Genomic DNA, 57056 nt, shown 5'->3' on the forward strand with positions numbered 1-57056 from the left:
TGTTCAAGCAGGTGCCCTCGGTGAAGAAGGGTCACGTCATCGTCGAGCGCAACGCGGACGTCTCCTCCGCGTTCTCGATCGGGACCGTGCCCGCGATCCTCTGGGCCCTGAAGCGGCTGCCGGACCAGTTCGCGGCGAAGCTCGGCTGACCCGCCCCGGGCCCTCGGCCTCGCCCCCGCCCCTCTTCGGAGACCGCCTGTTCCCAACATTGCGCGCGTCGTCCGACAACGGGAACGTCGCTTCATACGTCCGCAGATACTGCGTGCGCATGTGACGACGGAACCACTGTCGGACGACACGAGTTCGGTCGTGTGTGCCCACGACGCCGTCCGAGCAGTGCTCCGCGGCCGGGAGTTGGATGAGCGACATGACCGATGACAGCGCCTTCCGCCCCGCCGGCTACACCAGCCTGACTCCGTTCCTCGTCGTGCACCCCGCGGCCGAGGCGATCGCGTTCTACGTCGATGTCTTCGGCGCCGAGGTCGTCTACCGCCTCGACGCTCCCGCCACCCAGGGCGGCGAACCGTTCGTGGGGCAGGCGGAGCTCGACTTCGGGACCGGGCGACTGCAGCTGTCCGACCCGATGCCGGCGATGGGACTGACCCCGCCGCAGAAGGGTGGCGACGGCGTCAGCAGCTCGACCGTCCTCTACGTGGCGGACGTCGACACCGTCTACGCCAGGGCGGTCGCAGCAGGGGCCGACGGGCGCGAGGCTCCGAGTGACTTCGTGTCCGGCGATCGCTTCGCGTCGATCATCGACCCGTTCGGACACCGCTGGGCACTGCTCAGCCGCCGCCCGGACATCTCCGAGGAGCAGAGCATCCGCGCCGTCGAGGAGTGGTGGGGGCAGGCCGCCGCACAGCTCGCCGCCGACGCCTGAGCACCGGGCTGCGCAGCGCCCGAGCCGTAACCAGGGCCCGTGCCCGAGCCCGAGCCCGAGCCCGAGCCCGTGCCCGTGCCCGAGCCCGAGCCCGGGCCCGCGGTCGCGGCCCGGTGTGGGGACGAGGTGCTCGAGGATCCCACGTCGCCCCCAGGTCATGCGACGGGTGACGTGACCGGCCACGACCCCCGTGTGCCGCGAGGGATGGCCGATCGCCGCCGCCCGTGGACGTCAGAGTGAACGCCTCCCGTTCATGACGTCCACCCGACCGCGGTCGCCGCGGTCCGCGGTGGTGGAAGGCCCACGCTGCCCCGATGCACACGCAACACCACAGGAACCGCCCCGGCGGCGCACCCATCCGGAGGCGGATCGCGGCTCTCGCAGCCGCCGTCCTCACCGCGAGCACCGCTCTCGCCACCGGCGTCCTCGCGCCCGTCGCCGAAGCCCGCACCGTCTCGGATTCGCCCACGGGCTGCGGGTACGGCAGCGGAGGGACTGAAGCGTCCAATCTGTGCTGGTTGGACATGTCCTCGTACGACGAGGGTCAGGCGCGCTCCGCGACCGGCCAGACGATGAGCGCCCGGCTCCCCGGCGGTTACGTCCTGCGATACACCATCAGGACCGCGACGCCCAGCGGGTACCGTGCCGGCACCACGCGTGCTGCGAGCACACCGACGTACAAACAGGCGTACATCGGGACGCAGATCTACCGGGGCATCCCAGGTCGACCGGCACTCGGGTTCGACGACGCGCGGAACGTCGGGGCGCGCTTCGCACTGAGCGACATCCACGTCGAGGACGCGTCGGGGACGCCGGTCACAGGATGGGGCATGGTCGCCGCCGATGCGGAGACCTCGGAGACCCACGAACGGATCGACTTCGCGTCGGACGTTCCGCTCGGTCGCCTCGACGTCCCGGATCCGGCGCGACCCGCATGCAGCGGGGGCGTGACCGGGATCGGATCGACCGCGGTCCGGTGCGAGGGGGGGAGAGGACCATTCGGTGCGCTCGTGCTCCAGGCGAACGAACCGACGTCGATCGAGGCCGTCCTGAGCGAGACCAACCGCAGCGGCGCGGAGGCTGTCGCGTTCGCGTTCGTCACGTCGAGGTTGACCCTGCGGAAGGCGGTCGACGGGCGCTCGAGTCCGTCCGACTCGTTCGACACGGCGATCACGTCACCGCAGGGGACCGTCCTGGCATCCGCGACGACCGGGGGTGCCGACACCTCGACGACGGGGTCGACCACGGTCCTCCCGGACAGCCGTGGAGGCGCGTTCACGCTCTCCGAGACCGCCACCACGGGCACGGGCACCGACCTGTCCGGGTACGCGCAGCAGTGGACCTGCACCAACGCGAACCCCGAGAGCCCGACGCGGTTGCCGTCGGGCGGCGGCACCGTCCAACGCGTGACCCCGGCGGCCGGTGACGACATCACGTGCACGGTCACCAACAGCGCCCGGAGCTACACGGTGAGCAAGTCCGCCTCAGCGACGGTCGCACAGCCGGGGGACCGCGTGTCGTACACGATCACGGTGGCCAACACGGGGAACGTCGACTACACGTCGGAGGACCCCGCGTCGTTCACGGACGACCTGACGGGTGTCCTCGACGACGCCAGATACCGCGACGACGCGTCCGGTGGTGCGGTCGTCACCGGGAAGACGCTCTCCTGGTCGGGCGCGCTCGCAGCCGGTGCGACCCGCACGATCACGTACTCGGTCACGGTGGACGATCCCGACCAGGGTGATCACCGACTCCGCAACGTGGTCGCCCCGTCGTCCCCGGGCGGGACCTGCGGAGCGGCCGGGTGCGCCACGACGACGCCGGTCCGGTCCTACGTCCTGACGAAGACGGCGGACCGTTCCGACGTCGTCGCGGGATCGACCGTCCGCTACACCATCACGGTCGAGAACACGGGCGCGGCCCCGTACACGGACGCGCATCCGGCGTCGTTCGAGGACGACCTCGCCCAGGTCCTCGACGACGCCGCGTACGGCCGGGACGCGACGGCGTCCGGCGGTGCCGTGGCGTACGACGAGCCCGGGCTGCGGTGGTCGGGGCCGTTGGCGGTGGGGGCGAAGGTCACCGTGACGTACTCCGTCCTCGTCGGTGATCCGGGTGGTGGCGGTGACGGCCGGCTCGACAACACCGTCGTCGGCACTGCTCCGGGCGCCAACTGCACGACCACAGACCCGGACCCGGGCTGCACGGCCCACGCCCGCGCCGCCGCCTACACCGTCGAGAAGCGAGCGTCTGTGTCCGCCGCCGACCCGGGCGACGTCGTGACCTACACCGTTCGGGTGTCGAACACCGGCAAGGTCGACTACACGGCCGGGAACCCGGCCTCGTTCACCGACGACCTCTCCGGCGTGTTCGACGACGCCGACCACCAGGGCGACACTCCGGACGGCGCGACGATGTCCGGGAACACCCTCTCCTGGTCGGGGGCCCTGGCCGTGGGGCGGACGAAGACCATCACCTACTCGGTGGCCGTCCACGACCCGGACACGGGCGATCACGAGCTCGTGAACTCCGTCCGACCGACGGCCGCAGGGGGCTCCTGTGGGACGGCAGGGTGCGCCACGACCACGAAGGTGCGCTCCCTGGCGGTGAGCAAGACCGCCGACGTCGACGTCGTCACGCCCGGGGGGACGGTCACCTACACCGTGACGATGCGGAACACCGGTACCGCGGACTACACCGCGGCACACCCGGCGACGTTCGTCGACGACCTGTCGGGGGTGCTCGACGACGCGACCGTCGAGACCCTCCCGGACGACGTCACCTACCGCGAGCCGGAGTTGACGTGGAGCGGCCCGCTCGCCGCCGGCGCATCCGAGGCGTTCACCTACTCCGTGACCGTCGGTGACCGTGCCGCGAGTGACGCCGACGACGTCCTGACCAACACCGTCGTCGCGCCCCACAGCAACTGCCGCTCCGACCTGCAGGACCCGACGTGCGTCGTGCGGGTCCCGGTCCGCTCGTACTCCGTGCAGAAGACGGCCGACACCGACCACGCGGATCCGGGGGACGTCGTCACCTACACGGTGACGGTGGAGAACACCGGGGCCGTCGCGTTCACGGACGAGGACCCGGCGTCCTTCGAGGACGACTTGTCGGCGGTCCTCGACGACGCGACCTACGACCGGGACGCTGACCACGGCGCGACGGTGTCGGACGCCACCCTCGCCTGGTCCGGGGCGCTCGGGGTGGGCGAGACGACGACGGTCTCGTACTCGGTGACCGTCGACGATCCCGACACCGGCGACCGTTCGCTCGTGAACGTCGTCACCCCGAGTGCTCCGGGCGGTGCATGCGTGACCGACGCAGGATGCACGACGACCACGGCGGTCGCGCCTCCCGAGCCCGAGCCCGGCGCGGAGGTCGCGCCGGACGAACCGGTGACCGGCGCGGCGGTGCACACCGGGGGCACGGTCGCCGAGCCCGGGGCGGGCGCGCGCTGGTGGACGGTGCTCCTCGGTGCGGGAGGCACGGCGCTCGCCGGTGTGGTGCTGTTCACGGTCCTCCGGCGTCGCCAGCGGTGACCGATCCGCAGGCGGATCCCGCGCGACGGGGACGTCGGACGGGTCGGCGCCGGCCGCGGGTGCTCCTCGCGGCCGGCGCCCTCGCCGTGCTCATGATCGCCGGTGGCGTGGGCGGGTACTTCCTGGACGCCGGACCCTCAGCGGCCGGAACGGTGGTGGACATGCGCGGCAACGCCGTGCAGCTCGACCCGGAGGGTCCGATCGCGACCCGGCCCGCGACCGGGGCCGGAGCCATGACCGGGGCCGGAACCGTGGCCGGGCAGGAGGAACGGGCCGGCTCCCGGTTCATCGTCAGGTCCCTCGATCTCGACGTGCCCCTCGCTCGGCTCGCCGCCGCCGGCGGGGTCATCACCCCGCCCGGGTTCACGTCCGCCTACGTCGTGGACGGTCTCGGGGCGTCTCTCGCCGAGGGGGACCGCGGCACGGTCTTCGTGGTCATGCACTCCCTCCGCAACGGCGGCCTCGCGCCGGGGAACTTCTTGATCGACGTCGTTCGGCGGCGCGCTTCGGTGGCCCCCGGAACGGTCATCAGCGTCGGCGGTGTCGAGTACCGCGCCAGCACGGCGCGCGTCGTGCCGAAGGGTCGGCTCGCGTCGACGTCGTCGGTCTGGAGGGACGTGCCGGGCCGACTCGTCGTGATCACGTGCCTCCAGCGACCGGACGGCCGCCGCTCCGTCGACAACGTGGTGATCGAGGCGACCCGGGAGTGAGCGGGGCCCGCCACGCGGTGCGGCCGGGAGGCGCGGCTAGGACGCGAAGAACGACCCGATGAACGCGAACACGAGCGCGATCAGCGGGAACGACCCCTGCACCAGCGCGGAGTTGCGGTAGCGGCGACCGGTGGCCCCGAGGATCACCGATGCACCGACCATGCACGCGCAGGCGAAGACGACGAGAGCCCACCCGGTCGCGCTGCTGCCCGTGACGACGAGGACGACCCCGAGCACCGCCCCGATCGCCAGGAAGAGGTTGTAGAAGCCCTGGTTGAACGCCAGTGTCCGGGTCGATCGCGCCTCGGCCTCGTCCGCGATGCCGAACACCTGACGCGTGCGCGGGCTCGTCCAGGCGACGGATTCGAGGAAGAAGATGTAGACGTGCACCAGTCCGGCGAGGACGGCGAACACACACGAGATCCCGAGCACGATCGACATGGGAACCATTGTCCCAGGAGCGGGGAGCTGCCCAGACCACGCCCAGGAGTGGTGTGGACGGCAGTGGTGTCAGCGGGGTGTGTGGGGGAACCCCCGATCAGAGTGCGCGGAACGTCCGCCGCTCCCGGCCCTCCAGATGGGGGATCGCTCCCAGCGTGCCGTACTCCGAGAAGTGGGGCGAGTCGATGTGTGCCTGGAACGCGTCGTCGTCGACGTACTTCTCGAAGATCCGGAACACGCGCGGCTCGGCGTCGTCGACGTAGACCTCGTACACGAGGTTGCCCGGCTCCGCGTGCGTGGCCTCCACGAGGCTCTGCAGGGACTCGGCGACCGTCCCCTCGTGTCCCTCGATCGCGATCCACGTGGCGCTGACGATCGTTGCCATCCTCGACTCCGTTCCCGTGCCTCCCGGCCCGCGTCGGTCCCGGCCGACGCCGGGCGCTGCCGAGCCTAGGCGGGCAGGAGGGCCGTGTCCGGCATCCTCCCCTCCACAGCGCCGACCGCACCGCCGTCGTCCCCACGGTCAGCCGGGAGGCCCCGGCGCGCCCGTCCTGGCGCGTAGCGTCACCGACATGGACCGACCCGTCATCGTGCTCGACGTCAACGAGACCCTCTCCGACCTGTCGGCGCTCACCCCGGCCTTCGAGGCCGAGGGGGCTGCCGGTGCCCTCGCGCAGACCTGGTTCGCCGCCACCCTGCGCGACGGCTTCGCCCTGACGATGGTGGGCGAGTCCCGTTCGTTCGCCGAGGTCGGACGCCCCGTGCTGCTCGGGCTCCTGGCACACGTCGAGGGTCTGCTCGACGAGCCGGCGGATGCGGCTGACGCGATCCTCGGAGCGTTCGCCGAGCTCCCGCCGCACGACGACGTCGCAGCGGGGATCACCGCGCTCGCCGCAGCCGGGCACCGGATCGTGACGCTGTCGAACGGGGCGGGAGCCAACGCACGGGCACTGGTCGAGCGAGCCGGGGTCGCGGACCTGGTCGAGCGGCACATCGGCGTCGAGGACACGGGCGTCATGAAGCCCCACCCGGACGCCTACCGGCGGGGGCTCGCGTCGCTCGGGGTGGAACCGGGCGACGCCGTGCTCGCCGCGGTGCACCCCTGGGACCTGCACGGTGCTCGGCGGGCCGGGCTCCGGACGGCGTTCGTCGACCGCACCGGAGCGCCCTGGCCGGCGGTGTTCGAACGCGCCGAGTTCGCCGTGCCGTCCCTCGTCGAGCTCGCAGGCGTGATCCACATGTGAGTGCTCTCCACAGCCGCTGTCACACAGCGACCCGCGGTGGTGGCCGCCGTTAGGCTCGTCGCATGACCGCCGCCGATCAGCCCTCCGGGACCACCACCGACACCCGAGGAACCCGCTCGGCCTCGCCGTACGAGCGCTCCGCGGTCGACGAGCTCGCGGCGATCCGGCAGAGCATCGACAACATCGACGCGGCCGTCGTGCACATGCTCGCGGAGCGGTTCAAGTACACGCAGCGGGTGGGGTACCTGAAGGCCGCGGCCGGTATGCCGCCGGCGGACCCGGAGCGCGAGCAGGTCCAGGTCGCGCGGCTGCGGTCGCTCGCGGCGGAGTCGCACCTCGACCCCGCCTTCGCCGAGAAGTTCCTCAACTTCATCATCGCCGAGGTGATCCACCACCACGAGCGCATCGCGGTGGGCGACGAGTGACGGACACCGCGGCCGGGGTGGGGCAGGGACTCGCCGCGCTGCGGTTCCTCGTCGGCGGGTACACGGCATCCCGGGGTGGGAACGCGACGGGGATCTCCCTGGTCGAGGCGGACACCGCGGGTGACCTGGCGGCGCGGACCATCGCCGTCGTCGACAACCCCTCGTTCCTCGTGCAGTCCGGCGACAGCGTGTTCGCCGTGTCCGAAGCGGCGGAGGGCAGCGTGCATGCGTTCCGCCGTCACGACGCCACCCTCGAGCACCGTTGGGATGCCCCGAGCCACGGTGCAGACCCCTGCCACGCGCACGTCGATCCGTCCGGCGTCCTGCTGCTCGCGAACTACTCCTCGGGCAGCGTCGGTGCGGTCGCACTCGAACCAGCGGACGTGCACGCCGAGTCGGTCCTCCACGACGGGACCGTCGCGTACGAGCACGGCGCGGGGACCCGGGCCGGAGCCCCGGTCCTCTCGACGACCGGCACCGATCTCCCGCACGGCTCGGGGCCGGTCGTGACGCGGCAGGAGCAGCCGCACGCGCACCAGGTCGTCGCGGGCCGCAACGGCACCGTCCTGGTCTCGGACCTCGGCGGGGACGCGATCCACGAGTACCGCATCGGTGTCGACGATGACGGCGCCCCCGTCATCGACCACGTCCGTCAGCACGCCCTGCTCGCCGGGACGGGGCCCCGGCACATGGCGTGGTGGGGCGACCACCTGCTCGTCAGCGGGGAGCTCGACGGACGGGTGCACCGCCTCCAGGCCGATGCCGACGGCGTCCTGCACGACGTCGAGAGTGCACCCGCGTTCGACGGGCCCGTCGGCGAGACGCTGCTGTCCCACATCGAGGTCGACGACACCGGTCGCGTGTACGTGGCGGCTCGCGGGCGCGACACCATCTGCGTGCTCGATGCCGCGCAGGGGCTGCGACGCCTGGCGGAGGTCCCGTGCGGCGGATCGTGGCCGCGGCACTTCGCCCGCGTCGGCGGGTTCCTCCTCGTCGCGAACGAGCGGTCCGACGGCGTCGCGGTCCTGCCGCTCGACCAGGACGGCATCCCGGGTGTCCCCGTCGCGGTCGTCCCCGTTGGGACCCCGACCTGCATCGTGCCCATCGCCTGAGCCGAGGGTCGGGCAGCCCGGGGCGCCGTGTCCGTGGGCGCCGTGTCCACAGGCCACGCCCGGACCGTCGAAGACAGGCGGAACGGGATCGGTGGGCGGGGTCAGGCCGTGGGGGAGCCCGCCCCCTCGGGCTGGACCACGTTCGCGAGCGGCCGCCCGGCCGCCAGAGCCGCCACCTGCCGCCGCATGAGGTCCACCGTCCGCGGCACGCTCAGACCCGTGTTCCCTCCGACGTGCGGCGTCAACACGGTGTTCGGCGTCGTCCAGAGCGGGTGCCCCCCGGGCAGTGGCTCCGGGTCGGTGACGTCGAGCGCCGCGGACAGGCGCCCGGACGACAACTCGGCCACGAGCGCCTCGGTGTCGACGACCCCACCGCGGGCGACGTTGACGAGCAGGGCGCCGTCGGGCATGGCGGCGAGCAGTTCGGCGGACACCAGCCCGGCCGTCGTGTCGGTGAGCGGGGTGATGAGCACGACCACGTCGGCCGTCGCCACGAGCGTCGGGAGCTCGGTGAACGCGTGCACCTGCCGGCCGTCCTGCTCGCGAGCGGTGCGGGCCACGACGGTGACGTGGGACTTGAACGCCTCGAACCGGTCGGCGATCTCGCGGCCGATCGAGCCGTGGCCGACCACGAGCACCCGCCGTTCCGCGAGCGAGCGCCCGAGCCGAACGGTCCACTCCTGCCGGGTGCGCTCGAGCGTGTGCACGTCGAGGTTCCGGAGCGAGGTCAACGCCAGGCCGACGGCGAGTTCGGCGGTCTCGTCGTCGTGGATCCCGCGGCCGTTCGCGAGCGTGGCGTGTCCGGGCACGTGGGGGAGCGCCCACTCGTACCCCGCGCTCGGGAGCTGCAGGAGCTCGAGCCCGGGCAGGTCGTGCACGTACTGCCAGCGGTGACCGCCGCGGAAGTACGCCGGGATGAGCACGCCGGTGACGGAGGACGGCCGGGGGTGGGGCGACTCGATGTCCCAGACCTCGAGCGTGACGCCGTCGGGCGCGGGCCCGAACAGGTCGAGCATCTCCGCGGTCGGCAGGGTGACGACCGTCATCGTCAGCCGAGCGTCCCCTCGGTGACGGTCTCCTCGACCACGGCACCGAACCGCTCGGGCAGGGTGCTGCCGTGGGTCCGACGGAGCTCGGCGAGCGGCACGGTGAAGGCGCCCTGGAGCTCGAGCGCCTGCGACTCCGCGTCGGTCACGCCGATGCGGAGCACCGGGTACCCGCGGCCGTCGCAGAGTCCCTGGAACCGGACGTCGTCCTCGCGCCGGACGGTGACGAGCACGCGGCCGGTCGACTCCGAGAACAGCGCGGTGGCGAGGTCGATGCCGTCGCGGTCCTCGAGCTCGTCGAGCACGACGCGCGCGCCGATGCCGAACCGCAGCACGGACTCGGCGAGCGACTGCGCGAGCCCGCCGTCGGCGAGGTCGTGCGCGCTCGTCAGCAGCTGCTCGTCGGCCGCGGCGTGCAGGAGGTCCGCGAGGGCCTTCTCCTGGTCGAGGTCGACCGCCGGCGGACGCCCGCCGAGGTGCCCGTGCACGGTGCCGGCCCAGGCCGAGCCGTCGAGCTCGAGCGAGGTCCGTCCGAGCAGGTAGACGTTGTGGCCGTCGTCCTGCCAGCCCGACGGCACCCGCTTGGCGACGTCGTCGATGATCCCGAGGACACCGACCACGGGGGTCGGGTGGATCGGCGTCGTGCCGGTCTGGTTGTAGAACGACACGTTGCCGCCCGTGACGGGGATCCCGAGCTCCATGCAGCCGTCGGCGAGGCCCTCGACCGCCTGCGAGAACTGCCACATCACCTCGGGGTTCTCCGGGGAGCCGAAGTTCAGGCAGTCGGTCACCGCCGCGGGCACCGCACCCGTCGTCGCGACGTTGCGGTAGGCCTCGGCGAGGGCGAGACGGGCGCCCTCCTTGGGGTCGAGGTAGCAGTAGCGGCCGTTGGCGTCCGTGGCGATCGCCACACCGAGGCCGGTCTCCTCGTCGACGCGGATCATGCCGCCGTCGTCGGGGAACGACAGGGCCGTGTTCCCGAGGACGTACGTGTCGTACTGGTTCGTCACCCAGCGCTTGTCCGCCATGTTCGGCGAGCCGAGCACCTGCAGGAACTGGGTGCGGAGGTCCTCGCCCTCGAACGGACGGTCGAGCGAGGCCGCGCTGTCCTCTTGCACCGCGTCGATCCAGGTCGGGTAGGCGACGGGCCGGTCGTACACGGGGCCGTCGACCGCGACGGTGCGGGGGTCGACGTTGACGATCTCCTGCCCCTGCCAGTCGATGACCAGGCGGCCGGTGCCGGTGACCTCGCCGAGGACGCTCGTCTCGACGTCCCACTTGGCGGTGACCGCGAGGAACGCGTCGAGCTTGTCCGGCCGGACGACGGCCATCATGCGCTCCTGGCTCTCCGACATGAGGATCTCCTCGGCCGTGAGCGTGGGGTCGCGGAGCAGCACGTCGTCGAGCGAGATGTGCATGCCGCCGTCGCCGTTCGACGCGAGCTCCGAGGTCGCGCACGAGATGCCGGCCGCGCCGAGGTCCTGGATGCCCTCGACGAGGCCAGCGCGGAACAGCTCGAGGCAGCACTCGATCAGGACCTTCTCGGCGAACGGGTCGCCGACCTGGACCGCCGGACGCTTGGTCGGGCCGCCCTCGGTGAACGTGTCGGAGGCGAGGATCGACGCGCCACCGATGCCGTCGCCTCCCGTCCGGGCGCCGAACAGGACGATCTTGTTGCCGGTGCCCGACGCGTTCGCCAGGTGCAGGTCCTCGTGCTTGAGGACCCCCACCGCGAGCGCGTTCACCAGGGGGTTCCCCTGGTAGATCGGGTCGAAGTAGGTCTCGCCGCCGATGTTCGGCAGGCCCAGGCAGTTGCCGTAGAACGAGATGCCCCCGACGACGCCGTGCACGACGCGCGCGGTGTCCTCGGCGTCGATGGCGCCGAACCGAAGCTGGTCCATGACCGCCACCGGGCGGGCACCCATCGAGATGATGTCGCGGACGATGCCCCCGACGCCCGTGGCCGCGCCCTGGTACGGCTCGACGTAGGACGGGTGGTTGTGGGACTCGACCTTGAACGTGACGGCGTAGCCGTTGCCGACGTCGACGACGCCGGCGTTCTCGCCCATGCCGACCATGAGCCGCTTGGTCATCTCCGGCGTGACCTTCCGGCCGAACTGCCGCAGGTAGTTCTTCGACGACTTGTACGAGCAGTGCTCGCTCCACATCACCGAGTACATGGCGAGCTCGCCCGAGGTGGGGCGGCGGCCGAGGATCTCGCGGATTCGCGCGTACTCGTCGGCCGTGAGCCCGAGGGCCTCGTACGGCTGCTCCTTGTCGGGCGTCGCGGCGGCGTCCTGCACGGTGTCGGGAGCCGGGACCCCTCGGCCGCCCGCGGACGGACCGCCAGCGGCGCCAGCGGGAGCGGGCCCGGGGATCGTCGGCGCCTCGGCGACCGGGGCGCCCGGCGCGGTCGTGGCGGGCTCGGGCGCGAACTGCGCGTGGGCGTCGGACTGCTGGGCGTCGGTCACGGCTGCGGAGGCTCCTGGTCGCGGGCGTCGACGGTTCGGCGCCGGGTGGTCACGTCGGTGCTCGCCGTGTGACGAGCGGGGGTGCTCGTCACCGGACGAGCGTCGACTCGATGACCGAGGTGAAGAAGGTGAGACCGTCGGTGCCCGAGGACATCGCGGCGGGGGTGTCCGGCCCGAACCCGGGCTCGGTGGCGTGCTCGGGGTGCGGCATGAGCCCGACGACGTTCCCGCGCTCGTTCGAGACACCGGCGATGTCGTCGATGGAGCCGTTCGGGTTGACCCCGACGTACCGGAAGACGACCTGCCCCTCGCCCTCGATGCGCTTGATCGTCTCGCTGTCGGCGACGAACCGGCCGTCGGCGTTCTTGAGCGGGATGGTGATCTCCTGCTCGGGCGCGAACCCGCTCGTCCACGCGGTCTCGGCGTTCTCGACGCGCAGCTTCTGGTCGCGCCGGATGAACTGCTGGTGTGCGTTCCGGGTGTGCGCGCCGGGGACGAGCCGGGCCTCCGCGAGCATCTGGAACCCGTTGCAGATGCCGAGCACCGGCATCCCCTTGTCGGCGGCGTCGATGACCTCGGCCATGATCGGCGCCTTCGCGGCGATCGCACCGGCGCGCAGGTAGTCCCCGTACGAGAACCCGCCGGGCAGCACGATGCCGTCGACGCCCTGGAGGTCGTGGTCGCCGTGCCAGAGCGCGACCGGCTCGGCACCGGCCAGGCGGACGGCGCGCTGGGCGTCGCGGTCGTCCAGCGATCCGGGGAACGTGATGACGCCGATGCGCACCGGGGTCACTCGCCCTCGACGTGGACGGAGACGACGTCCTCGATCACGGCGTTCGAGAAGACGTCGGCAGCGATCCCGCGGACCTCGTCGAGCTTGGCGTCGTCGACAGGCCCGTCGACGGACACCTCGAACCGCTTGCCGATGCGGACGTTCGTGAGGTCGGACTTGCCGAGGCGGGCCAGGGCGCCGCCCACGGCCTTCCCCTGGGGGTCGAGGATCTCTGCCTTCGGCATGACTTCGACGACGATCGTGGGCACCTTGTCAACTCCAACAGGGGTCGGGGGGAAGGGACCAGCCGAGTCTACCCTTGCGTCCGGTTGTTCCAAGGCGTATATTCCACGTCGAATAATCGGCGTCGGACAACCAGGACGGGAGGCCCTCCATGCCGGACATGACACCGCTCGCGTTCGCCGCGCTCGCGCTGCTCGCCGAGCGCCCCATGCACCCGTACGAGATGTTCCAGACGATGGTGCTCCGGAAGGAGGACCGGAACGTCAAGGTGCGCCCGGGCACGCTCTACCACCAGGTCGGGCGACTGACGCAACTCGGATACCTGGTCGAGCAGGGCACGGACCGCGAGGGCAACCGGCCCGAGCGCACCACCTACGCCATCACGGAGCAGGGGCGGGCGGTGCTCCGCGAGCAGCTCCTGACGATGCTCGCGACCCCGGCCGAGGAGTACCCCGAGTTCCCGCTCGCCATCGCCGAGGCGCACAACCTGCCCCGCGTCGAGGTCCTCGACACCCTCGGCACGCGGATCGCCGCGCTCCGGGAACGGACGGCCTTCCTCGACGAGGCGTACGAGAGCGTCACCTCGAAGCACCTCCCCGAGCGCTACTGGCTCGACCTGGCGTACCAGCGCACCGTGCTCGCCGCCGAACTCGCGGCGGTCGAGCAGGTCGTCGACCGCCTCACCACGGGCGACCTCGACTGGGAGGGCGCGGACGACCACCCCGACGCCCTCGCGTACCACGCGACTGACCACCACAAGGAAGCAGAACCGAACGCATGACCACCGAACGCAAGCCCTGGCCGGCCCTCTGGGCCCTCGTCATCGGCTTCTTCATGATCCTCGTCGACTCGACCATCGTGTCCGTCGCGACCCCCACCATCGAGCGGAAGCTCGACGCCGACATCGACTCCGTCATCTGGGTGACGAGCGCCTACCTGCTCGCGTACGCCGTGCCGCTCCTCATCACCGGTCGCCTCGGTGACCGCTTCGGCCCGAAGACGATGTACCAGATCGGGCTCGTCGTCTTCACCCTGTCCAGTCTCTGGTGCGGGCTGTCCGGCTCGATCGGCATGCTCATCGTCGCCCGCGTCGTGCAGGGCCTCGGTGCCGCGATGATGACCCCGCAGACCATGGCGACCATCACGCGGATGTTCCCGCCCGAGCGCCGTGGTGCCGCCATGGGCCTCTGGGGTGCCACGGCCGGCGTCGCGACCCTCGTCGGACCGATCGCGGGCGGCCTGCTCGTCGACGGCCTCGGCTGGCAGTGGATCTTCTTCGTGAACGTGCCCGTCGGCGTCGTCGCCTTCGTGCTCGCGCAGCGGCTCGTCCCGACGTTCGACACGCACGCGCACTCGTTCGACGTCCTCGGCATCGTGCTCAGCGCCGCTGGGCTGTTCCTGCTCGTCTTCGGCATCCAGGAGGGCGGGACCTACGACTGGGGCACCATCACGGGCCCGATCTCCGTCTGGTCGCTCATCATCGCCGGCATCGTCGTGCTCGCCGCGTTCGTGGTGTGGCAGGGCGTGCAGAAAGGTGAGCCGCTCCTCCCGCTCGGCCTGTTCGCGGACCGCAACTTCTCGCTCGCCAACCTGGCCATCACGGCCGTCGGCGTCTCGATCTCGTCCTTCGCGCTGCCGGTGACGCTCTGGGCGCAGGACGTCACGGCGTTCTCGCCGACGCAGGCCGCGCTCCTCCTCACGCCCATGGCCGTGCTCTCCGCGGGGCTCGCGCCGTTCGTCGGGCGCAACATGCACCGCGTGAACCCGAAGTGGATCGGGGCGTTCGGGCTCGCCTGCACCTCGGCCGGGCTGTTCTGGATCGGCTCCCTCATCGCCGGCAACGCGGCCTGGGGTTGGATCCTGCTCCCCGCGCTGCTGCTCGGCCTCGGCAACGCCTGCATGTGGGGGCCGCTGTCCGTCACCGCCACCCGGAACCTGCCGCCGCGCCTCGCCGGCGCCGGCTCCGGCGTCTACAACACGACACGGCAGATCGGCGCCGTGCTCGGTTCCGCCGGCATCGCCGCGCTCATGGAGTCGCGGATCTCCGCCGAGTTCCCCCACTCGGGAGGCGCGGGGAACTCCGGCAGCGCCTCCTCCGCGATCGGGGTGCTCCCGTCGTTCCTCAAGCTGCCGTTCAGCACCGCGATGGGGCAGGCGCTCGTGCTCCCCGCGGCCGTGCTGATCGTGGCGATCGTCGCCGCGCTGTTCTTCGCGAAGCCGAAGGCCGCGGCGTGGGGCGGGGCCGGTCGTCCGGCTGCGGGTGCGGGTGCCTCGGCGCAGGCCGGTGCCCCTGCCGCGGCGGCGGGTACTCCGGTCGGTGCCGGTGCCGGTGCCGGTGCCGGTGCCGGTGCCGGTGCCGGTGCTCCGGCGCGGGCTGGCGCCAGGGCGGAGGCCGGTGCGACCGCTGTCCCGGCCACCGTCGGCCCGACCACGGACGCGACGCCGACCATCCTCGAGTAGCCACGCTCGGCCTCCCGGCCCCGCCGTCCCATGCACCTGCATGTGGCGACGGGGCCGCCGTCGTTCGACCGCGGGAGTGTCGGGAACCGGTGGAAGCGGGGGCCCCGGAAGGGGGGACGGCGGGTCAGGCCTGGCGGCGGAACCGGTCGAGGTGTTCCCGCGTCATGGCCTCGACCTCCTCGTCGGACAGCTCGTCGATGCTGCGGGCCTCGCGGCGGTCCGTCCGCTGCCACCGGATGAACAGCGCGATGAGGATCGGGATGTCCCCGACCTCGGCGATGAACCAGAGCAGGTCCGCCGCCAGGTGCTGGTCCTGCAGGGCGGACGGCGCCCACGACGGCCCGACGAGCCCGACGCCCGCGTGGTCCATGACGTGGTTCGTGATCCGCATGACGACCCCGGGCACGGCGTCGAGCAGCAGCTCCACGAACGCGAGCAGGAACTCCGCCGTGAGGAACGTCGTGGAGCGCAGCACGCCCGGCTCCGAGATCGGCGCGACGAGCGCGAACCCGAGCATCGGGACGAACACGGTGATGACGACCTCCCACACGCCCGACGTGCGGATCGTCGCCGCGAGCGGGGTGAGGAGCACCGCGAACACCGCGAGCGCGACGAGCGGCGACACGATCGCGTTGCCGAGCAGCCGGACCGCCCGCGAGTGCAGCAGACCGTCGACGACGCGGACGCTCCGCTCGGAGCCCGCCAGACGGACGAGCGTGAGCGGGCCGCCGAGCGCGGCGAAGGTCGGCACGGCGATGAGCAGCAGCGCGAGCCGGAGGACGAACGCCCAGCGGAGTTCCCGGTCGTACACGCCGGTGATCCCGAACTGCAGGACCGCGAACAGCACGAGGGCCGCGACGAAGCCGAGCACCCGCGCTGCCGACCACTGGTGTCCGCGGCGACGTGCGATGACGAGCCACCGCCCGTACGCCACCGCAGCGACGACGAGCATCACGGCCGCGAGCGGGTCGAGGTGCCAGGTGCTCCAGAAGACGGCGGGCGTGGGCGTGGGGTGCCTCCTGGCGTGCGGGGACGCGGCTCGCGCGGGAGCCGCGGCGGTGGAGGTTCCATTGTCGGTCCACGGCGACCGTCCGGCACGCTCCGCCTCGGTGAGATTCGGCTCAGCCCCGCTGTGCTCCGCACCGGGTGCCGTCGCGGCAGACCGGCATCCGGCTCAGACCAGCTGCGCGTCCCAGTGCAGTTCGCCGCCCGGCCAGTCCTCGAGCGTCGCGCGGACGGGCAGCACGAGCCACCCCTCGTCGTCGACGACGGTGAGGCCCGCCCCGTCGGCGGTGAAGGCCGAGTACCAGCCCGCGGTGTCGGAGAGCAGCCGCCAGCCGGCCGAGCCGTAGAACGGCACGCGGTCCTCGCCCGTCCCGAGCAGGCCGAAGGGGACCGCGAGCTCGTCGAGCACCGCCGCGGTCCGCGCCAGGAGCTCGCCACCGAGCCCCCGGCCCTGGAGGCGCGGGGTCACCCCGACGAGCCCGACCGCCCCGACGAGCTGGTCGCGTCCGCCGACGGTCACGAACATCCGCCGGATCCCGACGTGCGCGACGACGACGTCGTCCACGGTCGCGATCACCCGCCGTTCGGGCTGCATCCCGCTCCAGCTCCGCCCGCCGACGTACCAGTGGTCCCAGTCCGGGAACGCCTGCGCGAGCATCGTCGCGATGGCCTCGTGGTCGGTGAGGGTGAGGTCGCCCTCGCGGACGACGGTCCACTCGGGTGCGGGCTCGGTCATCGCTCCATCCTGCCCCGGCTCAGACCTCGAGCGAGAACCCGCCGTCGGACTTCAGCAGCTGCCCGTTCACCCAGCCGCCCTCGGGCGAGCAGAGGAACCCGACGAGCGCGGCCGTGTCCGCGGGGGTGCCGAGTCGACCGCCCGGGGTCCGCCCGAGCACCATCTCGACGACCTCGGGCGTCATCCACCCGGTGTCGTTCGGTCCGGGGTTCACGAGGTTCGCCGCGACACCGAGGTCGGCGAGCTCCTTGGCGGCGGCCAGGACGATCCGGTCGAGCGCGCCCTTGCTCATGCCGTACGCCAGGTTGAACGCGGTGTGGTCGCTCGTCAGCGCGACGATCCGGCGCCGCTCCCGCGGAACGTCGGCGGCCGTGCCCCGCAGTGCCTCGGCGTACGCCTGGATCATCAGGAACGTGGCCCGGGCGTTCACCGCGACGTGCCGGTCGAAGGCCTCGACCGTCGTGGTCGCGATCGACGAGTCGACCGACTCGGCGTGCGACAGCACGAGCGCCGCCACCGGTGCGTCGAGCGCCGCCGCCGCCGCGGGCACGAGTCCCGCCGCCTGGTCCGCCTCCGCCAGGTCGACCGGGAGGCGCGCCACTCGGGCACCGGCAGCGGCGCAGGCCTCGACCACCGCGTCGACCCCCTCGGGGTCCGGTGCGCCGTACACGCGCTCGTCGTACGGACCCCACCAGCTGAAGGCGAGGTCCCAGCCGTCCGCCGCCAGCCGTTCCGCGAGCGCCGCCGCGATGCCCGCGCGGCGCCCGACCCCCGTCACGAGCGCGACCGGTCGCGCTGATGTCCCTCGGTCGACCACGTCGTCGTCCTCCCCGTCGGCTGTCTCGTCCGCCTCGGACATCATGGCCTCGCTGATGACCGTCGACGGGCGGCACACGCCGGAACGGAGATCAGCGGTGGCAGCCCCCGGTGCCGAGCCGGACGTGGACGACCTCGTCGACGTGCAGCGTCGTGCGCAGCGTGCAGAGCCCCGACGCGCGGACCGTGATGCGCCCGAGCGGCACCCCGGCGAAGTCGGACGACTGCCCGGGGAGCATCGACTGGTGCTCGACGAGCTGCCCGTCGGCGTCGAGCACCTGCACGTTGTAGCGGTGTCCCTGCGCGGCGTCGGTGCTCACGTCGACGCTCACCCGACCCGTGCTGTCGTGGACGGAACAGCCCGCCAGGCCGGTGACGAGGCCTGCGGCCAGAGCGATGGAGCACAGGACGCGAGGCACGGATCCAGCGTACGTCGCGCCTCCCGGACCGGTGCTCGGAGCGTGACCGGCCGGTGCCGTGCTGCGATGCGGCGGGTCAGGCGCCGAGGCGTTCGATGAGCTCCCGGTACCGCGCTGCGGTCCGCTCGACGATCTCGTCGGGCAGCACGGGCGGGGTGCCCTGCCCGTCCCAGTGCTCGGTGAGCCAGTTCCGCACGATCTGCTTGTCGAACGACGCCGTGCGGTCGCCGCCCTCGTGGGCCTCGGCGTCCCAGTAGCGGCTCGAGTCGCTCGTCAGGACCTCGTCCGCGATCCGGATCTGCCCGGCGGCGTCGTGGCCGAACTCGAACTTCGTGTCCGCGATGACGACCCCGCGCTGCAGGGCGATCGCGGCCGCGGACTCGTACACGTGCAGGGACATGTCGCGGAGCGCGGCGGCGACGTCCGGCCCGACGAGCTCGACCGTCCGCTCGTAGGTGATGTTCTCGTCGTGGGCGCCCTGCGGGGCCTTGTACGCGGGGGTGTAGATCGGCTCGGGCAGCCGGTCGCCGTTCGACAGCCCCGCGGGCAGGGCGACGCCGCACACGCTCCCGGTCTCCTGGTACTCCGCCCAGCCGCTGCCGACGAGGTACCCTCGCACGACGCACTCGATCGGGAACATCGTGAGCGGCCGGACGCGCATCGACCGTGCCGCCACGGCCTCCGGTACGGGCGTGCCCTGGTGGGTCTCGCCGAGCAGGTGGTTCGGGACGTCCCCGAGCTGCGCGAACCAGAACCGCGACAGCCGCGTGAGCAGCTCGCCCTTGCCGGGGATCGGCGGTTCGAGCGCGTGGTCGAACGCGCTGACGCGGTCGCTCGCGACGAGCAGGAGCTCGGTCGCGGTCGCCGGGGAGGCCGCGCTCGCCGGCACGTACAGGTCACGGACCTTGCCGGTCGCGACGTGCCGCCAGCCCTCGAGCTCCGCTGCGGTCGCGGGGCGCACGCCCCCCGTCTCCGCGGCGGTCACCGTGCCACCCGCGCCGCGATGTCGGTGCGGTACTGCGCGCCCTCGAGGTGGATCCGGGACAGGCCGGCGTAGGCCCGGGCACGCGCCTGTTCGAACGAGTCACCGATCGCGACGACGTTGAGCACCCGGCCGCCCGTGGCGATGAGCTGTCCCTCGAGCATCCCCGTCGCGGCGTGCAGGACGGTCACGCCCTCGAGTGCCGCGGCGTCGTCGAGCCCGGTGATCGGCCGACCGGTGACGGGGTTGTCGGGGTAGCCCTCGCTCGCGAGCACGACGGTGACGGCGGCACCGGGCGCGAACTCCGGACGCGGGGTCTGGCCGAGCCGTCCGGTCGCGGCGGCGAGCATGAGCGCGCTGAGCGGCGTCACGAGGCGGGGGAGCACCACCTGGGTCTCCGGATCGCCGAACCGCGCGTTGAACTCGATGACGCGGACGCCCTGCTCGGTGACGATGAGGCCGCAGTAAAGGAGCCCGATGAACGGGGTGCCCTCGTGCTCGAGCCGGCGGACCGTCGGCAGCGCCACGAGTTCGGTGACCTCGTCGACGAAGGCCCGCTCGGAGCCCCAGCGTTCGTCGAGCCACGGCAGGCGCGAGTACGCCCCCATGCCGCCGGTGTTCGGCCCGACGTCGCCGTCCCCGAGCCGCTTGTAGTCCTGCGCGGGGGTCATCGGCAGCACGTCGTGGCCGTCGCTGAAGAAGAAGAGCGAGACCTCCTCGCCGTCGAGGAACTCCTCGATGACGACGTGGCCGTACTGGAGCCAGTAGGTCGCGTGCTCGACGGCGGCCTGGCGGTCCTCGGTCACGAGCACGCCCTTGCCGGCCGCCAGCCCGTCCGCCTTGACGACGTACGGCGCGCCGAGGCGGTCCAGGGCGGCCTCGACCTCGTCCGCCGTTCCCACGTGGGCGGCCTCGCCCGTCGGGACCCCGGCCTCGGCCATGATCCGCTTGGCGAACGCCTTGGAGCCCTCGATCCGCGCCGCGGCCTTGCCCGGCCCGAACACCGCGATGCCGCGCGTCCGGAGCGCGTCCGCGACGCCCTCGACGAGCGGGGCCTCCGGGCCGATCACGACGAGTTCGATGCCGTTCTCGATCGCGTACTCCGTCACGAGCCCGCGGTTCGTCGCGTCGAGCCCGACCGTCTCGACGTCGGCGGCGATACCGGTGTTGCCCGGGGCTGCGGTGATGACGTGGCCGGCGTCCTCCGCGAGGAGCGCGGCGATGATCGCGTGCTCACGGGCACCGGAACCGAGAACGAGGATGCGCACGGCCACAGCCTACCGAGCGACGGTCGACCGCCGGCCCGGGCGGTACGCTGACGCCGTGCCCCGCAGGACCATCGACGCCGCCGAGGGCGCCGCCGCGCTCGCCGCCGTGCAGGGCGGAGCCACCGATCGCACGTCCACCGCGACCGCCGTGCGGTGGACGCTCCAGGAACTCGCCGACACCGTGCCGGGCAACAGCGTCGAGGTCCGTGTCCCCCCGTACGGAGCCGTCCAGGCCGTTCCGGGTCCGCGCCACACGCGCGGCACGCCGCCGAACGTGGTCGAGACCGATGCCGCGACCTGGATCGCCCTCGCCACGGGGGCGATCTCCTGGGCCGAGGCGGTCGGAGCCGCGCGCGTGACGGCGTCGGGATCACGCGCCGACCTGGCCCCGTTCCTCCCGGTCCGCCTGCCGCGCGCCTGACCGCGCTCGATCGGTCCGGTTGTCCCCCGTGTCCCTCGGGCGGGTGACAGATTTAGGTACCTGCTTACCGATGCCGACCGGTGGGTCCCCTCGTTAGCGTTGGTGACGCCACCGGGAGGCGGGCCCGACCCGAACGGGCCCGACCCCGACGACACCCACACGACGCTGCCCGAACAGCGTTCGTGTGGGTGCCATGGCCGTGATCACGGCGCACGTGGTGTGCGGCGGACTCGACGATCAGAGTCGATCGACGAGTTCCGACCGCGAGTGGATGTCCCACTTGGCGAAGATCCGCGCGATGTGCGCGTCGATCGTGCGGACGCTCCGACCGAGCTGCTCGGCGATCTGTCGGTTGCTCAGCCCCTGCCCGGCGAGCTCCGCGACCTCGTACTCGCGACGGGTCAACGGGGGGCCCTTCTGGCCGACGCGGATCATCACGCCCGCGGCCGCCAGGGTCGCACGTGCCTCGGCGATGACCCGCTCGTCCCCGCTCGCGAGCGCCGCTGCGTGGCCGACGATCGCCGGCGCGAGGGCACCCTCGACGTGCTCGGCGGCGGCGCGGAGCCGGGCCAGGGCGCCCCGGGTGTCGGCCCCCTGCGCGAACAGCAGCACGAACTGGACGTTGCGCGCGAGCATCGCCGGCATCCACGCGCCCGAGCGCTCCGACCGCTGCGCGATCGTCATGGCGTCCGCCATCGCGGCGGGTCGCCCGAGCACCGAGTCCGTGAACGTCAGGCTCAGCGGGATCTCCTCGCCCGTGATGCGCATCCCACGGAGCGGCGTCGCACGGGCGCGTTCCGCCGACACCACGGCCTCGCGCGTCCGCCCCGCGACGGCCTGCGCGAACGCGAGCTTCGCCCAGGCGTATCCGGCGAACCCGCCGTGGTCGAGCACTGCGAACCGCTCGCACGCGCCGGAGAACGCGGTGATCGCGTCGTCCCAGCGGCGCTCCGCGAGCGCCTGGTTGCCGGCGCCGAGGAGCTCGAGCGTGAAGTCGTACTTGAAAAACGGGCTCCACCGACGGTCGACCTGCACCGTCAGGCCGCTGACGTCGCCCGCCCAGAGCTGGACCTGGTGCAGCACCGAGTACAGCTCGCCGAGGCTCCACGGCGCGACCTCGATGTTCGCGGCGGCGACCTCGAGTGACGTCCGGCACAGCCGCAGGGCCTCGCCGATCCGGCCGGTCGTGGCGAGTGCCACCACGGCGCACGGTGCGATCGCCAGGAACCCGAACGGGATCACGGGCGCGTGCAGCACGCCGCTGCGCTCGACCTCGGCGAGCACCTCGGCGAACCGGCCGCCCCAGCCGAGATGCGTCAGCCGGAGGACCCGGAGACGCTCCCGGGACGCGTCGTCCACGAGCGTCGCGGCCTCCTCGACCAGGGCGACCGCGGCGTCGACGTCGTCGTCGTGGAACTGCCGGAGGTTCGCCAGGACCTCCACGGCCTCGACGAGCAGGTCCCCGGGCAGGGCGGTCGGGTCGGAGCGTGCGAGCAGCCAGGCACGTTCGGCGTCGTGGCGCGCGGCCTCACGCCCAACCCCGTAGGTGCGGGCCGTCGCGCGGAGGCACAGCGCGGCCACCGACACCGCCAACGTCGTGTCGTCGGCCGACAACGCTGAGGAGGCGAGCGCCGTCGCGCTCTCGTACTCCTGCAGCCGTACCGCCACCCCGGCGGCGTCGAGCAGCTGGTCGGCCGACGGCACGACGCCGCACTCGAGCGCCCACAACGCGGCACGGAGGCGCGCGGCCGGTGGGGCGTCCCCGCCGACCGGGTCAGCGCGGAACGCGTTCGCCCGCGCGAACAACCGGGCCCGACGTGCCACCGGGACGAGGGACCGGACGACCTCGCCGACGAGCGGGTGGGCGGGCCGGACCACCGGGGTGCCGTCCGCCGTCATGTCGGAGTCGACGGACACGAGACCGAGCGACGCGACGCGGTCGACATCGGCGTCGTCCACCAGGGCCAGCAGCCGCGACAACGGGATCGGGTCCGCCAACGCCACGATGTCCACGACGTCCCGGAGGGCCGGTTCGAGGCCCGCGAGTTCCGATCGGTACATGTCCGCCAGGCTGTTCGACGCGGTGATCCGCCCGGGCCAGTACCACCCTGACGCGGTCCGCTCGAGGGCGCCGGACGCCACCGCCGCGCGGACGACCTCGCGCAGGTGCAGGGGGTTGCCGCGGGTCGCGCGGTGCACCCGTTCCACGCTGGCGTGCTCGAGCGGGCCGGAGAGCGCCCGCTCGAGCAGCCGCTCGGTCTCGCGGAGGTCGAGCGGCGTCAGGTCGATGCGTTCGAGCAGGTCGTCCTGCCACAGGCGGCGCAGGGGCTCCTCGAGCCGGGTGAAGTCGCGGCAGGTCAGCACGAGCCGTGCGTGCGCGTGCCGGACGAGCCAGGCGACGTACCGCGCGGTGATCGGGTCGAGGTGGTCGGCGTCGTCGATGCGCAGGACGACGTCGCGATCGACGAGGTCCGCCGCGACGCGGAGGGTGTGCTCGGCCTCGAGCTCGTCGGTGAGCGCCGCGGCCGGCAGGTCCCCGAACCGGGCGATGGCGGCCGCGAACGGCTTGGCCGTCTCGTGCGGTGAGGCCGTGATCGGGATGACCCGGACGTCCCCGGTGCTGCGCTGCGCCACGCGGTCCGTGACGCGCGCGGCCACGACGCTCTTGCCGAGTCCCGCCGCGCCGACGATGGCGACACTCCAGCCGTCGTCGGCGAGCACGGTGACGGCGCGGTCCTCCTCGCGCCGGGGGACGAGTGGCCACGGCAGACGGGCACCGGGACGGGAAACCCGTCGGCGCGTGTCGTCCTCCGGCTCCACCACGGCCGTCGCTCCTCGCATGTCGGGACTTCGTCGTCCCCCATTGTCCTCGGTCCGGGGGACCCATGGCCAGGCCGCGGATGTCCCACAGTGGGGGACAATGGTCCGGTGAGCACCACCGAGCCGCCCCCAGACCGCGGGACCCCCGACGAACCGCGGACCGTCGACGCGTCCGTCCCCGCCCCGTCCGAAGTGGCGTCGCGTCGTGAGGTCTCGATCCGGCGTGCTCCGAAGTTCGGCGTGTTCATCGTCGGCGGCGGCCTACTCGGATTCGTCGTGACCTTCTTCGTCGTGCTCGCCACGCAGCACCTCGCCGACGGCGCGTCCGTCGCCACGACCGGCACGAGCCGCGGGTCCGACGTCGGGTTCTGGGGTCTCGTCGGGTACTTCTCGTTCTACGGTGTGACGGCGGGCGGCGTCATCGGCGCGATCGTCGCGATCGTGCTCGACCACCGGTTCTCGAAGCAGGCCCGACGGCTGACCGCCGAGCACCTCGGCATCACATCGCCGACCGAGACGGTCGACGGCGTCGTCGAGGACGACCGCGGGCGCTGAACCCGACCGCGGGCGCTGAGTGCGACCGCGGGCGCCGCGGGCGCCCTCCCTCCGGTCCGAGCACCACGCCTGGTCCGACGGGCCGGACACGCGTGACGGCCGGGAGGCGGGCCTCCCGGCCGTCACGCACGCGTGCGTCGGGCGTCAGCTGAGCTGGTTCGCCTCGACCCAGGCGAGGTACTCCGGCGTGACGGTGCCCGTCACGTACTCGCCCGTGAAACAGCTCATCTCGAGTTCGGTGACGTCCGAGCCCTCGATGATCGCCTGCTCCATGTCCGCGACCTCCTGGTAGATGAGGTGGTCGCTCCCGAGCACGGCGTTGATCTCCGGGATCCGGCGGCCGTGCGCGATGAGCTCCGCGCGGGTCGGCATGTTGATCCCGTAGACGTGCGGGTAGCGGACCGGCGGCGCGGCTGACGTGAACGTCACGTTGTTCGCCCCCGCCGCGCGGGCCATCTCGACGATCTCGCGACTCGTGGTGCCCCGGACGATCGAGTCGTCGACGATGAGGATGTTCTTGCCCTTGAACTCGCTCGACATCGCGTTGAGCTTCTGGCGCACCGATCGCTTGCGCTCCGCCTGCCCCGGCATGATGAACGTGCGGCCGACGTACCGGTTCTTGTAGAAGCCCTCGCGGTACTCGATGCCGAGCTTCCGCGCGACCTGCATCGCCGCGGGCCGTGACGAGTCCGGGATCGGCATGACGACGTCGATGTCGCCCGCCGGCGCGTACTTGGCGACGGTGTCCGCCAGGCGCTCGCCGAGGCGGAGCCGGGCCTCGTACACCGAGATGCCGTTCATGATCGAGTCCGGACGAGCCAGGTAGACGTACTCGAACGAGCAGGGGACCAGGCGCGGCTCGACGGCGCACTGGCGCGAGACCATCTGCCCGTCGACCGAGATGAACACGGCCTCGCCCGGGGCGACGTCGCGCACGATGTCGTACCCGCCGGACTCGAGCACGAGCGACTCGCTCGCCACGATCCACTCGCTCGACCCCGCGTCGTCGAACCGGTGCCCGAGGATGAGCGGCCGGATGCCGTAGGGGTCGCGGAAGGCCAGGACGCCCTGCCCGGCGATGAGCGCGATCGCGGCGTAGGAGCCCTCGACCCGCTCGTGCACGCGTGCGACGGCGTCGAACACCTGGTCGGGGTCGAGGTCGGTGCCGCGGACCTGGGCCTGCAGCTCGTGCGCCAGGACGTTGACGAGCAGCTCCGTGTCCGACGACGTGTTGAGGTGCCGGCGGTCGATGTCGAACAGTTCGCGCGTGAGCTCACGCGTGTTCGTCAGGTTCCCGTTGTGGACGAGCACGATGCCGTAGGGGGCGTTCACGTAGAAGGGCTGGGCCTCTTCCTCGTTGCTCGCGGCACCCTTCGTGGCGTACCGGACGTGGCCGAGGCCCATCGTGCCGAGGAGCGCGCGCATGTCGCGCGTGCGGAAGGCCTCGCGCACGTGTCCGCGGGTCTTGTGGGAGTGGAAGACGTGCCCCTCGGCGGTGGCGATGCCGGTCGAGTCCTGCCCGCGGTGCTGCAGGAGGAGGAGTGCGTCGTAGATGGATTGGTTGGCTGGTCCCTGGGAGACGAGACCGACGATGCCGCACATGCGCAGCGGACTCCAGACCGTAGAGTGGGGGGTACCGAACAAGTCTGCCACGCCCTCGGAGGATGAACGAATGGCGAATCCCTACGCCGAGGCCGGTGTGGACACGGCGGCGGGCGACCTCGCCGTCGAGCTCATGAAGACCGCGGTGGCGGCGACGCACTCCGCGTCCGTGCTCGGGGGCGTCGGTGGGTTCGCCGGGCTCTTCGACGTCTCGTTCCTGCGGGACTTCAGCCGTCCGCTGCTCGCGACCTCGACCGACGGCGTGGGCACCAAGGTGGCCATCGCGCAGGCGATCGACAAGCACGACACGATCGGCCAGGACCTCGTCGGCATGGTCGTCGACGACATCGTCGTGGTCGGCGCGCGGCCGCTGTTCATGACGGACTACATCGCCTGCGGCCGGGTCGTCCCCGGTCGCATCGCGGACATCGTCGCCGGGATCGCCCGCGGCTGCTCCGCCACGGGCACGTCGCTCGTCGGTGGCGAGACCGCGGAGCACCCCGGGCTGCTCGGTCCGGACGACTACGACGTCGCCGGTGCCGCCGTCGGCGTCGTCGAGGCCGATCTGGCACTCGGCCCGCAGCTCGTGCAGGACGGGGACGCCGTCATCGCGATCGCGTCGTCCGGCCTGCACTCGAACGGCTACTCCCTCGTCCGGCACGTCCTGGCCGCGCGGGGCGTCGGGTACACCGACCACTCGGACGACCTCGGCGGCACCGTGGGCGAGGTCCTGCTCGAGCCGACCCGGCTCTACACCGCGCCGCTGCTCGACCTGCTCGGCGACCCCGTGTTCGCCGGCACCGTGCACGCGCTGAGCCACGTCACGGGCGGGGGCATCGCTGCGAACCTCGCCCGGGTCCTGCCGCGCGGTGCCTGGGCCGAGGTCGACCGCACGACGTGGGCGCCCCTCCCGGTCTTCCGCGTGCTCGCCGACATGGGCGACATGGGCGTCGAGTCGACCGAGGGCACCTGGAACCTCGGCGTCGGGATGATCGCCGTCGTCGCGCGCTCCGCCGCCCCGCAGATCGTCGCCGCGCTCGGGGCCTCGGGGCTCGCCGCCTGGCAGGTCGGTGAGGTCTCGACCGCCGAGCACGACCTCGCCGGGTTCGAGCAGGGCGCCAAGGGCGTCGACGGGGGCGCGGTCCGCCTGGTCGGACGCTACGCGGACTGACGCGCTCGGGCCTCCACGCCACTGCGCGCTCGGGCCTGCACGTCGCTGCGCGATCGGGCCTGCACGCCGCTGCGCGCCCGGACGACACCTGCGCGCCCGGACGACGGCGCCCGTGTGTCCTCGACCCGCGCCCGTTGCGGCCGCGGGCCGACTGCGCGTGCGGGCGACAACGGCGCGATCAGGCGACGGCGCACTCGTCGTCGGGGCGCGCGGTCGCTGACCGGCGCACGAAGCCTGCGGACACAGCGAAGCGCCGCGCGGTCCTCCGCGCGGCGCTGCTCCCGACGATGCCGATCCCGATCCGGGACGACGCCCGGGCCGGACGACGAGGTCAGGCGGACCGATCGTGCTGGTCCTGCTCCTGCTCGACCTCGTCGTCATCGTCGGCGTACTGATCTGCCCACTTGTCGACGTAGTCGTCCGAGGACTCATGCCCTGCGGACAGCTCGCGTTCGAGCGCACCGTAATTCGTCTCGGGGCTGAAGTACTTCAGCTCCCGAGCGACCTTGGTGTGCTTCGCCTTCTGACGGCCGCGCCCCATGCGTGACCCCCTCGTGTGATCGGCCCGGCATCCGGCTCGGGCCCGTCTCTCCGGGTCGAACCCGGGCAGCCGAACGGTGCGTGGTTTCGAAATCTAGCGGTCACTTTACCATGTACCCCGATCCGCTCATGGTCGTCGGGGGGCGTCCACAGGAGAATCGAGGGGATGCACGCCACCCTGCCGACCGGACGCACGCGCGTGCTCGTCGTCGGTGCGGGTCAGGCCGGGCTCGCGGTCGCCTACCATCTCGGCCGGCTCGGGCTCCGGACCGCCGATCCGGCGTCCTCCGCGGGCACCGTCGGCCTGCACGAGGTGGTCGTCGTCGACCGGGCACCCGGGCCGGGAGGCGCGTGGCAGTTCCGGTGGGAAGCCCTGCGGCTCGGCGCGGCGCACCGGGTGCACGACCTGCCGGGCATGGGGGCCATGGGCCTGCACTTCGCCGACGCCGACCCGGAGCGTCCTGCCCGGGACGTCGTCGCGGAGTACTACGGCCGCTACGAAGCGCACCACGGGATCCACGTGGACCGCCCGGTGGAGGTGGTCCGTGTGGCCGACGGCGGCGCGGACGACGGCGGGGACCGCGGCGGCGGGGACCGCGGCGGCGGGGACCAGGTCGGCGGGGATCACGTCGGCGCGGACCGCGGGTGGGCGGGTGACCTCGTGGCGACCCTCCGAGCTGCTGACGGCACCTCGGGCGAACTCAGGACCGCCGTGCTCGTGAACGCCAGCGGCACGTGGGGCACGCCCTTCGTGCCGTGGTACCCGGGCCGCGACCGGTTCGCCGGTCGGCAGCTCGACACCACGGGCTACCGCAGCGCCGAGGAGTTCCGGGGCCAGGACGTGGTCGTGGTCGGCGGCGGCACGAGTGCGATCGGCTTCGTGCTCGAGCTCGACGGCGTGGCGGCCTCGGTCACGTGGTGCACCCGCCGTCCGGTCGACTGGCGGGACGAGTCGACGCTCGGCGTGGAGTCCGCCGTGGCCGCCGTGGCCGAGCAAGACGCAGCTGCCCGGGCGGGTTCGGTCCTGCCGAGCATCGTCCACGGGACGGCCGTGCCGGTGTCACCGCGGATCCGGAGTGGCCTGGATCGTGGCGTGCTCGTCCCGCGCCCGGTCCCCGAGCGCATCGAGCCCGACGGCGTGCGGCTCGCCGATGGGTCGTTCCACCACGCCGACGCGATCATCTGGGCCACGGGGTTCCGGCCGGACGTCCGGCACCTCGGTCCGCTCGGGCTGCGCACCCCGGCGGGCGGGATCGAGGTAACCGAGGGCGAGGCGATCCGCGACCCGAGGGTGTTCCTGGCGGGGTACGGGCCGCAGGCGTCGACGCTCGGGGCCGATCGTGCGGGGCGGTCCATCGCGCGGCGCGTGCTCGCCCGGCTCGAGCGCGGGGCGTCCTGAGCCGGAGACACGGCACCAGCACCGGCACCGTCAGCGGCGTCAGTCCTGCCCGCGCCCGGTCTCCTGCTGCAGCCGGTCGATGTTCTCGGACGCCTCGGCCTTGGTCAGGTCGGCGGGGAGTTCCTCACCGGCCTCACGCGCGAGCGTGTCCAGGTAGCTGCGCTGCGGGCCGGTCATCGGCTCGTCACCGGTGACCCAGTCCGACGGGTCCTTGCTCGCGGTGGTCGAGGGGTCGGGGCGGGGGCCGCCGAGGGTCTCGCCGGCGTGGTCGTCTGCGTTGCTCATGCCCGGGAGGCTACGCCGCACCCCCGACACGCACCTCGACGGCCGGGACCGAGCGGGGTACGCCTACGCGGCGACGGCCTCGGTGACGTACCGGACCAGGTCGGGCCCGACGCCGGAGACCGCCACGGGCACCGGACCCCGGTGGCCGCGGTCGACCCACATGGTGTTCGCGGGGGCGTCGAGGCGGACGATCTCGGCCCGCTCGCCCTGCTCGACCCAGAAGGCACGGACACGGACCGACCCGGGTGCGGGCGCGGGCGGCAGACCCGCGCGGTCGCCAGCGTGGTCGGGGTAGACCCCGGGCGCGAGCACGGGCAACACGGGCGTGGTGAGCACCGCGACGGCCGATGCACCGTCCTCGGTCCGGGCGTCGTCGCGCACCTCGACGACGCGGACGACCTCGTCCCGCGGCAGGGGAGCGTCGAGCCGGAGGTCCCCGGGCGACCCGGCCAACGCGCGGAACGCGGGCCGACCGTCGGGGCCGACGTGACCCTCCCGGTCGTCGATGCGGACGCGACCGCGCGTGCGGGTGTCCGCGAAGAGCCCGGGGCGCAGTCCGGCACCGTGCGCTTCGGAGAGGGGCACGATCACCAGGTCCGGCCGGTACCAGTCGCGGAGCGTCGCGGGGTCGACCCAGCCGACGGTCGGTGTGCCGCGGACGAGTTCGGCGCCGTCCTCGGCGTGTTCGTCGAGCGCGCCCGTGGGCCAGGGGCCGCGGACGGCGACCATGCCGTCGTGGCGCCCGTCAGCGGCCGAGGACGGCACGTCCGTCAGCACCTCGACCCGCTTGGAGACCTTGCCGCCGTGGCTGTCGAGCGTCGCGTAGGTCCGGAGCGCCTCCGGCGCGCTCGTGGTCCAGTCGGTCATGGTCGGCCATCCTACGTCCGGGTCCGGGTCCGGGTCGGACCCGGTCAGTCGTGCGAAGCGGGGGTGCGGCCGTGCGCGGCGGGGACGAGCGCGGGCAGCTCGCCGCAGTCGCCCGCCGGGTCCACGCCCTCGGCGGGGCCCGCCGGTCGCGTCGCACGGCGGACGTGCACGCTGTTCCGCTGGTCCGAGCGGAGCAGCCGGTCGGTCCGGAGGAGGTCCTCGGTGCCGCGGTTCGTCTGCTCGGCGCCGCGGTGCACCTGCGGCCGGATCGGCTCGCCGCGTCGCTCCTGGCCGGGCAGCGGCCGCGAGCGGCGGCCGTACAGCAGCTCCGAGGAGTCGAGCAGCCACGGGACGAGGGCGACCGTGACGCCGTGCACGAGGAGCAACTTCTTGCGGATCCGGCGCCCGCGGTGGTTGTGGAGCAGGGCCTCCCACCAGTGTCCGACGACGAAGACGGGCGTGTAGACGGTCACGACCTCGGCGCCGTGCTCCTGCCGGTGCGCCTTGATGTGCTTGATGAGCGGCATCGAGATGTCGCGGTACGGGCTCGGCACGATGGTGAGCGGGCACGTGATGCCGTAGTCGCGCCACTGCTGCTGCAGGGTCGCGGCGTCGGCCTCGTCGATGGCGACGTGCACGGCCTCGAACGACGCGTGCTTGGCCGCGATCGCGTAGTCGAGGGCCTTGATCACCGGCTTCTGCAGCTTGTTGACGAGGACGATCGCGTGGTCGCCCGTGGCGCCGAACCGGGTCTCGTCGTCGGCGGCGATCTCGTGCGAGACGTCGCGGTAGTACCGGTTCACGCCGAGCATGAGCAGGAACAGCACCGGCATGATGACGAACACGAGCCAGGCGCCGTGCGTGAACTTCGTGATGGTGACGACGACGAGCACCACGAAGGTGAACGACGCGCCCGTGGCGTTGATCGACAGGCTGCGCCAGATCTGCCCGCGGTTCGGCGGGTGCGTCGCGAGCAGCCGGAGCCAGTGCCGGACCATGCCCGTCTGCCCGCACGTGAACGACACGAACACGCCGATGATGTACAGCTGGATGAGCGCCGTGACGTTCGCCCGGTAGACGATGAGGAGTGCCGCGGCGACGAGCGCCAGGACGATCACGCCGTTCGAGTAGATGAGCCGGTCGCCCCGGGTCGACAGGGCCTTCGGGGCGTACGAGTCGCGGGCGAGGATCGACCCGAGCAGCGGGAACCCGTTGAACGCGGTGTTCGCCGCCAGGAGCAGCACGGCCGCGGTGGTCGCCTGGATCACGAAGAACAGGACACTGCCCCCACCGAACGTCGCCGCGGCGATCTGCGCGATGAGGGACCGCTGGGGCGTCGTCGTGCAGTGCGCGAAGCCCCGGAGGTCGCACGCGCTCTCGGCGTAGTGCACGTGCGCGATGAGCGAGAGCGCGACGAGGCCGACGAACAGGACGATCGCGATGCCGCCCATGAACACGAGCGTCGTCTGGGCGTTGCGGATCTTCGGGCGGCGGAACGCCTGCACCCCGTTGGCGATGGCCTCGACGCCGGTGAGGGCGGAGCACCCCGACGCGAACGAGCGGAGGAGCAGCAGCACGAACGCGGCGCGCGTGACGTTCTCGGTGTTCGCGATCGTGTACCCGGCGCTCTCGGCGACCGGGGCGTGCCCCAGGGCCGTGCGGACCAGGCCCGTGACGACCATGACGAACACACTCGCCACGAACAGGTAGGTCGGGATCGCGAACGCCTTGCTCGACTCGCGCACCCCGCGCAGGTTCACGGCGGCGAGCAGGACGACGAACACGAGCGCGAGCTCGACGCGGAACTCGTCGAGCATCGGCAGCGCCGAGATGATGTTGTCCACGCCCGAGGCGACCGACACGGCGACGGTCATCACGTAGTCGACGAGCAGGGCGGAGGCCACGACGAGCCCGGCCTTCTCGCCGAGGTTCCGGTGCGCGACCTCGTAGTCCCCGCCGCCCGACGGGTACGCCTTGATGAGCTGTCGGTAGGACGCCACGACGACGACGAGCAGGAGCACGACCAGGGCCGCGACCCACGGCGCGAAGGTCAGGAACGACATCCCGCCGAGCAGCAGGATCATCAGGAGCTCCTGCGGCGCGTAGGCGACGCTCGACAGCGGGTCACTCGCGAAGATCGGGAGCGCGAGGTGCTTCGGGAGGAGCTGACCCTCGAGCTGCTGCGAGGGCAGTGGATCCCCGATCAACCGGGCCTTGAGCGACCGGATCTCGTTCGTCACGAGGGGACAACCTACTCAGGATGGAGGGGCTGTCAACACGGCACCCGTCCCCGTTGTTCCCGATCAGTCCCGGAGTGTCGACCGGATCCCGTCGAGTCCTCGCCGGAGGGCGGCGACGACCTCGGGCGTGAGCGTGCCCCGGGTCGAGCGTCGGCGGGCCTCGGCCCGGACCTCCTGCCGGAACGTCGCGAGGAGCAGTTCGACCTCGCGGAGGGACCGGGCGCCCTCGTTCGGCGTCGAGGTCGGCGCCCCCGCCGGGTGGGGACCCGACCGGTGCGGGCCGGCCGGTCGAGCGGACGCGGCGAGGTCGGCGCGGAGCGACCGCATCGCCTCGCCGACCGAGGCGCGCACGCCGTCCGCGAGGGAGCGCACCGAGTCGGTGACGCCGGACTCGAGGTCCGCGACCTCGTCCTGGCGCGCGGCCAACTCGTCGCGGCCGGCCTCGGTGATCGCGTAGACGGTCTTGCGGCCGTCGGCCTCGCTGGTCACGAGGCCGTCCTCCTGCAGCTTGCCGAGACGGGGGTACACGGTGCCGGCGCTCGGGACGTACACGCCGCCGAACCGGGTGCCGAGCGCCTGGATGAGTTCGTAGCCGTGCATCGGGCGCTCCGCGAGCAGCACGAGCAGATACAGGCGGAGCTGTCCGTGGGCGAACACCGGGCTCATGCGCCGAGCCCCTCGGTGCCGTCCGTCGTCCACGTGCCGTCGGTGTCGTCCGTGGCCGTCGCGCCCGCCGTCGGGCTCGCGGCGCTCGGCTCCGGGTCCGCGTGGAACAGCGCGAACCGGCCGGACACCGTGGCCACGCGCACGTCGGCCCAGCGCCCCTCGAGCGTGCCGGACCGGCGGGTGTACGGGCCGTGCACACCCCGCACCTGGTCGTCGTCGAACTGGAGGCGTCCGGTCGCCGTGGTCACGGAGCACGCGTACCCCACGCCGTCCGCGAGCCGGAGGCTCACCGCGCCCGAGACCGTGCTGACCCGGACGCCGTCCGGGACCCCCTGCAGGTCGAGCAGGACGTCGGCCGAGATGCCGTCCGCCGTGAGCCGGGTGACCGCGCCGGTCGCGGCGACGTCGCCGGAGACCGTCCGCACGGCGAGGGCGCCCGCGTGCTCGCGGACGGTCACGGTGCCCGAGACGCTGTTGACCTGGAGGTCGCCGCTCACCCGGTCGACGACGAGGTCGCCGGACACCGCGTGGAGCGCCGCGTCGTGCGTCAGCCCCGAGACGAGTGCGCCGGCCGAGACGACCCCGAGCGTCAGTGCCGCCTGCCGCGGGACGAGGATGCTGACGTCCGCGGACTCCTGACCGCGGAAGGCCCGGAGGAAGCCGAGCGGGTCGTCCCAGCGGACCTGGGCGTGGTCCACGGTGAGCACGCCCGCGTCCATCTCGACCCGCAGCGGCCGCCCCGAGACGGCGTGGACCTCGACCCGCGCCGTGGGTTCGTCGTGCGCGACGACGTCGACCTGACCCCCGACGAGGCCGACCTTGAGCTGCCGGACCACCCCGGTGTCGATGACCTTCGGCTCGTCCACGAGCCACTTCTCCTGCGCCATGGTGCACTCCGATCTCGCGATGTATCGCGTTGTCGTGCCGGCAACCGTACGCCCGTGGGACGGGGCGATCAAGGGTCATCCGTCCGGCGGATGCCGAGCGAGCCGCCCTCGCCGATCCTGGAGGCATGGAAGCACCGGTCCTGCCCCGTCGCGTCGTCGTCCCCCCGCGATCCGGCGCGCTCCCGCGTCCCGCCGGGGTCGTCGTCGCGCTCGCCGGAGCCCTGCTCGTCGGGATGCTCACGAGCATCGGCCAGAGCGGGTCGGCGTTCGTCGCCACGTTGTCGAACGCAGCCGGCCCGTGGTTCGTCGCCGCGGTCCTCCTGGTGCTCGTGGTCCGACCCGGCGCGCGTTGGGCGGCGGCGCTCGGGGTCGTGTGTCTCGAACTCATGCACGTCGGCTACTGGGCCGCGACCGTGCTCGCCGGTCGACCCGACGCGCTGTCCCCGTTCGGGACATGGGAACTCCTCGGGGTCCCCGCGGGCGTCCTCGCCGGACTCGTCGCCGTCGGCGTCGTGTCCCCTGACGGCCGGGTCCGCGGTGCGGCGGCCGGCGTGGTCGGCGCCGTCCTCGTGGGTGAGGGGATCCGGGGACTCCTGGTCGTCGCGGCGACGACGAGCAGTACGGCCTGGACCTCCGAGGTCGTCGGCGGCGTCCTCTGCGTCGTCGCCGCGGTCGTCGCCGGTCGCAGCCCGATCGGCCGCGTCGTCGCGCTCGGGACGGGCGTGGTCGGGGCCGCCGGCGTGCTCGGCGCGCTCCTCGTGGTCTGACCGGCGGTCGACCCGCGGGGCACGTCCGGCCGGGCGCGGTGTCAGGCCCCGCTGGGAGGATCGACCGGTGCACCTCCTCTCGGTCCTCAGCCTGCGCAACCGCGCCCTCATCGCGCTGGTCACCATCGTCGTCGCGATCTTCGGTGGGGTCGCCCTCACGAGCCTCAAGCAGGAGCTGATCCCGAGCGTCGAGTTCCCCCAGGTCGCGATCGTCAGCACCTACCCCGGCGCGACGCCGGAGGTCGTGTCGAACGACGTGTCGACCAAGATCGAGCAGGGGATCCAGGCCGTCCCCGACCTCAAGGACACCACCGCGACGTCGTCGACGAGCCAGAGCGTCGTGTCGGCCGAGTTCCAGTACGGGTCGAACCTCGCCAGCGCCGAGGACAAGATCCAGACGGTCGTCAACGCCCTCGACCTGCCCGACAGCGTCCAGACCCAGATCGTCACGGGGTCGTTCGACGACATCCCGGTCCTCCAGCTCGCGGTCTCCGAACCCGGCACGAGCGAGGAGACCCTGGTCGGGCGGTTGAACAAGACCGCGGTGCCGGACCTCGAGAAGCTCGACGGGGTGCGTGAGGCCGACGTCTACGGCAACCCCGGACGCCGCATCGTCATCACGCCGAACCAGACGGAACTCGCCGAGCGCGGCGTCGCCCAGACCGCGATCAGTGACGCCCTCGACGACAACGGCACGCTCGTCCCGGGCGGCACGATCACCGAGCACGGCCGGACCCTGTCGGTGCAGACCGGGTCGAGCCTCGGGTCGGTCGGTGACATCCGCGACCTCCCGTTGGCCGGCGCCCGCGTCGCGACCACGATCGGCGACGTCGCCGAGGTGAGGCTCGTCGAGTCCCCGCGCACGTCGATCAGCCGGGTGAACGGCAAGCCCGCGCTCACCATCGCCATCACGAAGACGCAAGAGGCCAACACCGTCGACGTCTCCCGCACCGTGCAGGACGCGCTCCCCGGCATCGAGGCGAAGGTCGACGGCTCGCCGCGGTTCACCGTCGTGTTCGACCAGGCGCCCTACATCGAGCAGTCCATCGACTCGCTGGCGGAGGAGGGCCTGCTCGGACTCGGGTTCGCGGTCGTCGTGATCCTCGTGTTCCTGCTGTCGTGGCGCTCGACCCTGGTCACCGCGATCTCGATCCCGACGAGCGTGCTGCTCACCGCGATCGGCATGGAGGCCGCCGGGTACACGCTCAACATCATCACCCTCGCCGGCCTGACGATCGCGATCGGCCGCGTGGTCGACGACTCGATCGTCGTCATCGAGAACATCAAGCGGCACATGCAACCGGGCGTCGACCGGCTGCGCGCGGTGCTCGACGGCGTCCGCGAGGTCGCCGGTGCCGTGACCGCGTCGACACTGACCACGGTCGTGGTGTTCCTGCCGGTCGCGTTCGTGCAGGAGCTCGTCGGCGAGCTGTTCCGGCCGTTCGCGCTCACCGTGTCGATCGCGCTCGCCGCGTCGCTGCTCGTCGCGCTGACGATCGTGCCGGTGCTCGCGTACTGGTGGCTCCGGCCCGGACGGGGATCCGGGCAGTACCAGTCCGCGACCGCCGACACGGCCCCGGTCGACCCCGTCGGAGCACGGCGCGCGGCGCCCGCCGAACTGGTGGCGGCCGAGTCCCGGTTCGCCGCGGGGGCCTCGTCCGTCGGCACGACGCTCGGCAGCGCCGCGGACCTGCACGACGCCGGGCACCGCGACCGCCTGCGCCGGGGCTACCTGCCCGTGCTCGACTGGGTGCTGCGGTTCCCGGCGCTCGTCCTCGTCCTCGCCGTGCTCGTCCTCGGTGGCACCGCGGCTGCGCTCCCGTTCGTCAAGACCAACTACCTCGGCGACTCCGGGCAGAACACCTTCACGGTGAGCCAGTCGCTCGCACCGGCCACGAGCCTCGCGGAGCAGTCCCGCTCGGCGCGCCGGGTGGAGCGCGCGCTGCGTGACGTGGACGGCGTCGACACCGTCCAGGTGACGATCGGCTCGAGCGGCAACTCGATCCAGGCCGCCTTCGGCGGTGGGGGGAGCGCGTCGATCACGTACTCCGTCACCACGGACGACAGCGCGGACCAGACGGCCCTGCAGTCCCGGGCGCGGGCCCGGCTCCGGGCGCTCTCCGGCGTCGGGACGGTCTCGCTCGCCTCGACCTCGGGCTTCGGGTCGACGTCGGACATCGACGTCGACGTGACCGCCCCGACGCAGGCGCGGCTCCGGTCGGCGGCCGAGCAGGTGCTCCACGCCATGCAGGACGTGCCGAACACCACGGGTGCGTCGAGCAACCTGTCCGCCGCGCAGCCCTACCTGGCCGTCCGTGTCGACCGCGCGAAGGCGGCCGCGGCGGGCCTCACCGAGACCCAGGTCGGCGGGATCGTCGCGGCATCGGTGTCGCCGCAGGACAAGGGGACGGTCGAGTTCGGCGACCAGACGCTCGACGTGTACATCGAGAACCCGCACCCGCCGACCAGCGCGCAGGCCCTGCGCGACCTGTCGATCCCGACTGCCGCAGGTGCCGTGCGGCTGTCGTCCGTCGCCACGGTCGACCAGTCGAACGGTCCGACCACGGTCACGACCTCGAACGCGGTGCGCACGGCGACGATCACGGTCACGCCGTCGGCGACGAACCTCGGCGCCGCGACGCAGTCCGTGACCGACGCCGTGGACGGCCTCCACCTGTCGAAGGGCGCTGAGGCCTCGATCGGCGGTGTCGCCTCGAGCCAGTCGTCGGCGTTCCGACAGCTCCTCCTCGCCGCGCTCATCGCGATCCTCATCGTCTACGTCGTGATGGTGGCGACCTTCCGCAGCCTGCTCCAGCCGCTCCTCCTGCTGGTGTCGATCCCGTTCGCGGCGACCGGCGCGATCCTGCTGCAGGTGGCGTCGGGGATCCCGATCGGCGTCGCGTCGCTCATCGGCGTGCTCATGCTCGTCGGCATCGTCGTGACGAACGCGATCGTGCTCATCGACCTCGTCAACCAGTACCGGCGACGGGGGTTGCGCGTCCGGGAGGCGCTCGTGGAGGGCGCGGCCCGACGTCTCCGGCCGATCCTGATGACGGCACTCGCCACGATCTTCGCGCTCGTGCCGATGGCGGTGGGCATCACCGGACACAACGGGTTCATCTCGCAGCCGCTCGCGCTCGTCGTGATCGGAGGCCTCGTGTCGTCGACGCTCCTGACCCTCGTGGTCCTCCCGGCGCTCTACTACGTGGTCGAGCGTCGGCGGGAACGGTTCACGGACGTGCGGACGAGCGTGCCCGTGTCGGTCCCCGGTGCGCGGGAGGCCCACCACCCGCGGCACTGACCCCCGATCGAGCGGCACCCGCTCTCGGGACTGTCACAGGGTGCTCCCACCGCCGACACTGGTGGTCGTGACCATCCGCGACGTCCCGAGAGCCCAGCGCGCGACCACCGAGTGGTCCGGGATGACGTACATCCACACCGGTGCGGAGCTGCTGCTCGGCATCTCGTTCATCGTCACCGTGGTGTTCGCCGCGCTCGGTGTGGTCGAGCACCACCGCTCGATCGTCGCGGAGGTCGCGGCGATCGCGTTCATCTGCTCCCTCGCCGCCGTGCTCCTCGACTGGGTCACCGCGACCGACGAGGACCCGCGCGGCTGGGACTGACACCTTCCCACGGAAGCGGCCCCGCTCCTCCCGGGAGGAGCGGGGTCGTCGTCATGTCCCTGTCGGGCGTCAGCCGAGTCGGCGACGGAAGTACGCGACGACCCGTTCGCTCATCGCGCGGTCGAGCTGCGCGATCGAGTGCGCGGTGCCGCGGACCTCGACGAGGGTCACGGGGACGCCGTGCCGTCGCAGGGCGCGCGCCAGGTGCTGCGACTCCCACAGCGGGATGAACTCGTGGGTGCTGTGCCCGATGAAGAAGGGCGGGGTCTGCGCGGTCACGTCGTCGACGGGGGAGGCCCGCCGCGCCGCCGGACAGTCGGCGTAGCGGGTGCATCCCAGGTAGAGCAGCTGTTTCCGAGCGAACGACGGCGTCACGCCGCCGGCGCCCGTGGAGGCCGCCGTCAGGTCCGAGGGCCCGCTCAGCTCCGCGACGGCCCGGATCCGGTCCCCGTTCGCGTACGCGGTCGACGCGTGATCCTGCACCGCGAGCATCGCGGCGAGGTTCCCGCCGGCGCTCCCGCCGAACACCCCCACGCGTTCCCGGTCGACGCGGAACCGGGTGAGCGTCGTCGTGCGGAACACCCAGTCGAGGGCGCGCCGGACGTCGTCGAGTCCGGCGGGGAACGGGTCCGTCGGCGCCAGGCGGTAGTCGACGTCGAACACCACGAAGCCCTGGGACGCGAAGTACTCGCACACCGCGTGGTAGGCCGCGGTCGCCTTGTCACCGTGTGACCAGCTGCCGCCGTGGATCATCATGACGGCAGGGCGGTCGGTGGTGCCCTGTCCCGCCTGCGCGCCGACCCCGCCACCCGGCAGGGGAGCAGCGGTCGCGGTCGCCGCGGCGGCCGCGTGCCCGGCGGGCAGGCAGACGTCGAGGCGCTGCAGCCGGTCCTCGCCGTACGCGACGTCGGACACGGTCCGGACGTCCGGGTACCGCAGCGACAGCGGGTAGATCACCGGTCCCGCGTCGACCGTGGCGTTCGTGTCGCCGGTGGGGCCCTGGACGCATCCGGTGAGCACGAGCACGAGCGCGAGCACGACCGTGGTGAGGGCCGGGAGCCGTCGGTGGTCCCCGACGCGTGCGACACCGCGGGCGTGACGGCGCTGACGGACGGGAGACGGCATCGCGCCCAACCTATCGGGAGCATCCGTGCGGGGCTGGCGTCCCTCCGGGTTCGCGACTAATGTAGGTAGGTCAGCTCTCGACAGCGCGGCATGTGGCCGCGACGGGTGTGTGTGTCTCGAGGGCTGGAGTCACGTCGATCACGACGGGACGGACCCCCTCCCCGCACTTCGATCCGGCCGACGGCGCCTCGGGTCCTGCGGCATGTCTGCACGCCGGAAAGAACTCGCATGTCCCCCTTCAAGAAGGGCGCGCCCTCGCGCGCCGACAACACCGCCCGCCACGCGAACGGCACCCCTGCCTCGCGGAGCCCGAAGCACCGCGGCTACCGTGCGGAGGAGCCGTCCGCTGGTCGCCAGAAGGCGCGGTGGGACGCGGCGGAGCGCCGCGACCGCGCCGCGTCCGGAGAGCGCTCCGGCCGCCCGAACTGGGAGCCGCGCAGCAACGACGACGACCGCAGCCGCGGGCGGTTCCCGCGCGACGACCGGCGCGGTGCGCGGTCGTCCGACCGGGACGACCGCGGCGGCCGTTCGTCCGGCCGGGACGACCGGGGCGGCCGGCCGTACGACCGGAGCGACCGGCCACAGCGTTCGTTCGACCGAGATGACCGTGGTGGGCGTTCGTTCGATCGCAGCGAGCGGCCGCAGCGTTCGTATGACCGTGATGACCGTGGTGGGCGTTCGTTCGACCGGAGCGACCGGCCGCAGCGTTCGGTCGACCGTGGCGGCCGCTCGTACGACCGGAGCGACCGGCCGCAGCGTTCGTATGACCGTGATGACCGTGGTGGGCGTTCGTTCGACCGGAGCGACCGGAGCGATCGGCCGCAGCGCTCGTTCGACCGGAACGACCGGAGCGACCGGCCGCAGCGTTCGTATGACCGTAATGACCGTGGTGGGCGTTCGTTCGACCGGAGCGACCGGCCGCAGCGTTCGTTCGACCGGAACGACCGGCCGCAGCGTTCGTTCGACCGGAACGACCGGGACGATCGGCCGCAGCGTTCGTTCGACCGGAACGACCGGCCGCAGCGCTCGTACGACCGGAACGACCGGAACGACCGGCCGCAGCGTTCGTTCGACCGCGATGACCGGACCGGTCGCACCCCGCGCGCCGCAGAGCGCTCGGGCCGCCACTTCGGCGACGCCCGTGAGGACCGTCCCGCTTACGTGCCCGCGGACGACGTCAAGCTCGAGAAGCTCCAGGCCGAGGCCACCGTCGCCGCGGACGTCGAGGGCGTGACCTTCGGCGACCTCGGCATCGGCTCCAACATCGTGCGGGTGCTCGCGGAGCTCGGCGCGGATCGTCCGTTCCCGATCCAGGCCGCGACGATCCCGGACGTCCTCGCCGGCAAGGACGTGCTCGGTCGAGGCCGCACGGGCTCCGGCAAGACGATCGCGTTCGGCGCGCCCCTCGTCGAGAAGCTCATGGAGAACGGTGGGGGCAAGAACCGCCGGATGGGCCGCAACCCCCGTGCGCTCATCCTGGCGCCGACGCGCGAGCTGGCGCTGCAGATCGACCGCACCGTCCAGCCGATCGCCCGTGCGGTGGGCCTGTTCACGACCCAGATCTACGGCGGGGTGCCGCAGGGCCGTCAGGTGGGCGCGCTGCAGCGCGGTGTCGACATCATCGTGGGCACGCCGGGTCGCATCGAGGACCTCATGGAGCAGGGGCGCCTCGACCTCAGCGAGGTCGTCGTCACCGTGCTCGACGAAGCCGACCACATGTGCGACCTCGGGTTCCTCGAGCCCGTCCGGCGCATCCTCCAGGCGACCGCCGACGTCACGCCGACCGGTGCGCGCGCGCAGAAGCTGCTGTTCAGCGCGACGCTCGACACCCAGGTCGCCGCGCTCGTCGACGAGTTCCTCGTCGAGCCGTCCGTGCACGAGGTCCTCGGCGAGGACCAGGCGTCCTCGACGATCGACCACCAGGTCCTCGTCGTCGAGCAGCGCGAGAAGGACCGCGTCATCGAGGAACTCGCGAGCGGCGACGGCAAGACCGTGGTGTTCGCGCGGACCCGTGCCTACGCCGAGCGTCTGGCCGACCAGCTCGAGGACGCCGGCATCCGGGCGACGAGCCTGCACGGCGACCTCAACCAGTCCCGACGCACCCGGAACCTGTCGCTCCTGACGAGCGGCCGGGTGAACGTCCTGGTCGCCACGGACGTCGCGGCGCGCGGCATCCACGTCGACGACGTCTCGCTCGTCATCCAGGCGGACCTGCCGGACGAGTACAAGACGTACACACACCGCGCGGGGCGCACCGGCCGTGCCGGCAAGGAGGGCACCGTCGTGACCCTCGTCACGCGGAACCGCGTCCGGAAGATGGAGGGCATGCTCGAGCGCGCCGAGATCGACGCACCGATGACGCCCGTCGCTCCCGGCGACGCGCTCGTCACGGAGCTCGCGCAGCGCTGACGCCGGGCGCGATCACGGACGGGAGGGACGGTGCGGGGTGACCCGCGCCGTCCCTCCCGTCGTTCCCCACCTGCGCGTCAGGACACGAAGAAGAGGAGCCCGCGGACGTACCCGGCCTGTCCAGCGTGCTGGACGCAGTCGTCGAGGATGCTGACGAGGCGGACGCCGGCGGTCACGGGCGGGTCCCATGCCTCGTCGACCACGGCGTCGAGGTCCTCGGGTGCGAGGCCCCGGACGTACTCGAGTGTCCGGGCGGTGGTCGCGCGGAGGTAACCGAGCAGCAGGTCGGACGATGCGCGGACCCGTCCGACGTCGTCGCGGGACATGCCGTACCCGAGCGCGTCGGCCGGGAACGGCAGGCCGAACCGGTCGTACCAGCCGTCGCTCGTCCACACCTGCTCGCTGCCGGTGAGGTCGGCGATCTGCGCGTCCTGCCCGCGGGCGATGTGCCAGGCGAGCCAGGCGAGCGTGTTCGCACCGGCGGCGGGCCGAGCGGCGAGCTGGTCCTCCGACAGGTTCCGGACGGCGCGCTCGACGGTCTCGGGGACGCGGGCGAACGCTTCGGCGAGGAGTTCTCCTGGTGTCATGTCCGCCACGCTAGCCCCGGGCGCCGACGGTGGACGGGTGGACCCGGGACGCTGTGGAGGGTCAGCCCGCGGCGTGGACCGCGTCCGGGCAGCCGTCGGCGCTGGCGCACTCGCCCAGGCGCGCAGCGACCTGCTCGAACGCCCGCGCGAGCGGGACGAGGTACTCGGTGGGGATCCCGGACTCGAACGCCGCGCGGTAGACGACCCCGATCTGCTCGGCGGTCTCGGCCCCCGTCGGCGTGAGTTGCAGGAGGACGCTCCGCCGGTCCTCCGGGTTCGGGCGTCGCTCGATGTGCCCGCGGTCGACCAGGCGGTCGACGAGGTTCGTGGTGGCACCGGTCGAGAGTGCGAGGTACTCGCTCGCCTGCTTCGGGGTGACGCCGTCCTCCGCGACCGACAGGAAGAACACGAAGCGCGCGTCCGTGGCGTTGAGTCCGCGCGCGGCGCTCTCGCGGGTCAGCACGCGGGCGTGGTGCACCTGCATGAGGCGGTACGCGTTGAGCACGCGGGAGAGTGCGGCCGCGTCCGTGCCCGGGGCCCTGTCCGTGGCCGTGGTGGTGGTGTCCGTCATGTCGTCCCTGATCGTCGGCGGCGCCGAGCGTGCTCCCGCCGGCACTCCATCCTCGCCCGGCGCATCTCGATGAGCAAGTATCTTGATAATCAAGCCATGTCCCCAGCAGTGGGGGTATGGCTCGTCTTGTAAGCAGCACGACCGCAAAGTAACTTGATGGTCGTACCAAATCCCGCATCACAGACCACATCGCAAGGAGTACCGTCATGCCCCGCGTCAGCCCCCGCACCGCCCGTGTCGCCGCCTGGATCGCCATCCCCGCCGCTCTGATCGCCTCCGGCGTCGTCGTCTCCACCGCCTCGTACTCGGCCTTCTCCGCCACGACGGTGAACCCCACCAGCAACTGGACCGCCGGGACCGTCGCCCTCTCGGACGACGACGCGAACACCGCGCTCTTCTCGGCCACCAACCTCAAGCCGGGTTCGACCGGCTCGAACTGCATCACGGTCACCTCGACGGGCTCGCTCGCTTCGGCCGTCAAGCTCTACGGCACGAGCGCGGCCACCACGAACGGGCTCTCGTCCTACGTGAACATCTCGGTCCAGCAGGGCACCGGCGGCGGCTTCGGCAGCTGCACGGGCTTCACCCCCTCGAGCACCAACGGCACGCTCTACACGGGCACGCTCGCGAACTTCGCGTCCTCGTACACGAACTACAGCAACGGCCTCGGCACCTGGACCCCGACCGGCTCCGCCTCGGAGTCGCGCGTCTACCAGGTCACCTACACGGTCTCGTCGACCACCCCGAACTCGGCGCAGGCCGGCACGGCGGCGCTCGGCCTCACCTGGGAGGCCCAGAACAGCTGAGCCCCCACCTCCTGACCGCCCGTGACGGCGAGCGGTCAGGACCGGCGGGACCGGGCGCGCCCCCACTGCGCCCGGTCCCGCCGACACCACCACCGTCGACCGGGAGGCACGACCTCCCACCCAGCACCACCCACCAGCCCGATCCACCACCAGCGGTGCCGCCCCCGAGGAACGAGTCATGACCACGACCAACATCGCCATCCCGGCCCCCGCCGCGGTGCCCGCGGTGCGCGTGGACCGGCTCCGTGACCTGCGCGACTGGAACCGCCTGGTCATCGCCACCGTCGCACGCGGCGTCATCGCCACCATCCTCGGCATGGCGCTCTGGGCCGTGGCACCGGCCGTCATCGGCTGGCACCCCACCACCGTCATGACGGGTTCGATGGAGCCGCGCCTCCAGCCGGGCGACGTCGTCGTCTCGAAGCCGGTCGCGCCGACCTCCCTCCACCTCGGTCAGGTCCTGCTGTACGACGACCCCGACCAGCCCGGCGAGCTCCGTCTCCACCGCTTCCACAAGGCGGGCGAGGACGGCCAGATCATCACCAAGGGCGACGCCAACCCGCAGGCGGACTCCACGCCGATCACGCGCAGCGCCGTCCACGGTGTCGGGTTCATCCGCGTGCCATACATCGGGATGCCCGTCATGTGGCTCCGCGACGGTGAGTGGAAGAAGGTCGCGATCCTCGTCCTCGCGCTCACGGCCATGGCGTTCCTGTCCACGATCGACGCACCGCTCCGTCGCGGCCCCGTCGTCGCCGCGACGGACGACGACGAAGCCGGGGAGGGCCTCCCGGACGACGTCGACGACCTGCTCATCCCCGTCCTCGTCGACGAGGACGAGGACGACGACGCGGACGTGCCGTCCGGTGCCCCCGCGGCACAGGGCCGGGAGGGACGTCGCCGTCTCCCCGCTCGCCTGTTCGCCCTCATCGTCGGCTCGGCCGTCGCGCTCGCCGCCGTCGGGACCGGACTGCTCCTGCCGAGCAAGGCCGAGGCCGCGCCCTTCGGCGCCATGACCTCCACGAGCGCGTCCTTCGGGGCCGCCTCGTCGTTCTCCTGCCTCGGTCGCACCGTGACCTACTCACCGACGATCGACTACGCGTTCAACGCGGCGTCGGGCACGAGCGAGACCGACCTCGGTTCCAGCGGCACGACGGCCACGCTGTCGAGCGGTGTCACCCGCGTCGCCGGCACGTGCGGTTCGAGCCCGTACGTCACGCTCGACGGCGCGACCGGTCAGGTCACCTCGACGTCCACCACCAAGATCACCGCCCCCTCCGTGTTCACGGTCGAGGCGTGGATCCGGACCTCCACCGCCGCGGGCAAGGTCATCGGCTTCGGCAACAGCCAGACGGGCAGCTCGAGCGCGTACGACCGACAGCTGTACATCAACTCGGCGGGCGCCGTCTCGTTCAGCGTCTACAACAGCGGCAACATCACCCTCACGTCGACCAAGACGGTGACGGACGGCCGGTGGCACCACGTGGTCGGCACGATGTCGTCGAGCGGCATGGTCCTCTACGTCGACGGCGTCAGCGTCGCCACGAACACGAACACCGCTGCCGAGCCCGACTCCGGCTGGTGGCGTATCGGGTACGACAACCTGAGCGGCTGGCAGAACGCGCCCACGAGCAACTACTACAAGGGCGACCTCGACGACGTCGCGGTCTACAACTCGGCCCTGTCGGCTGCCCAGGTCAGCGCGCTCTACTCCGCCGGCCGCTGATCCTCCCAGACCCCCGCGGTGCGCGGTGTCCCTGACCGGCACCGTGACCGCGGGCCCACACCCCGGCGCAGCCGGCGATGTCCGCGGTGCCCGCTACCGTGACCTGGTCCGGACGCTCCGGGCGCAGCGGCGGAGGGGGCACATGCGGATCCTGCACACGGGGGACTGGCACCTCGGGCGGACACTGCTCGGCGCGGACCTGCTCGACCACCAGGCGGCCTTCCTGGACCACCTCGTCGATCTCGTGCAGGAGCACGCGGTGGACCTGGTCGTCGTCGCGGGCGACGTCTACGACCGGGCGGTCCCACCCGTACCGGCCGTCCGCATGCTGTCCCGCGTGCTGGAGCGACTGAGCGCCCTCGCCCCCGTCGTCGTGACGCCCGGCAACCACGACTCCGCCGTGCGCCTCGGCTTCGGCGCCGGCGTGATGGCGGAACGGGTCCGGATCCTCGCCGAGGTCGAGCGGCTGCACGAGCCGGTCCTCCTGGACGACGACCACGGCACGGTCGCCGTCTACGGGGTGCCCTACCTCGCGCCGGACATGGTGCGCCATGCGCTCGCGGCCGATCCCGACGCGCCGCTCGCGCGCTCGCACGAGGCCGTCGTCCGTGCCGCACTCGACCGGGTCCGCGCCGACCTCGGTCGCCGTCCCGGTGTCCGGAGCGTCGTGGTCGCGCACGCGTTCGTCGGCGGCGGCGCACCGAGCGAGAGCGAGCAGGACATCCGCGTGGGCGGTGTCGACCGCGTGCCCGCGGGCGTGTTCGACGGCATCGACTACGTCGCTCTCGGGCACCTGCACGGCCCGCAGCGGGTCGGCGACGGCGACCGCATCCGGTACGCCGGCTCACCGCTCGCGTTCTCGTTCGGCGAGCGGCACCAGCGCAAGTCGGTGACCCTCGTGGAGCTCGGTGCGGACGGCGGGGTGTCCGTCGAGTTGCTCCCCGCACCCGTGCCGCGGCGGCTCGTCGACGTCCGGGCGACGATGGCCGAGATCGAGCAGGGGGCGGCCGCCGAGCACGCCGATGCCTGGGTCCGTGTGAGCGTCACCGACACCGTGCATCCGGATCGCATGTACGCGCGGGTGAAGGACCGGTTCCCCCACGCCCTGTCGATCCTCCACGAGCCCGCGGGCGGTACCACCGATCGCACCGCCGCGACCGTCACTGCCGCGTCGGACCCGGTCGAGGTCGCGGCCGACTTCGTGGCGTTCGCGACCGGTGGCCCGGCGACCGAGGCCGAGACCGCCGTGTTGCGCGACGCGTACGAGGCCGCCCTCGCCGCCGGAGGGGAGCGCTGATGTACCTGCACCACCTCCGTCTCGCCGCCATCGGTCCGTACGCCGAGACGGTCGACATCGACTTCGCGGCGCTCGGGGCCTCGGGTGTGTTCCTGCTGGAAGGGCCGACGGGCGCGGGCAAGTCGACGATCATCGACGCCGTCGTGTTCGCCCTCTACGGGTCGCTCGCGGGTGAGGGTGCGAGCAAGGACCGCCTCCACAGCCACCACGCCGACGCCGGGGTCGAGCCGTTCGTCGAGCTCGTGTTCGAGACCGCGGCAGGGGTCCACCGGGTCCGGCGCACCCCCGCCCACGACCGCCCGAAGAAGAGCGGAGGCGGCACGACGCGGCAGAACGCGTCGGCCCGCCTGTGGCGGCTGGCCGCGCCCGGGGACGCCGTCGGGGAACCCCTGTCGATCGCGACGCAAGAGGTCGGCGCCGAGGTCCAGCGCATCATCGGGCTCGACCGCGGCCAGTTCGTGCAGACCGTCGTGCTGCCGCAGGGGGAGTTCGCCCGCTTCCTGCGCGCTCCCGGTGAGGACCGTCGTGCGCTGCTGCAGTCGCTGTTCGGCACGGACGTGTACGAGCGCACGACCGAGGAACTCGTCGCTCGCCGCCGTGCGGCCGCCGCGGCGGTCGAGCGTGCGGACGCCGCCGTGCACGACGCGCTCAACCGCCTCGCCGAGGCGGCGGGCCTCGAGACCGTCGACGAACTCGCCGCCGATGCCGTGGTCGCCGAGGTCACCGCCGCCGCGCACGAGGCGACCACGGCCCGGGACGCCGCGGCCGGTGCCGCCGCGCGCGCTCGCGCCGACCTGGCGGACGCGGAACGCCGGGCGCGGTCACTCCGGCGCCGGGCGGACCTGCTCCGCCGACAGGCCGCGCTGTCGGACCGCGCGGAGCAGGTCGCCGGTGCCCGGGCCCGGCTCGAGCTCGCGGAACGGGCCGGCCGCGTGCTCGGCCTGGTCGTCGGCCTCGACACCGCCCGCACGCGTGCCGAGCGTCGCGGCGCGGACCTCGCGCGGGTCGTCGCCGAGCACCGGGACGCCCTCACACGCCACACCGTCGGGGTGGGCGCCGGAGCCGGTGGCGCGCCGCTGGACGCGGACGGCAGCGTGTTCGAGGACCTCGAGTCGATGCCGGCGGTCGACACCACCGCGCTCGCCGCGCACGCCGCCGCGCTCCGCGACGTCGTCGCGGGTGCGCGGCACGCCGTCGCGCTCGAGCGCGATCTGCCGGCCCGGCGCGCCGCCCTCGCCTCGGCCCGCACCGAGCTCGCCCGCGCCGAGGAGCGCCGCGCCGCGCTCGAACCCCTCCTCGACGCCCGGCCCGCCGAACGGCTCGCGCTCGTCACGATCTCCCGCGCGGCCGCGGACCGGGCCGCCGACGGACCCGTCGCGGAGCGCGCGCTGGCCGACCTCGACGCCGTGCGGGCCCTGCTCGACGACCGGGACCGCGCCGCGGCCGACGCGACCGCCGCCGACGCCGACCTCGCCGCCGCGTCGCTCCGGGCGCAGGCGGCCATCACGCACGAGGCCGACCTGCGGACACGGCGGGCGGCGGGCCTCGCGGGTGAGCTCGCCGGCGTCCTGACGCCGGGAGAGCCCTGCCCGGTGTGTGGTTCCGTCGACCACCCGGCGGTCGCGGCGCCGCTCGACGGCCACCCGACGGACGACGACATCGAGGCCGCCGCCGACGCCCGCGCCACCGCCGACGTCGACCAACGCGCCGCCGCCGCTCGGCAGGCCGTCGCGCGGCGTGAGTGCGACCGGCTCACCACCGCGATCGGTGCGGCGACGCCCGAGTCCGTCGCCGCGACCGCGTCGGCGCTGCGCGACCGGATCGCGCGTGCGCACGCTGCCGCGGCCGAGGTCGCCCGGGCCGAGGAGCAGCTCGAGGCGTTCGACCGCGACACCCGCGCCCTGGCCGAGGAACGCAGCACGCTGGCCGCGCAGGTGGCGGCCGGGCGCGCCGGCCACGCCGCCGATGCCGCCGCGCTCGCCGCCGACGAGGCCACCGTGGAGCGCTGCCGTGCCTCGGTGGTCGACGCCGGCGGTGTCGGCACCGGCTCGCTCGACCAGGCCGTCGCCGCGCTCGATCGTGACGCGGCCGCCTGCGCAGCCGTCGCCGCCGCGGCCGACGCCCTGCGGAGCGACGACCGTGACGTGCTGGCCCGCGCAGCGGAGGTCGAGCGCGCGCTGGGGGACGCGGGGTTCGCCGACGCCGACGCCGCCCGCGCCGCCGGGCTCGGGCCGGACGAGGCGGCGCGGCTCCGGTCCGAGGTCGCGGGAGCCGAACGCGAGCACGCGGTCGTGCAGGCCGGCCTCGCCGAGGCGGACGTCGCCGCGGCCGAGCACGACGCCGTCGACGGAGCCGAGTTGGAGGCCGTCCGGACGCGTGCCGACGGAGCCGAGGAGGCCCTCCAGGCCGCCACCGGTGCGGCGGCGACCGCGGAGGCCCGTGCGGCCGCGACCTCGGCTCGACGCGCCGACCTCACCCGGGCGGTGCGGGCACGACAGGAGACCTCGGCCGAGAGCCGCGCGGTGGTCCGCCTCGCCGACATCGCGACCGCGGCGTCGAGCGTCAACCCGACGGGCATCACGCTCGGCACGTACGTGCTCATGCGGCGGTTCGAGGACGTCGTCGCCGCCGCGAACAGTCGACTCGGCGCGATGCTCGGGGGCCGGTTCGCGCTCGAGGCCTCGGACGAGCGCGAGACGTCCTCGCGCGCCCGTCGCACGGGCCTGGCGCTCGCGGTGCGCGACCACGAGACCGGACGGACGCGCGACCCGCGGAGCCTGTCGGGTGGCGAGACGTTCACGACGTCGCTGTGTCTGGCGCTCGGCCTCGCCGACGTCGTCCAGGCCGAGGCCGGCGGTGTCGAGCTCGGCACCCTGTTCGTGGACGAGGGGTTCGGCACGCTCGACCCGGAGACGCTCGACGGCGTCGTCGGGCAGCTGACGCGTCTGACGGCCGGCGGACGCCAGGTCGGCATCGTCAGCCACGTCGAGGAACTCAAGCAGCGGATCCCCGACCGGATCGAGGTCCGGCGAGCACCGGGCGGAGGGTCGACGGTGCGGACGACGGTGTGACCCGCGCGGAGCTCAGGCCCCGACGACCGGCAACGCGTACCGGACGACGGGGTCGCCGCCGAGTGGATGCGGCACGGGGTCGCCCTCCGGCCGGAACCCCGCTGCCTCGTACACCGCGATGGCCCGGGCGTTGGTCACCCGGCTCTCGAGCTCGACGAGCACCGCGCCGCTGGCCTCGGCCTCGGCGAGGACGCGCTCGAGCAGGGCCCGTCCGACGCCCAGACCCCTGGCGTCCGGCCGCGTGGCGAACAGCTCGAGCCCGACCACCGCGTCGCCCCGGTCACTCGTCACCGCGAAGCCGACGATCTCCGACCCGGCGCCGCCGTCACCGGTGCGGGTCGCGACGAGGAGCTCCGCCCCCGGCAGGGCGAACTTGGACCGGGCGCGTTCCCGCACGGGCGCGCCCTGGTCCTCGCCGTCGCGGTCGGTGAGCGCCGCCAACCAGAGGTCGACGCACGCGTCCGCCTCGATCGCGGTGCCGGGCCGGACCTGGATGCCGTCCAACGCGCTCACGCCGCCACCCCCGCCGCCAGTGTCGCGAACCGGCTGCGGATCTCGTCGGGTGTGACGGCTCCGGGCTGGAGGTGGTCGCGGGCGGCGACGCGTGCCAGGTGCTGCACGAGCGCGTTCCGCGGTGCGTGCGTGCCGGCCGACCGCGCGAGCAGCGCGATCTCGCCGTTGAGGTAGTCGGTCTCGATCGAGCCGGACCCGCGCACGAGCGATTGCCAGGACGACCCGCCGAGTTCGTGCTCGACGCCGGGGACGGGGCGGGAGCGGAACGTGTCGCTCCGTCGGGCCTTCTCGGTCGCGTCGGACACCGCCTGGACACCGGCGGCGGCGTAGACCCCGAGGGCTTCCTCGCGGAGCGCCGACGCGAGGTCTCGCCAGGACGCCCCGTCCGGACCGAGCAGGGCCTGGAGGCCGTTCGCCAGGTTCGACAGCAGCTTCTGGTACTTCCACCCCATCACGTCGGCCTCCGGGTACACGTCGACGCCGCTCGCGCGGAAGTCCGCCGCGAACGCCGCCACGACCGGGTCGTCGTCGACCGGGCGGGCCGGGTACGCGCCGATGGTGAGGATGCCGATCGTCGGCGCGATGCTCACGACGACCTCGGCGGGGTCGAGGCTCACCGCGGGGAGCCAGACGCAGACGCCGTACACGCGTTCGAAGTACCGGAGGGCGATGCGTTCGGACTCGACGCCGTTGAGTGCGGTGCAGACGGGGAGCAGGTCGCCCGCGGTACCGATGACCGTGCCGCCGGCGTCGTGCACGGGCGCGTCCGCCCAGGTCCGGAGCGCCTCGTCCGCCTGCTGCGTCTTCGTCGTCAGGACGAGCACGTCGTCGTCGCGGAGCGCGGCCTCGTCCGGGGCCTCGACGACCGCGACCGGGACGGTGACGTCCTCGTCGGGTGTCCGCAGCCGGATCCCGCGGTCGCGCAGGGCCGCGGCCCGGGCCCCGCGGGCGACGAGGACGGGCGGGTTCGGGCTGTGGCGGGCGAGGCGGGCCGCCAGGGCGCCGCCGATCGATCCGGCCCCGATGATGACGTAACGCACACGTCATGCGTACCACGGGCCTCCCGGCAGGCTCCGGGCGGACGCGGACGCGGGTCCCGCCGCCGGAGCGGAGTGTCCGGCGAGGTCGGCCCGGTAGCCTTCCGGCGTGAGCGTCCCCTACCACCGCCTGTTCCGCGTCCACTCGCGCTGGCGGTGGTGGCGACCCCTGGTGGCGCTCGCCGTGTTCCTCGGGTTCTACCTCGTCAGCCAGGTGCTCATCGCGATCGGGTTCTTCGTGCCGATCCTGGCGCGATCGGGTGTGTCGGGCCTCCAGCGGTTCGCGCACGAGATCCAGCACGACGCGCTGTCGTCGACGGATCCGCTCGTGCTCGGGCTGACGCTCGCCTCCCTCGTGTTGCTGTTGCCGGCGATCATGGCGGCGGTCCGGATCGCCGGGCTCGGACCGTGGGGTCAGCTGTCCTCCGTGCGGTTCCGGGTGCGCTGGGGGTGGATGGCGCGCTGTCTGCTCCCGCTCCTCGTGCTCGCGGTCCTCACGGTCGGCATCCAGGGCTGGTCGATGTTCCACACGCCCGGCGCCGGCTTCCTCACCTTCGGCACACGGCAGCTCGGGCACCAGACGGTGTCCTCGACGACGCTCATCGTGACCGTGGTCATGGTCGTCGTGCTCGTGCCGTTCCAGGCCGCGGCCGAGGAGTACATCTTCCGCGGGTTCCTCATGCAGACGATCGGCTCGTGGGTGCGGAACCCGATCCCGGCCGTCCTCGTGTCGACGATCTGCTTCGCCCTGCTGCACCTGCCGAACGGGTACGACGTGTGGGGGATCGTCGACGTGGGGTCGTTCGGCGCCATCGCGGCGATCCTCGCCTGGCGGACGGGTGGCCTCGAGTCGGGGATCCTCGCCCACGCGCTCAACAACGTGGTCATCTTCCTGCTGCAGGCCCCGGGGTGGTCGCGGCTCGACACCGCGTCCTCCGACGGCTCGGCCGGAGGCGCGATCGTCACCATCGTCACCATGGGGATCTACGCGCTGCTCGTCGAGCTGCTCGCGCGGCGGTCGCGGCTGGACCGTCGACGCCCGGGCGCGGAGGGTCCGCGGTTCCGCGGGCGGACGCCGATCTGGAGCAGCACCGTCGAGCCCGGTTGGGAGGCCGTGCCCACCACCGCGGACGTCCTCCCCACCTCGGACGCGAGCGTGATCGCCCACACCGGGACGGACCGGGAGGACCGTGTCGGCGGACGCCCGTAGGCTGCCGGCATGAGCAGTCCCTCGTCCGTCCGCGCGCCCGGGGTCTCCGGTGCCCGGGACGCGTCGAGTGCGCGGTCGGCGCCGCTCGAGGTCCTGCAGCGCGTCTGGGGGTACGACGCCTTCCGCGGGCAGCAGGCGGCGATCATCGACCAGGTGGTCGGTGGCGGCGACGCGCTCGTGCTCATGCCGACCGGCGGCGGCAAGTCGCTGTGCTACCAGGTGCCCGCCCTCGTGCGCGACGGCGTCGGCGTCGTCGTGTCCCCGCTCATCGCGCTCATGCAGGACCAGGTCGACGCCCTCGCCGCGAACGGCGTGCGCGCGGCGTTCCTCAACTCCACGCAGACGCCCGACGAACGTGCCCGGGTCGAACGCGACCTCGTGGACGGTCGGGTCGACCTGCTCTACCTGGCGCCCGAGCGACTCCGGCTCGAGTCGACGCGGGCGTTGCTCGACCGCGCGGCGATCAGCCTCTTCGCCATTGACGAAGCCCACTGTGTCGCCCAGTGGGGGCACGACTTCCGGCCGGATTACCTCGAACTCAGCGTCCTGCACGAACGGTGGCCGAGCGTGCCCCGGATCGCGCTCACGGCCACCGCGACGCCGCAGACGCACCGCGAGATCTCCGCCCGGCTCGGCCTCGACGACGCCGCGCACTTCGTGGCGGACTTCGACCGCCCGAACATCCAGTACCGGATCGAGCCCAAGGCAGCCGCGTTGCAGCAGTTGCTCAAGTTCATCACCACCGAGCACGCCGGGGACGCCGGCATCGTCTACTGCCTGTCCCGGGCGTCGGTGGAGCGGACCGCCGCCGCGCTCGTGGAACGCGGGGTGCCGGCGCTGCCGTACCACGCCGGACTCGACGCCGGGGTGCGCGCCCGGAACCAGGCGACGTTCCTGCGCGAGGACGGCGTCGTCATGGTCGCGACGATCGCGTTCGGCATGGGCATCGACAAGCCCGACGTCCGGTTCGTGGCCCACCTCGACCTGCCCAAGTCGCTCGAGGGCTACTACCAGGAGACCGGCCGTGCCGGACGTGACGGCCTGCCGTCGACCGCGTGGCTGGCGTACGGACTCAACGACGTGGTGCAGCAGCGTCGGATGATCGACCAGTCCGAGGGCGACGCCGCCCACCGCCGACGGCTCAGCATGCACCTCGACGCCATGCTCGCCCTCTGCGAGACGGTCGAGTGCCGCCGCGTGCGACTCCTGGCGTACTTCGGGCAGGAGTCCACGCCGTGCGGCAACTGCGACACGTGCATCGCCCCGCCCGAGGCCTGGGACGGCACCGTGCCCGCGCAGAAGCTCCTGTCCACCGTGGTCCGGCTCGACCGTGAGCGCGGCCAGCGGTACGGCGCGGGGCACATCGTCGACATCCTGGTCGGCAAGCAGTCGCCGCGGGTGCAGGAGCTGCGCCACGAGTCCCTCGCGACCTTCGGGATCGGGCAGGACCTGTCCGAGGGCGAGTGGCGCGGCGTCGTGCGGCAGCTCCTGGCGCAGGGGTTCGTCGGTGTCTCGGGCGACGGCTACGGCACCCTCGTGCTCACCCCGACGAGCGCCGACGTCCTGGCCGGGCGTGTCCAGGTCCGGCTCCGGCGCGAACAGCCCCGTCCCGTGCGGGCGACCCGGCGTCGGGCGGCGCCCACGGACCTCCCGAGCGAGGCCACCGGCCTGTTCGAGGCCTTGCGCGCGTGGCGGAGCACCCGCGCGCGAGAACAGGGCGTGCCGGCGTACGTCGTGTTCGGCGACGCTACCCTGCGCGGTATCGCGGCGACGCGACCGGCGACGCTCGAGCAGCTCGCGCAGATCAGCGGCGTCGGGGCCGCGAAGCTCGAGGCCTACGGCCAGGGTGTGCTCGAGGTCGTGGCGAACGCAGCCTGACTCGCCGTCCTCGCGGCCTCCTCGGCGTAGCGTCGGCGGCGCTGCCGCGGCGACCGAGCCGGGCACCGGACGGAGGAGGCGCGCATGCGGGTGACGGTGTTGGGAACGGGCGCGATGGGTGCCGGCGTCGCGGGGTCGCTCCTGCGCGAGGGGCACGACGTGACCGTGTGGAACCGTTCCGCCCAGCGTGCGCAGCCCCTCGGCGAACAGGGCGCCACGGTCGCGACCTCGCCCGCTGACGCCGTGGCATCGGCGCAGGTCGTCCTGCTGACGCTGTTCGACATCGACGCCGTGCTCGAGGTCCTCGGGCAGGCGGCGGACGCGGCCCCCGAGTCGGCCATCTGGGTCCAGAGTTCGACCATCGGCCTCGAGGGCACGGAGCGCGTGGTGCACGTCGCCGCCGAGCACGGGATCACCCTGGTCGAGGCGATGATGCTCGGGACGAAGGGACCGGCGGAGCAGGGCAAGCTCACCATGCTCGCCGCCGGTGCGCAGGAGTTCCTCGACCGCGTCCGGCCGGTGCTCGAGGCCATCAGCGTCAAGATCGTCGTCGCCGGGGACGCGGTCGGGGCCGGGACCGCACTGAAGCTCGCCGCGAACGCCTGGATCGCCTCGATCACGGCCGCGACGGCGCAGTCGCTCACGCTCACCACCGCACTCGGACTCGACCCCGACCTCTTCCTGCAGGCGATCGACGGCAGCGCCTCCGACTCGCAGTACGCGCACACCAAGGGCGCCGCGATGATCGCCGACCGGTTCGACCCGCAGTTCGCGCTCGACGGACTCCGGAAGGACATCGGCCTGATGGTCGACGCGGCGAACGAGTCCGGCGTCAGCACGACGCTGCTCGACGCCCTCGTGACCGTCTACGGGCAGGCGAGCGCCGCGGGGCACGGTGGGGACGACATCGCCGCCGTCGTCACGGGGTTCCGGCCGGAGGGCGCGACCGACTGATCGCGGGCGTCGCCGACCCACAAGGACGCGGCGGACCGGGTCGGACCGGACCGGGTCGGCCGGGCCGTGTGCGCGCCTCCAGACCGTTCGCGGCGGTGCGGCGGTGACCGCGTCAGTGTCGCCGGAACCAGCGGGTGAGTCGAGCGCGCACGCGCGCGACGGTCTCGTCGTTGAGGGTGTTCGCGAGGTCGAAGGCCTCGCGCCCCGGGTCGCTGCCGGCCGCGATGCGCCGGAGTGCCGCCTCGGCGCGGGCGTGTGCATCGAGCTCGGCGAGGGGCATGGCGTCCTCGGGGTGCACGCTGCGCTCGTGCTCCGCCGTCCGCTCCTGATGCGGGTCGGGCACGCGCTCGGGGTCCGATCCCTCGTCCGCCTGGTCGTGCCCCATGTGCCGACGATACCGCCGGGCGGATGGACACCGGTCGGGAGCGTGGCAGGACGGACCGAGTCGCGCGAGCGGCGAGGAGAAGGGGGACGGTGCGGCCATCGACCCGAACGAGGCCGCACCGTCCAAGGGAGGAGAGAGGTCCGGCTCCGACCCGAACGGCGCCGCACCTCTTGCCTCGCGGGTCACAATCTAGATGGCCTAACTAGAATTGTCCATACCCGCGGGTACGGAATCTTCGGCACCCACCGCGTCGGCCATCTCGGTGAGGAACCGCAGCACCACGTCAGCGGCTCCGGCAGGCAGGTCCGTCACCGCTCGACCCCGTGTCGCGTCGAGTTCCGCGATCACGCGACGGGCGCGGTGGGCGGCCGGGCCGGTGGCCGTGAGGAGCACGCCACGGCGGTCCTGCGGGTCCGGGTGACGCTCGACGTACCCGCTCCGGACGAGGCGCTCGACCAGCACCGAGGTGGAGGCCGCGGTCACCCCGAGCCGGACCGCGAGGTCCTTCGCGTTGACGTCCTGCCCGACGGCACCGGCCTCGAGCAGGAAGCGCAACGCGTGCAGGCCGTTCTCGCCCACGTGGAGGGACGCACACGCTCGGCGGTGGGCGCGCTGCTCGGCCTCGCGGAGCTGACGGAGCGCCTCGAGGACGTCGGTCACCGATGCCGGGGAGGCACCGTCCCAGAAGCCCCGGGCCTGCGTCGTTGGCTCGGACATGGACGACATGCTAGATCATCTAGCAGCTAGTCAGTCGAGGGATTCGCTGGGTCGCCGATCTGCCGCGGGCACCGCAGCTGCAGCTGCATCATGGGGTCGCTGGAGGAACAGCCCCATGGACCGCACGGCGATGCTGCCCACGATCACCGTCGCGAGCGCCACGACGACCCAGGCCGACGCGATGCCGAGCGTCCCGAGGTCCGTGGACGTGAGCAGCCGGATCCCGTAGGTGGCGCTCGCGGCTGTCGTGAAGGTCATCGCCCAGAAGCCGATCGCGAACCCGGACCTGAGGTAGCGACGGACGAGGAAGGCGTGCGGGAGGAGGAAGGCGACCATGACGCCGGCGAGGGCG

52 protein-coding genes (2 of these 52 cut by a window edge) are annotated in these 57056 nt (G+C 72.9%); 24 read left to right on the plus strand and 28 right to left on the minus strand.

The annotated features are described in order from the left end of the window. The 4 genes from DEI92_RS03290 to DEI92_RS03310 all read left to right on the plus strand — a co-directional run. Positions 1 to 149: the 3' portion of an iron-siderophore ABC transporter substrate-binding protein gene (locus DEI92_RS03290; protein ID WP_111011269.1), read on the plus strand. The gene continues 865 nt to the left of window position 1, outside the view; 149 of the gene's 1014 nt are visible here — the last part of the coding sequence; its start codon lies off the left edge, out of view; its stop codon occupies positions 147 to 149. A gap of 218 nt (positions 150 to 367) precedes the next feature. Then, the gene (locus DEI92_RS03295) at positions 368 to 880 is read left to right on the plus strand and encodes a VOC family protein (protein WP_111011568.1); all 513 of its coding nucleotides are present in this window, start codon (positions 368 to 370) and stop codon (positions 878 to 880) included. A 524-nt stretch (positions 881 to 1404) separates the two neighbouring features. Next, the gene (locus tag DEI92_RS03305; protein WP_111012309.1) at positions 1405 to 4425 is read left to right on the plus strand and encodes a DUF11 domain-containing protein; all 3021 of its coding nucleotides are present in this window, start codon (positions 1405 to 1407) and stop codon (positions 4423 to 4425) included. Further along, positions 4422 to 5135: a class F sortase gene (locus tag DEI92_RS03310; RefSeq protein ID WP_111012310.1), complete on the plus strand. Its 714-nt coding sequence runs from the start codon at positions 4422 to 4424 to the stop codon at positions 5133 to 5135. The genes DEI92_RS03305 and DEI92_RS03310 overlap by 4 nt, the downstream gene beginning before the upstream one ends. Before the next feature lie 36 nt (positions 5136 to 5171). Here the strand turns inward: DEI92_RS03310 and DEI92_RS03315 are convergent, their stop codons facing one another. Together DEI92_RS03315 and DEI92_RS03320 are read right to left on the minus strand one after the other, a co-directional pair. Then, positions 5172 to 5576, minus strand: coding sequence for a DUF1304 domain-containing protein (locus DEI92_RS03315; RefSeq protein WP_181434616.1), 405 nt, complete (start codon positions 5574 to 5576; stop codon positions 5172 to 5174). A 97-nt stretch (positions 5577 to 5673) separates the two neighbouring features. Then, a complete protein-coding gene (locus DEI92_RS03320; RefSeq protein WP_111011559.1) occupies positions 5674 to 5961 on the minus strand; it encodes a putative quinol monooxygenase in 288 nt (95 codons plus the stop codon). A 187-nt stretch (positions 5962 to 6148) separates the two neighbouring features. Here DEI92_RS03320 and DEI92_RS03325 point away from each other — a divergent pair, with 187 nt between their 5' ends. The 3 genes from DEI92_RS03325 (at position 6149) to DEI92_RS03335 (ending at position 8357) form a co-directional block, all read left to right on the plus strand. After that, positions 6149 to 6820 carry a haloacid dehalogenase type II gene (locus DEI92_RS03325; RefSeq protein ID WP_111012311.1) on the plus strand — a complete coding sequence of 224 codons (672 nt, stop codon included), beginning with the start codon at positions 6149 to 6151 and terminating at the stop codon, positions 6818 to 6820. A 62-nt stretch (positions 6821 to 6882) separates the two neighbouring features. Continuing rightward, positions 6883 to 7245, plus strand: a complete 363-nt coding sequence (locus tag DEI92_RS03330) for a chorismate mutase (RefSeq protein ID WP_111011557.1) — start codon at positions 6883 to 6885, stop codon at positions 7243 to 7245. After that, positions 7242 to 8357 carry a beta-propeller fold lactonase family protein gene (locus tag DEI92_RS03335; RefSeq protein WP_111012312.1) on the plus strand — a complete coding sequence of 372 codons (1116 nt, stop codon included), beginning with the start codon at positions 7242 to 7244 and terminating at the stop codon, positions 8355 to 8357. Before DEI92_RS03330 ends, DEI92_RS03335 begins: the two co-directional genes overlap by 4 nt. A 101-nt stretch (positions 8358 to 8458) precedes the next feature. Here DEI92_RS03335 and DEI92_RS03340 read toward each other — a convergent pair whose 3' ends face one another. The 4 genes from DEI92_RS03340 to DEI92_RS03355 all read right to left on the minus strand — a co-directional run bounded on the left by DEI92_RS03340 (position 8459) and on the right by DEI92_RS03355 (position 12915). Beyond that, on the minus strand, positions 8459 to 9403 hold the full coding sequence (locus tag DEI92_RS03340) for a 2-hydroxyacid dehydrogenase (RefSeq protein WP_111012313.1): 945 nt from the start codon (positions 9401 to 9403) through the stop codon (positions 8459 to 8461). A gap of 2 nt (positions 9404 to 9405) precedes the next feature. Further along, complete coding sequence (purL, locus tag DEI92_RS03345) at positions 9406 to 11706, minus strand: phosphoribosylformylglycinamidine synthase subunit PurL (protein WP_111012426.1); 2301 nt, start codon at positions 11704 to 11706, stop codon at positions 9406 to 9408. 256 nt (positions 11707 to 11962) lie between these two features. Continuing rightward, positions 11963 to 12658, minus strand: coding sequence for a phosphoribosylformylglycinamidine synthase subunit PurQ (gene purQ, locus DEI92_RS03350; RefSeq protein WP_111012427.1), 696 nt, complete (start codon positions 12656 to 12658; stop codon positions 11963 to 11965). A gap of 5 nt (positions 12659 to 12663) precedes the next feature. Continuing rightward, the gene (locus tag DEI92_RS03355; protein WP_111011554.1) at positions 12664 to 12915 is read right to left on the minus strand and encodes a phosphoribosylformylglycinamidine synthase subunit PurS; all 252 of its coding nucleotides are present in this window, start codon (positions 12913 to 12915) and stop codon (positions 12664 to 12666) included. A gap of 125 nt (positions 12916 to 13040) precedes the next feature. Between DEI92_RS03355 and DEI92_RS03360 the strand changes: the two genes are divergently transcribed. Next, complete coding sequence (locus DEI92_RS03360) at positions 13041 to 13670, plus strand: PadR family transcriptional regulator (protein WP_111012314.1); 630 nt, start codon at positions 13041 to 13043, stop codon at positions 13668 to 13670. Beyond that, positions 13667 to 15349, plus strand: a complete 1683-nt coding sequence (locus DEI92_RS03365; protein WP_111012315.1) for a DHA2 family efflux MFS transporter permease subunit — start codon at positions 13667 to 13669, stop codon at positions 15347 to 15349. The genes DEI92_RS03360 and DEI92_RS03365 overlap by 4 nt, the downstream gene beginning before the upstream one ends. A gap of 124 nt (positions 15350 to 15473) precedes the next feature. Here the strand turns inward: DEI92_RS03365 and DEI92_RS03370 are convergent, their stop codons facing one another. From DEI92_RS03370 to purD, 6 genes are all read right to left on the minus strand, one after another. Then, positions 15474 to 16301: a cytochrome c oxidase assembly protein gene (locus tag DEI92_RS03370; protein WP_111012428.1), complete on the minus strand. Its 828-nt coding sequence runs from the start codon at positions 16299 to 16301 to the stop codon at positions 15474 to 15476. 222 nt (positions 16302 to 16523) lie between these two features. Next, positions 16524 to 17090 (minus strand): GNAT family N-acetyltransferase, encoded by a 567-nt coding sequence (locus tag DEI92_RS03375; protein ID WP_111012316.1) that lies wholly within the window; start codon positions 17088 to 17090, stop codon positions 16524 to 16526. A 19-nt stretch (positions 17091 to 17109) separates the two neighbouring features. After that, entirely contained in the window at positions 17110 to 17907 is a 798-nt protein-coding gene (locus DEI92_RS03380; protein WP_258370022.1) for an SDR family oxidoreductase, read from the minus strand. A 91-nt stretch (positions 17908 to 17998) separates the two neighbouring features. Further along, a complete protein-coding gene (locus DEI92_RS03385) occupies positions 17999 to 18325 on the minus strand; it encodes a hypothetical protein (protein WP_111027219.1) in 327 nt (108 codons plus the stop codon). A 76-nt stretch (positions 18326 to 18401) separates the two neighbouring features. Further along, entirely contained in the window at positions 18402 to 19310 is a 909-nt protein-coding gene (locus tag DEI92_RS03390) for a phosphoribosylaminoimidazolesuccinocarboxamide synthase (protein ID WP_258370023.1), read from the minus strand. Beyond that, positions 19307 to 20575: a phosphoribosylamine--glycine ligase gene (purD, locus tag DEI92_RS03395; protein WP_111012430.1), complete on the minus strand. Its 1269-nt coding sequence runs from the start codon at positions 20573 to 20575 to the stop codon at positions 19307 to 19309. Before purD ends, DEI92_RS03390 begins: the two co-directional genes overlap by 4 nt. A gap of 55 nt (positions 20576 to 20630) precedes the next feature. Between purD and DEI92_RS03400 the strand changes: the two genes are divergently transcribed. Continuing rightward, positions 20631 to 20996, plus strand: a complete 366-nt coding sequence (locus tag DEI92_RS03400; RefSeq protein ID WP_111011548.1) for a sterol carrier family protein — start codon at positions 20631 to 20633, stop codon at positions 20994 to 20996. 237 nt (positions 20997 to 21233) lie between these two features. On the opposite strand, the gene DEI92_RS03405 is transcribed toward DEI92_RS03400, so the two are convergent. Beyond that, entirely contained in the window at positions 21234 to 23837 is a 2604-nt protein-coding gene (locus DEI92_RS03405) for a LuxR C-terminal-related transcriptional regulator (RefSeq protein WP_111012318.1), read from the minus strand. A gap of 87 nt (positions 23838 to 23924) precedes the next feature. Between DEI92_RS03405 and DEI92_RS03410 the strand changes: the two genes are divergently transcribed. After that, entirely contained in the window at positions 23925 to 24371 is a 447-nt protein-coding gene (locus DEI92_RS03410; protein WP_111012319.1) for a hypothetical protein, read from the plus strand. A 144-nt stretch (positions 24372 to 24515) separates the two neighbouring features. On the opposite strand, the gene purF is transcribed toward DEI92_RS03410, so the two are convergent. Then, complete coding sequence (purF, locus tag DEI92_RS03415) at positions 24516 to 25973, minus strand: amidophosphoribosyltransferase (protein ID WP_111011545.1); 1458 nt, start codon at positions 25971 to 25973, stop codon at positions 24516 to 24518. 70 nt (positions 25974 to 26043) lie between these two features. Between purF and purM the strand changes: the two genes are divergently transcribed. Then, entirely contained in the window at positions 26044 to 27144 is a 1101-nt protein-coding gene (purM, locus tag DEI92_RS03420; RefSeq protein ID WP_111012320.1) for a phosphoribosylformylglycinamidine cyclo-ligase, read from the plus strand. A gap of 331 nt (positions 27145 to 27475) precedes the next feature. On the opposite strand, the gene DEI92_RS03425 is transcribed toward purM, so the two are convergent. Beyond that, complete coding sequence (locus DEI92_RS03425) at positions 27476 to 27685, minus strand: DUF3073 domain-containing protein (protein WP_111011543.1); 210 nt, start codon at positions 27683 to 27685, stop codon at positions 27476 to 27478. A 165-nt stretch (positions 27686 to 27850) separates the two neighbouring features. Between DEI92_RS03425 and DEI92_RS03430 the strand changes: the two genes are divergently transcribed. Then, on the plus strand, positions 27851 to 29083 hold the full coding sequence (locus tag DEI92_RS03430) for an NAD(P)/FAD-dependent oxidoreductase (RefSeq protein ID WP_111012321.1): 1233 nt from the start codon (positions 27851 to 27853) through the stop codon (positions 29081 to 29083). A gap of 39 nt (positions 29084 to 29122) precedes the next feature. Here the strand turns inward: DEI92_RS03430 and DEI92_RS03435 are convergent, their stop codons facing one another. From DEI92_RS03435 to DEI92_RS03455, 5 genes are all read right to left on the minus strand, one after another. Then, positions 29123 to 29368, minus strand: coding sequence for a DUF3072 domain-containing protein (locus DEI92_RS03435; RefSeq protein WP_111010194.1), 246 nt, complete (start codon positions 29366 to 29368; stop codon positions 29123 to 29125). A 63-nt stretch (positions 29369 to 29431) separates the two neighbouring features. After that, on the minus strand, positions 29432 to 30235 hold the full coding sequence (locus DEI92_RS03440) for a hypothetical protein (protein ID WP_111012322.1): 804 nt from the start codon (positions 30233 to 30235) through the stop codon (positions 29432 to 29434). A gap of 44 nt (positions 30236 to 30279) precedes the next feature. Further along, positions 30280 to 32475: an APC family permease gene (locus tag DEI92_RS03445; RefSeq protein ID WP_258370033.1), complete on the minus strand. Its 2196-nt coding sequence runs from the start codon at positions 32473 to 32475 to the stop codon at positions 30280 to 30282. A gap of 63 nt (positions 32476 to 32538) precedes the next feature. Further along, positions 32539 to 33141: a PadR family transcriptional regulator gene (locus tag DEI92_RS03450; RefSeq protein WP_111012323.1), complete on the minus strand. Its 603-nt coding sequence runs from the start codon at positions 33139 to 33141 to the stop codon at positions 32539 to 32541. Then, positions 33138 to 34028: a DUF4097 family beta strand repeat-containing protein gene (locus tag DEI92_RS03455; protein WP_111012324.1), complete on the minus strand. Its 891-nt coding sequence runs from the start codon at positions 34026 to 34028 to the stop codon at positions 33138 to 33140. Before DEI92_RS03455 ends, DEI92_RS03450 begins: the two co-directional genes overlap by 4 nt. A gap of 125 nt (positions 34029 to 34153) precedes the next feature. Between DEI92_RS03455 and DEI92_RS03460 the strand changes: the two genes are divergently transcribed. The 3 genes from DEI92_RS03460 to DEI92_RS03470 all read left to right on the plus strand — a co-directional run bounded on the left by DEI92_RS03460 (position 34154) and on the right by DEI92_RS03470 (position 38418). Beyond that, the gene (locus tag DEI92_RS03460) at positions 34154 to 34795 is read left to right on the plus strand and encodes a DUF6518 family protein (protein WP_111012325.1); all 642 of its coding nucleotides are present in this window, start codon (positions 34154 to 34156) and stop codon (positions 34793 to 34795) included. Positions 34796 to 34862: 67 nt separating this feature from the next. Next, positions 34863 to 38096, plus strand: a complete 3234-nt coding sequence (locus DEI92_RS03465; protein ID WP_111012326.1) for an efflux RND transporter permease subunit — start codon at positions 34863 to 34865, stop codon at positions 38094 to 38096. 67 nt (positions 38097 to 38163) lie between these two features. Beyond that, positions 38164 to 38418: a hypothetical protein gene (locus DEI92_RS03470; RefSeq protein WP_146242790.1), complete on the plus strand. Its 255-nt coding sequence runs from the start codon at positions 38164 to 38166 to the stop codon at positions 38416 to 38418. Positions 38419 to 38487: 69 nt separating this feature from the next. Here the strand turns inward: DEI92_RS03470 and DEI92_RS03475 are convergent, their stop codons facing one another. Beyond that, on the minus strand, positions 38488 to 39543 hold the full coding sequence (locus DEI92_RS03475) for an alpha/beta hydrolase (RefSeq protein ID WP_111012327.1): 1056 nt from the start codon (positions 39541 to 39543) through the stop codon (positions 38488 to 38490). Between the two features lie 228 nt (positions 39544 to 39771). Between DEI92_RS03475 and DEI92_RS03480 the strand changes: the two genes are divergently transcribed. Next, on the plus strand, positions 39772 to 41952 hold the full coding sequence (locus DEI92_RS03480) for a DEAD/DEAH box helicase (RefSeq protein ID WP_111012328.1): 2181 nt from the start codon (positions 39772 to 39774) through the stop codon (positions 41950 to 41952). Positions 41953 to 42029: 77 nt separating this feature from the next. Here the strand turns inward: DEI92_RS03480 and DEI92_RS03485 are convergent, their stop codons facing one another. Both DEI92_RS03485 and DEI92_RS03490 read right to left on the minus strand, forming a co-directional pair. Beyond that, positions 42030 to 42539, minus strand: coding sequence for a DinB family protein (locus DEI92_RS03485; protein WP_111012329.1), 510 nt, complete (start codon positions 42537 to 42539; stop codon positions 42030 to 42032). A gap of 61 nt (positions 42540 to 42600) precedes the next feature. Continuing rightward, positions 42601 to 43110 (minus strand): MarR family winged helix-turn-helix transcriptional regulator, encoded by a 510-nt coding sequence (locus DEI92_RS03490; RefSeq protein ID WP_111012330.1) that lies wholly within the window; start codon positions 43108 to 43110, stop codon positions 42601 to 42603. A gap of 206 nt (positions 43111 to 43316) precedes the next feature. On the opposite strand from DEI92_RS03490, the gene DEI92_RS03495 reads away from it, so the two are divergent. The 4 genes from DEI92_RS03495 (at position 43317) to DEI92_RS03510 (ending at position 50010) form a co-directional block, all read left to right on the plus strand. Continuing rightward, entirely contained in the window at positions 43317 to 43916 is a 600-nt protein-coding gene (locus DEI92_RS03495; RefSeq protein ID WP_111010174.1) for a hypothetical protein, read from the plus strand. A gap of 178 nt (positions 43917 to 44094) precedes the next feature. Next, positions 44095 to 45642, plus strand: coding sequence for a signal peptidase I (locus DEI92_RS03500; protein WP_111012331.1), 1548 nt, complete (start codon positions 44095 to 44097; stop codon positions 45640 to 45642). Between the two features lie 142 nt (positions 45643 to 45784). Beyond that, the gene (locus tag DEI92_RS03505) at positions 45785 to 46939 is read left to right on the plus strand and encodes an exonuclease SbcCD subunit D (RefSeq protein WP_111012332.1); all 1155 of its coding nucleotides are present in this window, start codon (positions 45785 to 45787) and stop codon (positions 46937 to 46939) included. Then, a complete protein-coding gene (locus DEI92_RS03510) occupies positions 46939 to 50010 on the plus strand; it encodes an AAA family ATPase (RefSeq protein ID WP_111012333.1) in 3072 nt (1023 codons plus the stop codon). The genes DEI92_RS03505 and DEI92_RS03510 overlap by 1 nt, the downstream gene beginning before the upstream one ends. Positions 50011 to 50022: 12 nt before the next feature. Here the strand turns inward: DEI92_RS03510 and DEI92_RS03515 are convergent, their stop codons facing one another. Next, entirely contained in the window at positions 50023 to 50523 is a 501-nt protein-coding gene (locus tag DEI92_RS03515) for a GNAT family N-acetyltransferase (protein WP_111010166.1), read from the minus strand. Further along, entirely contained in the window at positions 50520 to 51563 is a 1044-nt protein-coding gene (locus tag DEI92_RS03520; protein WP_111012334.1) for a ketopantoate reductase family protein, read from the minus strand. The genes DEI92_RS03515 and DEI92_RS03520 overlap by 4 nt, the downstream gene beginning before the upstream one ends. Before the next feature lie 106 nt (positions 51564 to 51669). On the opposite strand from DEI92_RS03520, the gene DEI92_RS03525 reads away from it, so the two are divergent. The 3 genes from DEI92_RS03525 (at position 51670) to DEI92_RS03535 (ending at position 55602) form a co-directional block, all read left to right on the plus strand. Next, positions 51670 to 52770, plus strand: coding sequence for a CPBP family intramembrane glutamic endopeptidase (locus DEI92_RS03525; protein WP_111012335.1), 1101 nt, complete (start codon positions 51670 to 51672; stop codon positions 52768 to 52770). A 9-nt stretch (positions 52771 to 52779) separates the two neighbouring features. Beyond that, entirely contained in the window at positions 52780 to 54648 is a 1869-nt protein-coding gene (gene recQ / locus DEI92_RS03530; RefSeq protein WP_111010161.1) for a DNA helicase RecQ, read from the plus strand. Between the two features lie 84 nt (positions 54649 to 54732). Further along, complete coding sequence (locus DEI92_RS03535; RefSeq protein ID WP_181434618.1) at positions 54733 to 55602, plus strand: NAD(P)-dependent oxidoreductase; 870 nt, start codon at positions 54733 to 54735, stop codon at positions 55600 to 55602. Positions 55603 to 55714: 112 nt separating this feature from the next. Here DEI92_RS03535 and DEI92_RS03540 read toward each other — a convergent pair whose 3' ends face one another. The 3 genes from DEI92_RS03540 to DEI92_RS03550 form a co-directional block, all read right to left on the minus strand. Further along, positions 55715 to 55987 carry a hypothetical protein gene (locus DEI92_RS03540; protein WP_111012336.1) on the minus strand — a complete coding sequence of 91 codons (273 nt, stop codon included), beginning with the start codon at positions 55985 to 55987 and terminating at the stop codon, positions 55715 to 55717. A 198-nt stretch (positions 55988 to 56185) separates the two neighbouring features. Next, a complete protein-coding gene (locus tag DEI92_RS03545) occupies positions 56186 to 56704 on the minus strand; it encodes a MarR family winged helix-turn-helix transcriptional regulator (RefSeq protein WP_181434619.1) in 519 nt (172 codons plus the stop codon). 30 nt (positions 56705 to 56734) lie between these two features. Then, on the minus strand, positions 56735 to 57056 hold the final stretch of the coding sequence (locus tag DEI92_RS03550) for a C4-dicarboxylate transporter (protein WP_111012338.1). 686 nt of this gene lie beyond the right edge of the window; the window shows 322 of its 1008 coding nt (coding positions 687-1008); its start codon lies beyond the right edge, outside the window — the gene reads right to left on this strand; its stop codon occupies positions 56735 to 56737.

Source organism: Curtobacterium sp. MCBD17_034 (assembly GCF_003234515.1).
Lineage (GTDB): Bacteria > Actinomycetota > Actinomycetes > Actinomycetales > Microbacteriaceae > Curtobacterium.

Bases quoted from the DNA above. Each gene is read 5' to 3' on its own strand.
- DEI92_RS03450 (WP_111012323.1), bottom strand. From the start codon at position 33,141: ATGAGCCCGGTGTTCGCCCACGGACAGCTCCGCCTGTATCTGCTCGTG.
- DEI92_RS03435 (WP_111010194.1), bottom strand. From the start codon at position 29,368: ATGAGCAACGCAGACGACCACGCCGGCGAGACCCTCGGCGGCCCCCGC.
- DEI92_RS03495 (WP_111010174.1), top strand. From the start codon at position 43,317: ATGCCCCGCGTCAGCCCCCGCACCGCCCGTGTCGCCGCCTGGATCGCC.
- DEI92_RS03500 (WP_111012331.1), top strand. From the start codon at position 44,095: ATGACCACGACCAACATCGCCATCCCGGCCCCCGCCGCGGTGCCCGCG.
- DEI92_RS03490 (WP_111012330.1), bottom strand. From the start codon at position 43,110: ATGACGGACACCACCACCACGGCCACGGACAGGGCCCCGGGCACGGAC.
- DEI92_RS03430 (WP_111012321.1), top strand. From the start codon at position 27,851: ATGCACGCCACCCTGCCGACCGGACGCACGCGCGTGCTCGTCGTCGGT.
- DEI92_RS03365 (WP_111012315.1), top strand. From the start codon at position 13,667: ATGACCACCGAACGCAAGCCCTGGCCGGCCCTCTGGGCCCTCGTCATC.
- recQ (WP_111010161.1), top strand. From the start codon at position 52,780: ATGAGCAGTCCCTCGTCCGTCCGCGCGCCCGGGGTCTCCGGTGCCCGG.
- DEI92_RS03325 (WP_111012311.1), top strand. From the start codon at position 6,149: ATGGACCGACCCGTCATCGTGCTCGACGTCAACGAGACCCTCTCCGAC.
- DEI92_RS03485 (WP_111012329.1), bottom strand. From the start codon at position 42,539: ATGACACCAGGAGAACTCCTCGCCGAAGCGTTCGCCCGCGTCCCCGAG.
- DEI92_RS03340 (WP_111012313.1), bottom strand. From the start codon at position 9,403: ATGACGGTCGTCACCCTGCCGACCGCGGAGATGCTCGACCTGTTCGGG.
- DEI92_RS03330 (WP_111011557.1), top strand. From the start codon at position 6,883: ATGACCGCCGCCGATCAGCCCTCCGGGACCACCACCGACACCCGAGGA.
- DEI92_RS03455 (WP_111012324.1), bottom strand. From the start codon at position 34,028: ATGGCGCAGGAGAAGTGGCTCGTGGACGAGCCGAAGGTCATCGACACC.
- DEI92_RS03480 (WP_111012328.1), top strand. From the start codon at position 39,772: ATGTCCCCCTTCAAGAAGGGCGCGCCCTCGCGCGCCGACAACACCGCC.
- DEI92_RS03440 (WP_111012322.1), bottom strand. From the start codon at position 30,235: ATGACCGACTGGACCACGAGCGCGCCGGAGGCGCTCCGGACCTACGCG.
- DEI92_RS03320 (WP_111011559.1), bottom strand. From the start codon at position 5,961: ATGGCAACGATCGTCAGCGCCACGTGGATCGCGATCGAGGGACACGAG.
- DEI92_RS03540 (WP_111012336.1), bottom strand. From the start codon at position 55,987: ATGGGGCACGACCAGGCGGACGAGGGATCGGACCCCGAGCGCGTGCCC.
- DEI92_RS03505 (WP_111012332.1), top strand. From the start codon at position 45,785: ATGCGGATCCTGCACACGGGGGACTGGCACCTCGGGCGGACACTGCTC.
- DEI92_RS03360 (WP_111012314.1), top strand. From the start codon at position 13,041: ATGCCGGACATGACACCGCTCGCGTTCGCCGCGCTCGCGCTGCTCGCC.
- purM (WP_111012320.1), top strand. From the start codon at position 26,044: ATGGCGAATCCCTACGCCGAGGCCGGTGTGGACACGGCGGCGGGCGAC.
- DEI92_RS03425 (WP_111011543.1), bottom strand. From the start codon at position 27,685: ATGGGGCGCGGCCGTCAGAAGGCGAAGCACACCAAGGTCGCTCGGGAG.
- DEI92_RS03375 (WP_111012316.1), bottom strand. From the start codon at position 17,090: ATGACCGAGCCCGCACCCGAGTGGACCGTCGTCCGCGAGGGCGACCTC.
- DEI92_RS03535 (WP_181434618.1), top strand. From the start codon at position 54,733: ATGCGGGTGACGGTGTTGGGAACGGGCGCGATGGGTGCCGGCGTCGCG.
- DEI92_RS03475 (WP_111012327.1), bottom strand. From the start codon at position 39,543: ATGCCGTCTCCCGTCCGTCAGCGCCGTCACGCCCGCGGTGTCGCACGC.
- DEI92_RS03510 (WP_111012333.1), top strand. From the start codon at position 46,939: ATGTACCTGCACCACCTCCGTCTCGCCGCCATCGGTCCGTACGCCGAG.
- DEI92_RS03315 (WP_181434616.1), bottom strand. From the start codon at position 5,576: ATGTCGATCGTGCTCGGGATCTCGTGTGTGTTCGCCGTCCTCGCCGGA.
- DEI92_RS03460 (WP_111012325.1), top strand. From the start codon at position 34,154: ATGGAAGCACCGGTCCTGCCCCGTCGCGTCGTCGTCCCCCCGCGATCC.
- DEI92_RS03545 (WP_181434619.1), bottom strand. From the start codon at position 56,704: ATGTCCGAGCCAACGACGCAGGCCCGGGGCTTCTGGGACGGTGCCTCC.
- purF (WP_111011545.1), bottom strand. From the start codon at position 25,973: ATGTGCGGCATCGTCGGTCTCGTCTCCCAGGGACCAGCCAACCAATCC.
- DEI92_RS03370 (WP_111012428.1), bottom strand. From the start codon at position 16,301: ATGCTCGTCGTCGCTGCGGTGGCGTACGGGCGGTGGCTCGTCATCGCA.
- DEI92_RS03405 (WP_111012318.1), bottom strand. From the start codon at position 23,837: ATGCGAGGAGCGACGGCCGTGGTGGAGCCGGAGGACGACACGCGCCGA.
- DEI92_RS03295 (WP_111011568.1), top strand. From the start codon at position 368: ATGACCGATGACAGCGCCTTCCGCCCCGCCGGCTACACCAGCCTGACT.
- DEI92_RS03305 (WP_111012309.1), top strand. From the start codon at position 1,405: ATGTCCTCGTACGACGAGGGTCAGGCGCGCTCCGCGACCGGCCAGACG.